Origin of the sequence: Alkalihalobacterium sp. APHAB7 (assembly GCF_048323755.1) — a bacterium.
Classification (GTDB): Bacteria; Bacillota; Bacilli; order Bacillales; family Bacillaceae_F; genus Alkalihalobacterium.
Window position 1 is genome coordinate 1 of record NZ_JBLWFS010000023.1, and the last position, 55,839, is coordinate 55,839.

Sequence of the window (55,839 nt, forward strand, 5' to 3'; positions counted from 1 at the left end):
AGGAAGTGAAGTCCTGAGGAACGGATCGTATCTAAATACGTGAGTACCGGAAGGGCAAAACTGACGAAGAAATTCTAAGCTTATCAAAATCCGTAATGTCTAGTGGCGATAGCGAAGAGGTCACACCCGTTCCCATGCCGAACACGGAAGTTAAGCTCTTCAGCGCCGATGGTAGTTGGGGGCTTCCCCCTGTGAGAGTAGGACGTCGCTAGGCACAAAGCACAACCCAAATGGGTTGTGCTTTTTTAGATTCATTTCATTTTGTTTATCATTGTTTGACAATTTTTTTCAAAGGGATGAGTAGATACTACTTTATGTATTAAGAGGACTCAGAAGCCCTTATTGCAAGAAATTTTAGTGAATATCACATGGTTTTAGTAAAATAAGAGCCTCTCAGACCGCGAAACAAAAGATGAACATCAATAAAATTATACGCGCAACCTCGAAGCAGTAGTAGTTAGTTAAAAACATAAACCTAATCAATCTTACTAAAGTCTAAAAATCTTGTTTTAAGTCGAGAAAATGGATATTTTGTTACACTTAAAAAGATTAAGCAGATGGACTAATGACAACAGATAATCCGTAATGTTTCCGCTAATTTTGTTAATAGGAAAGAGGATTTTTACATATGGATCTCGAAAAGAATCTTTAACATACATAAAATCGAATGAAACTCATATTTTGGGCAATAATTATAGGTGTATGTGTTTGCAACTCTCAGTTATTTTTTTTATAATTAATATAGTCAAATATAGTCAAAGTCAAGGGAGGGGGCATGATGAGAAATATCTCTGATATTATTGAGCAGTATTTAAAAAATATTTTAACTGATAGTGATGGGGAGCTTATAGAAATTAAAAGAAGCGAACTAGCGAAACAATTTCAATGTGTTCCATCACAAATAAATTATGTGATTAGTACACGCTTTACCATTGAAAGAGGCTATATTGTTGAAAGTAAACGCGGTGGAGGCGGGTACATTCGAATAATAAAAGTAAAAGCGCACAATCAGTCAGACCTCTTTGAACAGATGATGCAGCTTATTGGTGATAAGGTAAGTCAAGCTAATGCAGAAGACTTGATTTCGAGGTTATACGAAGAGGGTGCTGTATCTAAGCGTGAAGCGAATTTAATGTTTAGTGTGATTGATCCTACATTATTTAATACAAATAATACTTTACTGCGGGATTATATTCGAGCGAATGTTCTCAAGTCAATGCTCCAAACTTTAAAATATCGAGAGTAGCTATGGTTTTTTTCCATACAATCCGTATCTAATGTTTTGAAGGGAGAGGTGGTTTTCATGATTTGTCAGGAGTGTAATAAACGTCCTGCCACTTTACACTTCACTAAAATAATTAACGGTGAAAAAACCGAGTTCCATATATGTGAACATTGTGCGAAAGAAAAAGGAGAGTACTTTCCAGGGTCGAATAGCTTTTCTATTCATCAATTGTTATCAGGGTTATTAAACTTCGAACAACCCGTTTCTAAAGGGCAAACGTCAGGAGTAAATCCAAGACAGCCATTAACTTGTGAGAAATGTAAAATGTCCTATGAACAATTTGTTCGAACTGGTAGGTTTGGGTGTGCCACTTGTTACGAAACCTTTAGTGATAAACTTGATCCTATTTTAAAGAAAGTCCATAGCGGTAATCACTCACACTCAGGGAAAATACCTAAAAGAATCGGTGGAACTATAGAGGTTCGTAGGAAGATTAATTCGTTAAAAGAGGCGTTACAACAGCATATTGCGAAAGAGGAATTTGAAGAAGCTGCGACTGTAAGAGATCAAATCCGTACATTAGAAAAATCTATATTCAATCAAGGGGAGGGGTAATTTATGTCACTTGAACGTTTTATTAGTGAAGCAATTAGCCCTTGGATGAAAAAAGATGGACCAGATTCGGATATTGTGTTGAGTAGCCGAATAAGATTAGCTAGGAACCTAAAAGATTTTACGTTTCCTATTTTGGCTACTATGGAGGAAGCCAAGTTAATTGTTAACCACATTAGCACAAATTTAATGAAAAACCCTTATAACTCAGTTGGCCAACTAGAGTTACTCCATATGGATGATTTAAAAGCTAATGTAAAGAAAGTATTAGTTGAAAAGCATTTGATTAGTCCTCATTTATCAGAAGAATCAAAGCATGGTGCTGTTCTACTAAGTGAGGATGAATCAGTCAGCATCATGATTAATGAAGAAGATCATCTACGAATCCAATGCTTGTTTTCTGGATTTCAATTAAGCGAAGGGCTTGTACTCGCTAGTGGTTTAGATGATTGGATTGAAGATAAGTTGACTTATGCTTTCGATGAAAAACGAGGGTACTTAACTAGCTGTCCAACGAATGTAGGAACTGGCTTGAGAGCTTCTGTTATGATGCATCTTCCTGCCCTGGTCATGACACAACAATTAAATAAAATATTACCGGCCATTAACCAGCTGGGGTTAGTTGTTCGGGGGATTTACGGTGAAGGTAGCGAAGCCTTAGGGAACTTGTTCCAAATTTCAAATCAAATGACGCTAGGAAAATCAGAACAAGATATTGTTGAAGATTTACGTGGAGTGGTTATCCAATTAATTCAACAAGAACGCTCAGCGAGAGAAAGGTTATTACAATCCTCAAAAATTCAATTAGAGGATCGTGTCTATCGTTCTTTTGGAGTTTTATCAAATAGTAGAATTATGGAGTCGAAGGAAGCGGCACAACGCTTATCAGAAGTACGATTGGGAATTGATCTAGGTTTAATTGAAGGTATTTCAGGTAATATCCTTAATGAACTTATGATATTAACTCAACCAGGATTTTTACAGCAGTTCGCCGGGGAAACGCTCTCTCCAAATCAAAGAGATGAGCGAAGAGCAGCACTTATTAGAGAACGTCTTAAACTAGAAGGCGTCCAGAAATAATCTTGGAGGTGGATGAATATGATGTTTGGAAGATTTACAGAAAGAGCTCAAAAAGTATTGGCGTTAGCACAAGAAGAAGCGATCCGTCTTGGTCATAATAATATTGGGACTGAACATATTCTACTAGGTCTTATCCGTGAAGGAGAAGGGATTGCTGCCAAAGCCCTTCAAGCCTTAGGTCTAGGTTCAGATAAAATTCAAAATGAAGTAGAAACTCTAATCGGTACTGGTCAAGAAGGAACGAAGACCATCCACTATACTCCGCGTGCCAAAAAAGTCATTGAACTTTCAATGGATGAAGCAAGAAAATTAGGTCATTCCTACGTTGGAACTGAACATATACTATTAGGGTTAATTCGTGAAGGAGAAGGTGTAGCTGCTCGTGTCCTAAACAATTTAGGGGTGAGTTTGAATAAAGCTCGCCAACAAGTGCTACAACTACTTGGAAGCAGTGAGGCGTCGGGTAGTAACCAACAATCTGGAGCAACTGCTCATGCCAATACACCAACTTTGGATAGTCTAGCGCGTGATCTTACGGCGATTGCTAAAGAAGAAGCGTTAGACCCTGTGATTGGAAGAAGCAAAGAAATCGAGCGTGTCATCCAAGTTCTTAGCCGCCGTACAAAAAACAATCCAGTTCTAATTGGTGAACCAGGGGTTGGTAAAACGGCGATAGCAGAAGGGTTAGCACAGGAAATTATTAATAATGAAGTTCCTGAAACTCTACGTAATAAGCGTGTGATGACCTTAGATATGGGTACGGTCGTAGCCGGTACAAAATATCGTGGTGAGTTTGAGGACCGTTTGAAAAAAGTAATGGATGAAATTCGTCAAGCTGGTAACGTAATCTTATTTATTGATGAGCTTCATACTCTTATTGGAGCAGGGGGCGCTGAGGGAGCAATTGATGCATCAAATATCTTAAAGCCTTCACTTGCTCGCGGTGAGTTACAATGTATTGGTGCAACCACTATAGATGAGTACCGTAAGTACATTGAAAAAGATGCGGCTTTAGAACGTCGTTTCCAGCCAATCCAAGTCAATGAGCCGACAAATGACGAGTCCGTTCAGATTTTAAAAGGGTTACGTGACCGTTATGAGGCGCATCACCGTGTAACAATTACAGATGCTGCGATTGAAGAGGCAGTTAAACTGTCAGATCGCTATATTTCCGACCGTTTTTTACCAGATAAAGCGATTGATCTAATTGATGAAGCTGCTTCAAAAGTCCGTTTACGTTCATATACAGCACCACCGAACTTAAAAGAACTTGAAGGTAGACTAGAAGAAACTCGAAAAGAAAAAGATGCAGCAGTTCAAAGCCAAGAATTTGAAAAGGCAGCTTCTTTACGTGACTCAGAGCAACGTTTACGAGAAGAACTAGATTCCATGAAAAATGAGTGGAAAAAGAAACAAGGGCAAGAAAATACAGAAGTAACTGTAGAAGATATTGCCCAAGTCGTTACAAGCTGGACAGGAATTCCTGTATCAAGACTAGTAGAAGAAGAAACAGATCGTCTTCTTCGTATGGAAGAAATTCTTCACAAACGTGTGATTGGTCAAGGGGAGGCTGTAAAAGCTATTTCTAAGGCCGTTCGTCGTGCGCGTGCTGGCTTAAAAGATCCAAAACGTCCAATTGGTTCATTTATTTTCTTAGGTCCTACAGGTGTAGGTAAAACCGAACTTGCTCGTGCTGTTGCAGAAACATTATTTGGCGATGAAGATGCGTTTATTCGTATTGATATGTCTGAATACATGGAAAAGCATGCAACGAGTCGTTTAGTTGGCTCACCTCCAGGTTATGTTGGTCATGATGAGGGTGGACAATTAACGGAGAAAGTTCGTCGTAATCCATATTCCGTTATCTTACTTGACGAAATTGAAAAAGCGCACCCAGAAGTTTTTAATATTCTATTACAAGTATTAGAAGATGGAAGACTAACGGACTCTAAAGGGCGTACAGTAGACTTTAGAAATACAGCTGTTATTATGACGTCTAACGTAGGGGCTAGTACTCTTCGCAAAAATAAATCACTTGGTTTCACTGTAGATAGTGAGGATCAAAACTATAAAGATATGAAAGGTAAAGTCATGACTGAGCTAAAAAATAGCTTCCGTCCAGAGTTCCTAAATCGTATCGATGAGATCATTGTCTTCCACTCTCTTGAGAAGAAACATATCCGTGAGATCATTAGTTTAATGGCAGAACAGTTAGAAAAGCGTCTTGCTGAACAAGGCATTCAATTTGAATTGACTGAAGCGGCCAAAGATAAAATTTCGGATGAAGGATTTGACCCAGAGTATGGAGCGCGTCCACTGCGTCGAGCCCTGCAAAAACAAGTCGAGGACCGTCTATCTGAAGAATTGTTAAAAGGAAATATTAAAAAAGGACAAAAAGCAATTATCGATGTAAAAGAGAATGAGCTTGTCGTTGAAACAAAAGAAAGTGCACAAGTCTAAAAGTAATAGCTTTTAAGAAAGGGAACTGGGGGAGATATTTCTCTTTCAGTTCTTTTTCAATCATTAGGATATACAAAGAAAAGCCATCTACTTATACTTCTTTTGGTAATAAGTCGTGTTTTTCTAAAAACCATTCATGATACAATTAACATAAGAGTAGGTTATAAAGAGGGGAATAGAATGGCGAAAAAGAAAACGAAATTTGTATGTCAAGAATGTGGTTATGAATCCACGAAATGGATGGGTAAATGTCCAGGCTGTCAAAGTTGGAATTCGATGGTCGAGGAATTTGCTGAGTCTGCAACGAAAGGACGAAGCTTTGTTACCGGCGAGCGTACGGAAACTTCAAGTCGACCACAATCAATCACCAAAGTAGAAAACGAACTTGAGGAAAGAATTAGTACTGAAATGAAAGAGTTAAATCGCGTATTAGGTGGGGGCATTGTGCCGGGCTCACTTGTATTAGTAGGTGGAGACCCCGGTATTGGGAAGTCTACGATTTTACTTCAGCTTTCCTATCAGTTAGCTAAGAACTCTTATAAAGTGCTTTATATTTCTGGAGAAGAATCGATGAAACAAACGAAGCTAAGAGCAGATCGATTAGGTGTCTTAGCTGATCAATTATATGTGTTATCGGAGACAGATGTCGATTATATTGAGAAGGCCATTAACGACATTCAACCAACACTCGTTGTAATTGATTCTATTCAAACGGTGTTCCATCAAGATGTTACTTCTGCACCGGGGAGTGTTTCACAAGTCAGAGAATGTACTGCGGCGTTTATGAAAATTGCCAAAACGAAAGGAATTGCAATTTTTATCGTCGGTCACGTTACGAAACAAGGATCAATTGCCGGTCCTAAACTATTAGAGCATATGGTAGATTCTGTTCTTTACTTTGAAGGAGAAAGGCATCATACCTATCGAATTTTAAGAGCAGTGAAAAATCGCTTTGGCTCAACGAATGAAATCGGGATATTTGAAATGAAGGAAGGCGGACTAGAAGAAGTCGTCAATCCATCTGAGATCTTTCTAGAGGAAAGAACAGAAGGAGCAGCAGGCTCGACAGTCGTAGCATCGATGGAGGGAACAAGGCCCGTTTTAGTTGAAATTCAAGCACTTGTTTCGCCAACAAGCTTTGGTAACCCTAGAAGAATGGCTACAGGAATTGACCATAATCGAGTGTCGCTCTTAATGGCAGTATTGGAAAAGCGAGTCGGGTTGTTATTGCAAAGCCAAGATGCCTATTTAAATGTGGCAGGTGGGGTTCGTTTAGATGAGCCAGCTATTGATTTAGCCATTGCTTTAAGTATTGCGTCCAGCTTTAGGAATCAATCGACGCAGCCGACAGATGTAATGATTGGAGAAGTTGGATTAACAGGGGAAGTTAGACGAGTAGCTAGAATTGAGCAACGAATTAATGAGGCGGCAAAGCTCGGTTTTAAGCGAGCGATTATTCCTCAGAAAAATATCGGCGGCTGGACGATTCCAAAGAGTATTCAAGTCATTGGGGTGGAAACGCTTGAAGATGCTCTAGACGTTGCGCTAGGAGGCTAAGAATGGAAGAACGAAAAAAAGGAAAGTTTATCACCGATATTTTAAAACTAGTAGCGCCAGGGACAGCATTAAGAGATGGTATTGATAATGTACTTAGAGCTAAAACAGGTGGATTAATCGTTTTAGGGTACAATGCAGAGATGCAAAATATCGTAGATGGCGGCTTTTTTATCGATTGTGAATTTTCACCCGCTTATTTATATGAGCTAGCTAAAATGGATGGTGCAATCATTTTAAGTAAAGATGGGCAAAGTATTTTATATGCAAATACGCAACTTAACCCTAATAACTCGATTTCTTCGAATGAAACGGGGATCCGTCATAGAACAGCAGAGCGTGTTGCGAAACAAACAGGGAATTTAGTCATCTCGATTTCACAACGTCGCAATGTTATTACGCTGTATAAAGGAGAGTACCAATATTCGTTGCGAGATATTGGCGTTATTTTGACGAAGGCTAATCAAGCCATTCAAACGTTAGAGAAATACAAGACAGTATTAGATCAAGGTATTACAAATTTAGGAGCATTAGAGTTTGAGGAACTTGTCACTTTTCAAGAAGTGTTTCAAGTCATTCACCGAGTGCAAATGGTATTACGTATAAAAAACGAAATCTTAAACTATGTAAACGAGCTTGGTAGTGAAGGGCGTTTAATTACTATGCAGTTGAATGAACTTGTCTCTAATATTGAGAAAGAAGCACTTCTATTAATTAAGGACTACGTCAAAGAAAAGTCACAAGATGCTTATGAAACGTTAAAAGATTTACAGAAGTTATCGAATGAAGAGTTACTAGACGAGCAGCTTGTCGTTAAGTTGCTGGGATACTCGAAAAACTTCAATATCCAAGAGCAAACCGTCTGTCCTAGGGGATATCGCATTCTATACAAAATTCCACGTTTACCATCTCTTGTCATAGAGAATTTAATAGATACATACGGGGATTTAAGTCAAATTATGGTTGCGTCTATTAAAGAGCTTGATGAAGTTGAAGGAATTGGAGAAGCACGTGCGAAAATGATTAAACATGGGTTAAATCGAATTCAGGAACAACTATTTATTGATCGCCATATATAATCTATTTCGACAAAAAAGGTCATTTCAGTTGTAATGTGTTGACGAATTTAGGAGAAAGATATATAATGGATAGTTTTAAATTGACATTGAACAAGGACATCTGATACGGTTAATTGTATACTACCTTAGAATTATTGTGTGATTTTGTGGAAAATATAGGTTGGTACGTTTCAAAAGAAAAAGTTTGTCTATAATAGTAAAAGGAGGTGAAATCATGCTAAAACGAATAGTCCAACTATTTTTTGTCCTAATAGGTGGGACGTTAGGGTTTCTATTCATTCCTGAATTAATTGAAATCCTAAATTTTGGTGAGTTGCCAAATTGGGTTATGAGTTCTTATGCAGGAGCAGTTTTTGGAGCAATTATTTTTTATCTTTCTACTTTTTGGTTAGCTGATTATATCGTTGGTTTGATGAGGTTGATGGAAGAAGCCATTGTGAAAGCACCAATAACCGACGTACTTTTTGGAACAATGGGTCTTATCGTAGGTTTAATTGTTGCCTACTTGATTGGGATCCCAATTGACGCGATTCAAGTACCTGTGATCAGCTCAGTTTTACCGATCTTTATTACTTTTTTCCTTGGTTACTTTGGTTTCCAGATTGGATTTAAAAAGCGTGATGAACTTATAAATCTCTTTTCGGTCGCACAACGCAAAGACAAAAAGAAAGATGGAGACGTCGAAAAAGAACAAACCCGCACGATGAAACTACTAGATACTAGTGTTATTATTGACGGTCGTATTGCAGATATTTGTAAAACAGGATTTTTAGAGGGGACATTAATTATTCCTGAATTTGTATTGGAAGAGTTACAACATATTGCCGATTCTTCGGATGTGCTAAAAAGAAACCGGGGTCGTCGTGGATTAGATATCTTGAATAAAATCCAAAAGGAATTACCAATCAAGGTTGAAATATATGAAGGTGATTTTGATGAAATTCAAGAAGTGGACAGCAAGTTAGTAAAGCTAGCCAAATTGCTTTCAGGTATTGTAGTTACAAACGATTTTAACTTGAATAAAGTTTGTGAGTTGCAAGGTGTTCCTGTTTTAAATATTAATGACTTGGCAAATGCGGTTAAGCCAGTTGTTCTTCCTGGCGAAGAATTAAATGTTCAAGTGATTAAAGATGGGAAAGAGCACAATCAAGGTGTTGCTTACTTAGATGACGGAACAATGATCGTCGTTGAAGGCGGTCGAGATTACATTGGTAAACAAATTGATGTAATTGTTACGAGTGTTCTTCAAACAAGTGCAGGGCGGATGATTTTTGCCAAGCCTAAATTACTTGAAAAGGCATTATAAATATTAGAACTAAATAAGGTAGTGGTGAGGAGATTATGAACTATTCAGTAGTTATTCCTGCAGCAGGGCAAGGAAAACGAATGAAGGCAGGACAAAACAAACAATTTTTGCAATTATCTAGCATTCCCCTTATTATTCATACTCTTCTTGTATTTGAAAAAGATCCATGGTGTCGCCAAATCATTCTTGTTACGAATAAAGAAGAGAAAGAAATCATGATGAATTTAGTTCGTGATTATAACCTTCAAAAAGTGAATGACTATGTAATGGGTGGATCAGAAAGACAGTATAGTGTCTCTAATGGATTAGATGTGATAAAAGATGAAACGATTGTCCTCATTCATGATGGTGCTCGCCCTTTTATTGAACAAGCGAAAATCCACGAATTAGTTCTATGTGCAAATGAAACTGGAGCAGCTGTTTTAGCGGTTCCTGTAAAAGATACGATTAAAAAGGTAACTGAAAGCAAAGTCGAAAAAACGATGGAGCGTTCAAGCTTGTGGGCTGTTCAAACCCCACAAGCTTTTCGTCTGTCACTTATAAAAGAAGCATATGAGCTGGCGAAACAACAGTCTTTCTTAGGAACAGATGATGCAAGTTTGGTTGAAAATATGAATGAAGCAGTTGCCATTGTTGAAGGGGACTATTTAAATATGAAATTAACAACACCAGAAGATTTATTATTTGCCGAAGCCATATTAGCAAGTCGAAAGGGGAAAGAATGATGATTAGAGTTGGACAAGGATTTGATGTTCATCAATTAGTAGAAGGACGTCCGCTTATTATTGGTGGGATTGAAATCGAACATGAAAAAGGGTTACTTGGTCATTCAGATGCAGATGTTTTGTTACATACGATTGCGGATGCTGCTCTAGGAGCAATCGGGGAGGGGGATATCGGAAAGCACTTTCCTGATACAGACCCTGCATTTAAAGATTCGGATTCAGCAAAGTTGCTTGAACATGTCTGGGAGATTGTAAAAATGAAGGGGTATTCACTGGGAAATATTGATTGTACGATTATTGCCCAACAGCCAAAAATGGCGCCGCACATTTCCAGAATGAGAGAACGAATTGCCCAACTATTAGAGGGAACTGTAGAACAAGTAAATGTAAAAGCTACGACAACTGAAAAACTCGGTTTTACTGGCAGGGGCGAAGGTATCGCAGCTCAAGCTGTTATTTTATTAACAAAAGAATAAAATTAAAGCAGGATAAGCGCAACTGGACCGCTTGTCTTTATAGAGTAAGAAAGTATAAAATTCTAAGGTGTCTAGCTCCAGGCGCCATCGGCTCGAGGTCGCTTCGGGCCAGCAAACGTGTCTAAAAAGCGAGACGCGTATTGCTGGCCCTCCAGCGCTTGTCGCCGATAAGCAGGCGCCTTGCGCTTTTCTTGAGTTAAGTTTCCTAAAACGCTTGACCGAATAGCTTCAGTTCGTAATAATATGTTACAGAATAACTATGTGAAACGAGAGAATGGGAAGGTGTCACTATGTCAAATGAAGTGAGAGTACGTTTTGCCCCTAGTCCTACAGGGCACTTACATATTGGAGGAGCAAGATCCGCTCTTTTTAATTATTTATACGCTAGAAATCAGGGCGGTAAATTTATTTTACGTATAGAAGATACAGATCAAGCAAGAAATGTAGAGAATGCGAAAGAGAAGCTATTAGAAAGTTTAAAATGGCTTCAAATTGAGTGGGATGAAAGTGTAGATATAGGTGGTGAATACGGCCCATATAGTTGTATGGAGCGTTTAGATATTTATAAAAAATATCTTCAACAGCTAATCGATGAAAAGAAAGCGTATTACTGTTATATGACGGAGGAAGAACTTGAAGCAGAACGTGAAGCTCAAATTGCTAAAGGTGAAAATCCGAAATATAGTGGACGAGATCGAGATTTGACAGAAGAGCAACGAAAAGCATACGAAGAGAAGGGCCTTAAACCAGTTGTGCGCTTCCGTGTACAAGAAGGTAAAACGTATGTTATCGATGATGCGGTTCGTGGCGAAGTGAGTTTTGAGTCCGATGGAATTGGTGACTTTGTTATTGCTAGAAAAGATGGCATTCCAATGTATAATTTTGCAGTAGTGGTTGATGATCATCTAATGAAAATTACCCATGTGATACGTGGGGAAGAGCACTTATCAAATACGCCGCGCCAGGCGATGCTTTATGAGGCATTTGGCTGGGAAGTACCGAGATTTGCTCATGCTTCACTTATTTTAAATCCAGATCGTCAAAAAATGAGTAAGCGTGATGAATCAATTATTCAATTTGTAGAGCAGTACCGTGATTTAGGATACTTACCGGAAGCGATCGTTAACTTTCTTGCACTGTTAGGATGGTCGCCTGTTGGGGAAGAAGAAAAGTTTACAAAAGCTGAGCTAATTGAGCAATTTAGCTTAGATAGAGTAGCGAAGGCTCCCGCTGTATTCGATACCGATAAATTAGCATGGATGAACAACCAATACATGAAAGAAACTGATTTGGATCGTGTGGTTGAATTAGCTTTACCGCATTTAATTCGTGCTGGAAGACTTCCGCAAGATATGTCTGCTCGGCAAAAGGATTGGGCGAAGCGCTTAATTGGATTGTACCAAGAACAGATGTCTTACGGTGCTGAAATCGTTGAGCTTACAGAGTTGTTTTTCAAAACAGAAATCGATTATAATGAAGAAGCAAAAGGAATATTAGCTGAAGAGCAAGTTCCAGAAGTATTGCAACAGTTTATTAATGAGCTTGAAGCAACAGAAACATATACGGCAGAAAACATTAATAAGGCAACGAAAGCGACACAAAAAGCAACAGGGCATAAAGGGAAAAAGTTATTTATGCCAATTCGTGTAGCAACAACAGGACAAACGCACGGACGCGATTTACCAGATACTCTTGAACTACTTGGTAAAGAGTCAGTTATTCAACGTCTGAAGCAAGCGTTACAACATAACTAAACAAGTTAAAACGAAGACAAGGTAGAGTAGGAACGTAGCTGTCTTTTCAGAGAGAACCATCCAGGCTGAAAGTGGTTTAAGATTAGTCGTTCTGAAGTTGCGCCTTAGAGTCTCTTATTGAACGTTTAAGTAGGTAAGAGCGGTTACGCCGTTATCGTAGAAGAGGAGAAGCAATCATACATTGCTTAAACAGAGTGGAACCGCGCTGAAAGCGTCTCTGTGCATATGCACAGAGACGCTTTTTTCTATGCGCTTTTTACCATTTAAGTCAACAAGGCGATGGGGGAGGTACTATGAAGAAAGTTTTTCAAACATTAAAAAATGATATCGATGTCGTATTTGATCAAGATCCAGCAGCTAGAAGTCGTTTAGAAGTTATTTTCACCTATTCTGGTGTACACGCCATTTGGTCTCATCGACTGGCGCACTGGTTTTGGAAACGAAAATTGTATTTCTTTGCACGTTCGATTTCGCAAATTAGTCGCTTTTTCACAGGAATTGAAATTCATCCAGGCGCCCAAATCGGCCAGCGCTTATTTATTGACCATGGAATGGGAGTCGTTATAGGGGAAACATGTGAAATTGGTGATAACGTAACCATTTATCAAGGTGTAACATTAGGTGGAACTGGTAAAGAAAAAGGAAAGCGCCACCCTACGATTGAAGATAATGTACTAATTGCTTCAGGAGCTAAGATTTTAGGGTCATTTACAATCGGAGAAAATGCGAGGATTGGAGCCGGGTCTGTTGTTCTAAAAGAGGTTCCTAGAAATTCTACCGTCGTTGGTATCCCAGGTAAAGTCGTGCTTCAGGATGGAGTAAAAATAAAAGGGGATTTAGACCACCATAATTTACCAGATCCAATTTCCGATAAGTTTCGTGAGTTAGAAGATCAAATTGGCGCACTTCGTACGGAAATTGAATATTATAAGCGAAAACAAGTCATAGAAAAAGACTAGGATTAGGAGTGATTGACTTTGGCAATATTTTTATATAATACACTTACTAGAAAGAAAGAGAAGTTTGTTCCAATTGAAGAAGGTAAAGTGAAGATGTATGTTTGCGGACCGACTGTTTATAATTACATTCACATTGGTAATGCGAGACCAGCTATCGTCTTCGATGTCGTCCGCCGTTATTTCCAATACCGCGGATATGAAGTTTCATTTATTTCAAACTTTACAGATGTTGATGATAAACTGATTCGTGCAGCAAAAGAATTAGGTGAAGATGTACCTACGATTGCTGAGCGATTTATCCATGCCTATCATGAGGATACTTGTGCCTTAGGAGTAGAAAAAGCGGACCATCACCCACGGGTAACAGAAACGATTCCAGAGATTATTGATTTTATCTCGGCATTAATTGATAAAGGATATGCTTATGAAGTCAATGGTGATGTTTATTATCGAACAAGAAAATTTAATGGGTACGGAAAGCTTTCCGATCAGTCCATTGGAGACCTTCAATCAGGAGCTCGTATTGAGGTTGACCTAGGAAAAGAGGATCCACTAGATTTTGCATTATGGAAAGCAGAAAAAGCAGATGAAATCTCTTGGGATAGCCCTTGGGGTAAAGGCAGACCCGGGTGGCATATTGAATGTTCAGCGATGGTAAAAAAATATTTAGGGGATACAATTGATATCCATGCCGGTGGTCAAGATTTAACCTTCCCTCATCACGAGAATGAAATTGCTCAATCTGAAGCTTTAACTGGAAAAACAATGGCAAATTATTGGATTCATAATGGTTATATTAAAATAGACAACGAAAAAATGTCGAAATCACTCGGAAATTTCGTTCTCGTACATGACATTATTCAACAACATTCACCAGATGTCGTAAGGTTTTTCATGCTGCTTGCTCACTATAGAAGTCCAATTAATTTCAGTGGTGAGTTGTTAGAAAGTGCAAAAAATGGGTTAGAACGACTTCGAACTACAGTTGAAAACCTAAAGCATCGTTTAGCTGAAACTGCGGATCTAGGGAAAGAAGCTGAAGCGTGGATTGAAAAAGTGGACAGTTATAAAGAGCGCTTCATTAAAGAAATGGACGATGACTTTAATACTGCGAATGCGATATCGGTTCTGTTTGATCTAGCTAAAGAAGCGAATGTCTATTTACGTGAAGAACAAACTTCAAAAGCTGTGTTAGAAGCATTTCTTAAGCAGTTAACTGAATTAGGTTCTGTCTTAGGGATCAAACTAGAGCTAAAGGAAGAATTACTAGATGAGGAAATTGAACAGTTAATTGAAGATCGTACTAATGCTAGAAAAAACCGTGACTTTGCTTTAGCGGATCAAATTAGAGATGATTTAAAAGCAAAGGGAATTATCCTTGAGGATACACCACAAGGCGTTCGATGGAAGAGGTCATAATTCAATGAAAATTAGTGATCATAGTATCGATGCTAAACAGTTAAATGCATTAGCACTAGCGTACATGGGTGATGCCATCTTAGACACCTATGTGCGCTGCCACTTAATTGCAATTGGAAAAACAAGACCCAATAAGCTTCATCATGAAGCAACTCGTTATGTTTCAGCTAAGGCACAAGCTAAAGTCATTGGTACGTTACTAGAAGAAAACTTTTTTACAGAAGAAGAACAGAGTGTCATTATGAGAGGTCGAAATGCTAAATCAGGAACAATTCCTAAAAATACAGATCATAATACGTATCGTTACAGTACGGCTTTCGAAGCGTTACTTGGATATCATTATCTATTAGGTAATCAAAGTCGATTAGATGAAATTATTCAAAGGATGTTCCTTTTAATAGAAAGAGAGGGCTAGTTCGGTTATGAGTAAAGAAGTAGAGTTCATTATGGGAAAAAATCCAGTTATAGAAGCGCTAAAAGCATCTCATCCGATCAACAAAATCTGGATAGGTGAAGGCACTCAAAAGGGACAAGTTGCTAAAGTTCTACAACTTGCTAAAGAAAATGGTGTAATCGTTCAACATGTACCTAAACGAAAGCTTGAACAACTAGTTGACTCACAGAATCATCAAGGTGTAGTTGCTTCAATTGCAGCTTATCAATATGCTGAAATGTCTGATTTATTTGATCGAGCTCGAGAGCGGAATGAAGAACCATTCTTTCTCGTTTTAGATGAAATAGAAGACCCGCATAATTTAGGCTCAATCTTAAGAACAGCTGATGCGGTTGGTGCTCACGGTGTGATTATTCCAAAACGAAGAGCGGTGGGATTAACTCAAGCTGTTGCAAAAGCTTCAACAGGAGCGATTCAACACGTGCCGGTTGTACGGGTAACTAATATTGCTCGTACAATGGATGAATTGAAAGAAGAAGGTTTATGGTTTGCAGGAACGGATGCCCTAGGAACAGAAGATTATAGGCAAGCGAATTTTAATATGTCCATTGGTCTAGTCATCGGTAGTGAAGGAAAGGGAATAAGTCGTCTCATTAAGGAGAAGTGTGACTTTCTGGTAAAAATACCGATGGTCGGTCAAGTAACTTCTTTAAATGCTTCTGTAGCAGCAAGTCTTTTAATGTACGAGGTTTATCGTCAGCGCAGTCCAATAGGCAGGAGCTAAAATGAAAGATATTTTATTAGTGGATGGCTATAACATTATTGGAGCATGGCCTGAGCTAAGGATATTAAAGAACAAGGACTTAAATCTGGCTAGAGATCAATTAATTGAAAAAATGGCAGAGTACCAAGCTTATACAGGAATTAGAGTCATGTTAGTATTCGATGCCCATATGGTTCCTGGCGTCGGAAAAAAGTATAAAAATCATCGAGTGCAGGTGATTTATACACGTGAGAACGAAACGGCCGATGAACGAATCGAAAAACTCGTAAAGGAACTCAAAAATGTAGTGACCCGGATTTACGTAGCTACATCCGACTTCACTGAACAGTCTGTCATTTTCGGCAGCGGTGCATTAAGGAAGTCTGCTCGAGAGCTTCTAATTGAACTAGAAACGGCAGAAAAAGGTATTAAAAAAACTGTCGAAAGCAGGCGAAAACCAGTAATTTCGACAAAAATCTCGCTTTCTAAAGAAATGGCTGAAATTTTTGAAAAATGGCGTCGAGGGGACTCTTGAGTGGTTGACGCTTCCAAAAAAGGTACTATATAATAATTTTATATCTAAACATCAGTCATGGTCGGAGGGATTTTTGTGAGCACTCAAATCAAGGAGACGATACACCCGAATATAGGACAAGCTGAAGATGAATTATTAGTGGAGAAGGTTAGAGAGGGAGATAGTGCGGCTCTAGAGTACTTGATTAATAAGTATAAGAATTTTGTACGAGCAAAGGCGAGATCATATTTTCTAATTGGTGCTGATCACGAGGATATTGTACAGGAAGGTATGATTGGACTTTACAAGGCAATACGTGACTACAAAGGAGACAAGCTCTCTTCGTTTAAAGCATTTGCTGAACTATGTATTACGAGACAAATTATTACAGCTATTAAAACAGCAACCCGTCAAAAGCATATTCCACTGAACTCATATGTATCCCTTGATAAACCGTTGTATGATGAAGAATCAGACCGAACGCTCCTTGATGTCATTTGTGGAACTAAAGTGACTGATCCTGAAGAATTGCTCATAAATCAAGAAGAATTTGATGACATAGAACTAAAAATGGGTGAGATTTTAAGTGAGTTGGAACGTAAAGTTCTTATGTTGTATCTAGATGGACGATCGTACCAAGAAATTTCTGCAGATTTAAATCGGCATGTGAAATCAATAGATAACGCACTACAAAGAGTTAAGAGGAAGTTAGAACGGTATGTTGAATTAAAAGGAATAAGTTTATAAGATTAGAAACTAAGCATAAGGCTGCTGAAAGTGAAAGTGTACACTGGAGACAAAGGTGTGGATTGGCACAGGAGTTAGCCTTATGTTTATTTTTTTGTTTTTATGCACATAATGGAAATGGACCCCATTTGCTTTATTGACACTAATTAGCCGTTATGATAGAGTTTAAAAGAATGTAAGCATTTCTTAATTGTTTTTCTCGGAGGTGCTCGATGCGGAAAAAAGCTGTACTAGCCTGTTCAGAATGTAAATCAAGAAATTACGCAACAGATAAGAATATGCAGAACCAAGCGGTCCGCATTGAAATGAAAAAGTTTTGCAAAAATTGCAAGACACATACACTTCACCAAGAAACAAAATAAAAAGACAGTAAGTCTTTTTTATTATTTAATAAATAATAAATGTTTGCTTACTCAAGTGATGAGTGCTGGAGGTGTCATGATTGGCTGACCGTGAAAGAAAAAGCATTTGGAAATTTTTACGTCAAGTAATGGCTGAATTGAAACGAGTAACTTGGCCGACGCGCAAAGAGTTGACACGTTATACGTTAGTCGTACTCGGAACAGTTGCTTTTATTTCAGTCTTTTTTGCAGTAGTTGATCTAGGGATTTCAAGTTTGCTTCGTTTAATTTTAGGATAAAAGTTGATCAAGTAAGTCTTGGAGTTTATCCATAGAGGAGGGAAGGACGAGTTTAGTCCTAAAATGTATGGAGAAAAGCTGGTATGTAGTTCACACGTATTCTGGTTATGAAAACAAAGTCAAAACCAACCTTGAGATGCGAGTCGAAACAATGGATATGACAGATAAAATTTTTCGCGTTCTTGTTCCAGTTGAAGAAGAAACTGAAATTAAGAACGGAAAAAGTAAATCAGTTACAAAAAAAGTATTTCCTGGTTATGTCCTTGTTGAAATGGTTATGACTGATGATTCTTGGTATGTTGTACGTAACACGCCTGGAGTTACGGGGTTTGTAGGGTCAGCAGGAGCGGGTTCTAAGCCGACTGCCTTACTACCAGAAGAAATAGAAGGAATTCTAAAACAAATGGGTGTTGACGAACCGAGAGAGGATATTGACTTTGAAATTAAGGAGTCAGTAAGAGTGATTGAAGGTCCTTTTGCGAACTTTATCGGTACGATTGAAGAAATTCAAGCTGATAAAAGAAAAGTTAAAGTTCACGTCAATATGTTTGGGCGTGAAACTCCGGTTGAATTGGAATTTACTCAAGTTGAAAAGGTAATCTGACCATAAGCCCCTTGAGTTTGGGGTTTTAATATTTTCAGGTCCTGTCTAGCTTTGGTGCCCCTTTGAGGGTGCTTGTACTTTCTTCTGATCGCTAAACTGGATATAAATAGTTTTTAAAAGAACTTGATATCTTAGTTTTAAAGTGATAATATTGTTTTGTTTGATAGGGGTATTCAAAAATTGAAATACCTATCTATGAGTGGGAGGGCAAAACCCGGTTACCACATCACGGACTAAGGAGGTGTGTCGCGTGGCTAAAAAGGTTATTAAAATGGTTAAGTTACAAATCCCAGCAGGGAAAGCAAACCCAGCACCACCAGTTGGACCTGCATTAGGACAAGCTGGAGTAAACATTATGGGCTTCTGTAAAGAATTCAATGCTCGTACTTCTGATCAAGCTGGTTTGATCATTCCGGTTGAAATTACGGTATTTGAAGACCGTTCTTTTACATTTATCACTAAAACTCCGCCTGCTGCAGTTCTTCTTAAGAAAGCAGCTGGTATTGAGTCTGGTTCTGGTGAGCCAAACCGTACAAAAGTCGCAACTGTTAAGCGTGACAAAGTACGTGAAATCGCTGAGCAAAAAATGCCTGATCTAAACGCAGCTGATGTTGAAGCAGCAATGCGTATGGTTGAAGGAACAGCTCGAAGCATGGGAATCGTTATCGAAGACTAATGTTTTGTTGCAGGAGGTTGCGATTAGGAGGAATCCTTTTCTAACGATAAGTTAGGTTCGCAACCTTTATTAGTGGGAGGTACTACCGATAAAACCACAAACGAGGAGGAAATGAAAGTGGCTAAACGAGGAAAAAAATATCAAGAAGCTACGAAGTTAGTAGACCGTGATCAAGTTTATTCTGCTGAAGAAGCAATTGAGCTTGTAAAAAAAGCATCTACTGCTAAATTTGATGAAACAGTTGAAATCGCTGTTCGTCTTGGAGTAGATCCTAAAAAAGCAGATCAACAAATCCGTGGAGCTGTTGTACTACCAAATGGTACAGGTAAAACTCAACGCGTATTAGTATTTGCTAAAGGCGAAAAAGCGAAAGAAGCAGAAGCAGCTGGCGCTGATTATGTAGGAGATGAAGATTATATTAACAAAATCAACCAAGGCTGGTTTGACTTTGATGTAATCGTTGCGACTCCTGACATGATGGGTCAGGTTGGTAAGCTTGGTCGTGTATTAGGACCAAAAGGTTTAATGCCAAACCCTAAAACGGGAACAGTAACTTTCGAAGTAGAAAAAGCTGTTAACGAAATTAAGGCTGGTAAAGTTGAGTACCGTGTAGATAAAGCTGGAAACATCCACTGCTCAATTGGTAAAGTTTCTTTTGAAACAAACAAACTAGTTGAGAATTTATCTACAATTATCGATACTCTAATGAAAGTTAAACCTGCTGCAGCAAAAGGTACTTACATGAAGAACGTTGCTGTTGCTTCAACAATGGGTCCTGGTGTTAAAGTTAACGTAGCATCTGTTACAAAATAATATATTGACACCATTCGATCGATAGAGTATACTAATTTAAGTGTTCTATTAATTGAATTATTAATAGCAATCCATACCGTAGACAGTAGGAGCGTTAATCGCTTAATTTCCTACCGAGGTTGTCATTTAAGTTATATTTATGACTAACATGGCCTCCGTATGTCTAAATGCGGAGGCTTTTATATTGGCTTCTGAACGGTATGAAAGAACCATAGGAGGTGTAAAAATGAGCGTACTTGCAAAAAAACAAGAGGTCGTAACAGAAATTGCTACTAAACTTCGTGATAGCAAATCAACAATTATCGTTGACTATCGTGGATTAAACGTAGCTGAAGTTACTGAACTTCGTAAACAACTTCGTGAAGCAGGCGTTGAGTTCAAAGTTTATAAAAACTCGATGGCACGTCGTGCAACAGCTGAAGTTGAATTATCTGAGTTAGACGCACAACTAGTTGGACCAACTGCAATTGCTTTTGGTGATGAGGATGTTGTTGCACCTGCAAAGATTATCAATGAGTTTGCAAAGAAACATGAAGCTCTTGAAATTAAAGCTGGTGTAATCGAAGGTCGTATTGCGACTGTTGAAGAAGTAAAAGCTTTAGCGGAACTTCCGTCTCGCGAAGGTTTACTTTCTATGTTGCTTAGCGTACTTCAAGCTCCTGTTCGTAACTTTGCATTGGCTACAAAAGCTGTTGCAGATCAAAAAGAAGAACAAGGTGCATAATTGTTTCAGTAACATAAGTTTCGGATAAAATATTAGAGATCTGATTAGGAGGATTTATCATGAGTAAAGAGCAAATCTTAGAAGCAATCAAAGAAATGACTGTATTAGAACTAAACGACTTAGTAAAAGCAATCGAGGAAGAGTTTGGCGTAACTGCAGCTGCTCCTGTAGCTGTTATGGGTGGCGCTGCTGGTGGCGACGCTGCTGCAGAGCAAACTGAATTTGACGTAATTCTTACAAGTGCTGGTGGATCTAAAATCAACGTTATCAAAGTTGTACGTGAAATCACTGGTCTTGGTTTAAAAGAAGCTAAAGCTGTTGTAGATGGTGCTCCAGCTCCAATTAAAGAAGGCGTTTCTAAAGAGGAATCTGAAGAAATGAAAGCTAAACTTGAAGATGCTGGTGCTTCTGTAGAAGTTAAGTAATTTAATAAAAGACACAGACTGGGTGAGGCTGAGCCACACCCAGTTTTTTTTTCATTTTAATGACTATAAATATTCCTTTTTAGACGATAATTAAAGTAGGTTCTATTCTTTGGTTGATAGAGCCGTAATATAGTATATATAGTATGATGAAATGTGGGGTTGTTAAGATGGCCAATCATTATTATTCTGAAACTCCGAGCGTTGAAAGTAATAGAAATCGTTTTACTTTTGATCTAAGAGGAAACACATTACGTTTTATTTCAGATGCGGGGGTATTTTCGAAGAAGGAGATAGACTTTGGGAGTCGGCTATTAATAGAGGTCTTTCAATTCCCGGACGTCGCAGGTGACCTTTTAGACATGGGTTGTGGTTACGGTCCGATTGGTTTAGCTTTGGCAAAAGAAAATAATGAACTAACTGTTTACATGGCGGATATTAATGAACGTGCCGTGCAGCTATCAAAAGAAAATGCGGCTGAAAATAAGATTAGCAATGTCGAGATTTTCCAAAGTAATCTTTTTGATGCGATTGAGAAGGATGACTTTGCTGCAATCTTAACAAATCCACCTATTCGAGCAGGGAAGGACACAGTACACCAAATCTATGAACAAGCGCACGCGAAGTTAGTTTCGGGCGGACAGTTATGGATTGTTATTCAGAAAAAACAGGGGGCACCCTCTACTATTGAAAAGTTGAAGATGTTATTTGTTGATGTTGAGGTTGTTGAAAAGAAAAAAGGTTATTTTATAATTCGAGCAGAAAAAAATTGACTATGAAAGTCAGTTGTGTTATTGTTATTTAATGCGTATAACTGCCAATTTTCAGACACATTTTTTAAAGTAAATCAAGTGAAATTTACTGTATAAAATGGATAGGGTTGGTTATACTTATATAATCGTCGTAATGGTAGGAAATAGTTGTGATAACATTATTATCCAACTACTCTTATGGCTTAATGGATACGATCTATTGAGTGAAGAACATTATAATAAGCGAGATTTGAGGGGTGAATCAGTTGACAGGTCAACTAGTTCAGTATGGACGCCACCGCCAACGAAGAAGCTATGCGAGAATCAAAGAAGTATTGGAATTACCAAACTTAATTGAAATTCAAACTGCTTCTTATCAATGGTTTCTTGATGAGGGTTTGAGAGAAATGTTTCAAGACATCTCACCGATTCAGGATTTTACAGGTAATCTAGTCTTAGAGTTTATCGACTACAGTTTAGGAGAACCAAAATATCCAGTAGATGAATCGAAAGAACGAGATGTTACATATGCTGCTCCTTTGCGTGTGAAAGTTCGTTTAATTAACAAGGAAACTGGTGAAGTAAAAGAGCAAGAAGTGTTTATGGGTGACTTCCCACTAATGACGGAAACAGGTACGTTCGTTATTAATGGTGCAGAGCGTGTAATTGTTTCGCAGCTTGTACGTTCACCAAGTGTTTATTATAGCCAAAAAATAGATAAAAACGGTAAGAAGGGGTTTACTGCAACTGTTATTCCTAACCGCGGAGCATGGTTAGAGCTTGAAACAGATGCCAAAGATATTGTGTATGTGAGAATAGATCGTACTAGGAAGATACCTGTTACGGTTCTTTTGCGTGCGCTAGGCTTTGGGTCTGATCAAGAGATCATTGACCTTCTCGGGGAAGATGAATACTTACGCAATACGCTAGAAAAAGATAACACCGATGGTACGGAAAAAGCACTATTGGAAATTTATGAGCGATTACGTCCGGGTGAGCCTCCTACTGTAGATAATGCGAAAAGTCTATTAGAATCAAGGTTCTTTGATCCAAAGCGTTATGATTTAGCGAGTGTAGGTCGTTACAAAATCAACAAGAAGCTTCACATTAAAAACCGTTTGTTCAACCAACGTTTAGCAGAAACGTTAGTTGATCCTGAGACAGGTGAAGTAATTGCTGATGAGGGTACTTTGCTAGATCGTCGTACACTTGATCGAATTATTCCATATTTAGAAAACAACGTTGGCTTTAAGCAAGTTGGAGTTTCTGGTGGAGTAGTAGAAGACGGTGAAGTTCAGCTGCAAGCAATTAAAATTTACTCTCCAGATGATCATGAAAATGAGCAGGTTATTAAAGTAATTGGGAATGGAATGGTTGAGCAAAGTGTAAAACACATTACACCTTCCGACATTATTGCTTCTATTAATTATTTCTTTAACCTATTACATAAGGTTGGGGATACTGATGATATCGACCACTTAGGTAACCGACGTTTAAGATCTGTAGGTGAGTTACTGCAAAATCAGTTCCGTATCGGTCTTTCAAGGATGGAAAGAGTAGTGCGTGAGCGAATGTCAATTCAGGATCCAAATATGATTACGCCACAAGCGTTAATTAATATTCGTCCGGTTATTGCATCAATTAAAGAGTTCTTTGGAAGCTCTCAGTTATCTCAGTTCATGGACCAAACAAATCCATTAGCTGAACTAACACATAAACGTCGTTTATCTGCATTAGGGCCTGGTGGTTTAACTCGTGAGCGTGCAGGGTTTGAAGTTCGTGATGTTCACTATTCTCACTATGGTCGTATGTGTCCGATTGAAACACCTGAGGGACCAAACATCGGACTTATCAACTCACTATCGAGTTATGCAAAAGTCAACAAGTTTGGCTTTATGGAAACACCATACCGTCGTGTCGACCCTGAAACTGGAAAAGTAACGGCGCAAATTGATTACTTAACAGCTGACGAAGAAGATAACTATATCGTTGCCCAAGCCAACATGAAGCTTGGTGATGACGGATCTTTCCTAGATGAAAACATTATCTCTCGTTTTAAAGGGGAAAACATTGTTGTATCTCGAGATCGTGTTGACTACATGGATGTTTCTCCTAAACAGGTTGTTTCAGCAGCGACTTCATGTATACCGTTCTTAGAAAACGATGACTCGAACCGTGCACTTATGGGAGCAAACATGCAACGTCAAGCGGTTCCGTTACTTCGTCCTGAATCACCGATTGTTGGTACAGGAATGGAGCACGTATCTGCAAAAGACTCTGGTGCAGCGATTGTTGCTAAGCATCGTGGGATTGTTGAACGTGTAACAGCTCGTGAAGTTTGGGTTCGTCGTTTAGAAGAGATTGATGGTAAAGAAATTAAAGGTGACTTAGATAAATATCGTCTTCAAAAGTTTGTTCGTTCTAACCAAGGAACGTGCTATAACCAAGTACCAATTGTTAGTGAAGGAAACATCGTAGAAAAACGTGAAATCGTTGCAGATGGTCCTTCAATGGAATTAGGTGAAATGGCTTTAGGCCGTAATGTTATGGTCGCATTCATGACTTGGGAAGGTTATAACTATGAGGATGCAATTATTCTAAGTGAACGTTTAGTTAAAGATGATGTGTATACATCTGTTCATATTGAAGAGTACGAATCTGAAGCTCGTGATACAAAGCTTGGTCCAGAAGAGATTACGCGTGATATCCCTAACGTAGGTGAAGATGCACTGAAGAACCTTGACGAGCGTGGTATTATTCGCGTAGGGGCTGAAGTGAAGGACGGAGACATTCTCGTTGGTAAAGTAACTCCTAAAGGGGTAACTGAACTAACAGCAGAAGAAAGGCTTTTACATGCGATCTTCGGTGAAAAGGCACGAGAAGTTCGTGATACATCATTACGTGCACCACATGGTGGAGACGGAATTGTACTTGATGTGAAAATCTTCAACCGTGAAGACGGAGATGAATTACCTCCAGGTGTAAACCAATTAGTAAGGGTATATATCGTTCAAAAACGTAAAATTCATGAAGGTGACAAGATGGCGGGTCGCCACGGTAACAAAGGGGTTATCTCAAGAATTTTACCAGAAGAAGATATGCCGTATTTACCAGATGGTACACCGGTTGATATCATGTTAAACCCTCTAGGGGTACCTTCGCGTATGAACATCGGACAAGTGCTTGAACTTCACATAGGTATGGCAGCACGCTACTTAGGAATCCACGTGGCCTCTCCAGTATTCGATGGTGCAAGTGAAGAAGATGTTTGGGAAACTCTTGAAGAAGCTGGTATGGCTCGAGACGGTAAAACGGTATTGTTTGATGGGCGTACAGGTGAGCCTTTGGATAACCGTGTATCGGTAGGGATCATGTATATGATCAAACTTGCTCACATGGTTGATGATAAACTACATGCTCGTTCTACTGGACCATACTCTCTCGTAACGCAACAACCACTAGGTGGTAAAGCACAATTCGGTGGACAGCGTTTTGGGGAGATGGAGGTTTGGGCACTTGAAGCTTACGGTGCAGCTTATACATTACAAGAGATCTTGACTGTTAAGTCCGATGATGTAGTAGGACGTGTTAAGACGTATGAAGCGATCGTTAAAGGTGAAAATGTACCAGAACCAGGAGTACCAGAATCATTTAAAGTATTAATTAAAGAGCTTCAAAGTTTAGGAATGGACGTTAAGATGTTATCTAGTAACGAAGAAGAAATCGAAATGCGTGAACTAGATGATGAAGACGAACAAGCGAATGAGAAGCTAAATTTAAATATTGAAACGACAGAATCTAATGGCTAAATAGATTAGAGGCTTTAAGAGGATAACTTACTTGCGGTGTAAGTAGTGCTTTTTCTAGACTGTTACAATCATTTAAGTTGTCCTCACCATTTCAACCTTAAAAACCTTAAGATGGAAAGGGAGGTTGGCCCCTTGATAGATGTAAATAATTTTGAGTTTATGAAGATTGGTCTCGCTTCACCAAACAAGATTCGTTCTTGGTCACGTGGAGAAGTAAAAAAACCTGAGACAATTAACTATCGTACGCTCAAACCTGAAAAAGACGGCCTATTTTGTGAAAGAATTTTCGGTCCTACGAAAGACTGGGAATGTCATTGTGGTAAATATAAGCGTGTGCGCTACAAAGGTGTTGTATGTGACCGTTGTGGTGTTGAAGTTACTCGTGCTAAAGTTCGTCGTGAGAGAATGGGCCATATTGAATTAGCGGCACCAGTTTCTCATATTTGGTATTTTAAAGGAATTCCTAGCCGTATGGGGCTTGTCCTTGACATGTCTCCACGTTCACTTGAAGAGGTTATTTATTTTGCTTCTTATGTTGTTACGGAACCAGGCGATACGCCATTAGAGAAAAAACAATTACTTTCTGAGAAAGAATATCGTACATATCGTGATAAATATGGACGTTCTTTCACTGCGCAAATGGGAGCAGAAGCGATTAAGAAATTACTTGCTGATATCGATCTTGATAAAGAAGTAGACATTCTTAAAGAAGAACTTGCAACTGCACAAGGTCAGCGTAGAACGAGAGCAATTAAGCGTCTTGAAGTTCTTGAAGCTTTTAGACATTCAGGAAATGAGCCTTCTTGGATGATCCTAGATGTACTTCCTGTTATCCCACCTGAATTACGTCCGATGGTTCAATTAGATGGCGGTCGTTTTGCAACGTCAGATTTAAACGACCTGTATCGTCGTGTAATTAACCGTAATAATCGTCTGAAGCGTCTATTAGACCTAGGTGCTCCGAATATTATCGTGCAAAATGAAAAGCGTATGTTACAAGAGGCTGTAGATGCGTTAATTGATAACGGACGTCGTGGTCGTCCAGTAACAGGGCCAGGAAACCGTCCATTAAAATCACTTTCTCACATGCTAAAAGGAAAGCAAGGACGTTTCCGTCAAAACCTTTTAGGGAAACGTGTTGACTACTCTGGTCGTTCGGTTATCGTTGTAGGTCCAAACTTAAAAATGTATCAGTGCGGACTACCTAAGGAAATGGCTTTAGAGTTATTTAAGCCGTTTGTAATGAAAGAGTTAGTGAGTAAAGGTTTAGCACACAACATCAAAAGTGCTAAACGTAAAGTTGAACGGATTCAACCTGAAGTTTGGGATGTGCTAGAAGAGGTTATTAGAGAGCACCCGGTTCTGCTAAACCGTGCCCCTACTCTTCACAGATTAGGTATTCAAGCATTTGAACCTATACTAGTTGAAGGTCGTGCGATTAAACTTCATCCATTAGTTTGTACGGCATATAATGCTGACTTTGATGGAGACCAAATGGCTGTTCACGTACCATTATCAGCCGAAGCTCAAGCTGAAGCTCGCTTATTAATGCTAGCTGCTCAGAACATCCTTAACCCTAAGGATGGTAAACCAGTAGTTACACCTTCACAGGATATGGTATTAGGGAACTATTACCTAACATTAGAAAGAGCTGGAGCGAAAGGTGAAGGTTCAATCTTTAAAGATCCTAACGAAGCGTTGATTGCATATCAAAATGGCTATGTTCATTTACACAGCCGAATTGCAATTCCGGTTGCTTCACTAAATAAAACAACGTTTTCTGAAGAGCAATATAGTATGCTTCTATTGACGACGGTAGGGAAGATTATCTTCAATGAAATTCTTCCAGAATCGTTCCCGTATGTTAATGAACCAACTGGGAAGAACCTAGAGGAAGCATTGCCTGAAAAGTACATGGTTCCAATGACAACCAATGTAAAAGAAATTTTTGCAGAGCGTGACATTGTAGCACCATTTAAAAAAGGTTTCTTAGGAAATATCATTGCTCAAGTATTTAAGCAATTTAAAATTACAGAAACATCAAAAATGCTTGACCGCATGAAAGATCTTGGTTTCAGATATTCAACGAAAGCAGGTATTACAGTAGGTGTAGCTGACATCGTTGTATTAGCTGAGAAGAAAGAAATCTTAGCGAAGGCTGAAGAAAAGGTTGAGCGAGTAGTTAAACAATTCCGTCGTGGTTTAATCACAGAAGAGGAAAGATACGATCGAGTTATCTCAATTTGGAGTGAAGCAAAAGATATCATTCAAGAAAAATTAATGAAGTCTTTAGATAACCTTAACCCAATCTTTATGATGAGTGACTCCGGTGCCCGTGGTAATGCATCTAACTTTACACAGTTAGCAGGTATGCGTGGTCTAATGGCCAATCCATCTGGTCGTATTATTGAGTTACCGATTAAATCAAGTTTCCGTGAAGGTTTAACAGTATTAGAGTACTTTATCTCTACGCATGGTGCTCGTAAAGGTCTAGCCGATACAGCATTAAAAACAGCAGACTCAGGTTACCTAACTCGTCGTCTAGTTGACGTTGCACAAGATGTCATCGTTCGAGAAGATGATTGTGGTACAGACCGTGGCCTTGTTGTTGAAGCGATTAAAGAAGGAACAGAAGTGATTGAGAATTTATATGATCGTCTTGTAGGTCGCTTCTCGTTCCGGTCAGTTCGTCACCCAGAGACTGGTGAAACCCTTATTAATAAAAACGAATTAATTGATGAAGATATCGCGAAAAACATCGTTGATTCAGGAGTTGAAAAGGTTACGATTCGTTCTGTATTTACTTGTGATACTCGACATGGGGTTTGTAAAAAGTGTTATGGACGTAACTTGGCGACTGGTAGTGATGTTGAAGTCGGTGAGGCAGTCGGTATCATTGCTGCACAATCAATTGGTGAGCCAGGAACACAGCTTACGATGCGTACCTTCCATACAGGTGGGGTAGCAGGGGACGATATCACTCAAGGTCTTCCGCGTATTCAAGAGTTGTTTGAAGCTCGTAACCCTAAAGGTCAGGCTGTCATTTCTGAAATTGAAGGAACTGTCGTTGGTGTAAATGATAGCTCGGACAAACGTGAAGTCGTTGTTCAAGGCGAAATGGAAACGAGAAACTATGCGATTCCTTATGGTGCAAGGATCAAGGTAATCGAAGGCGATGCACTAGTTCCAGGGCAAAGTATTACCGAAGGTTCGATTGACCCTAAAGAACTTTTACATGTAAAAGGTGTAAAAGGTGTTCAAGAATACTTGCTTCGTGAAGTACAAAAAGTTTATCGTATGCAAGGGGTAGAAATTGGTGACAAACACGTCGAAGTAATGGTTCGTCAGATGTTAAGAAAAATTAGAGTTGTTGATAACGGTGAAACAGCCGTTCTTCCAGGCGCTTTAATGGATATACACCAATTTAATGATGAAAATGAAAAAGTACTTCTTGAAGGTGAGCGTCCTGCAACGGGTCGTCCGGTGTTACTAGGTATTACCAAAGCCTCACTAGAAACAGAATCGTTCTTATCAGCAGCGTCATTCCAAGAAACAACACGTGTTCTGACGGACGCAGCTATTAAAGGTAAGAGAGATGAGTTACTAGGTCTTAAAGAGAATGTAATTATTGGTAAACTAGTTCCAGCTGGAACAGGAATGACACGATATCGTAACCTGAAAATCATTTCTGAACACGATAAACAGGAAGAATTAGAACAACTAGAGCCGATGGAAGAAGTTGCAACGCAAGAATAAATTCAAATCATAGTTGACATTGTAAATTGAGAGTGATATTATATCGTAGTGTGCCTGAGAAAACCTGTAGCTTTGGAGGATTTAAAAGATGTCTTATGATAAAGTGACACAGGCAGAGAATGTTGTCATAGGTACTAAACAAACGATCAAAGCTCTCGAACAAGGGAACGCAATAGAGGTCATCATAGCCAATGACGCTGATGCTAGAGTTGTTACTAAGGTACAATTATTAGCTCAGAAAAAAGGCGTACCGATAACAGCAGTTGATTCCATGAAAAAGCTTGGAAAAGTTTGTGGGATTGATGTTGGAGCTGCCACTGTAACACTGACAAAGTAATAATGTTTTTGCCAACGCGATGTCGATCGCTTGGCAAAAACTTTACTTTTGTTTAAAAAAGAACCACCAGGATCAGTGGTCTTAACAATTTCTTTACGAAAGGAGGAAAAACAATGCCTACTATTAATCAACTTATCCGTAAGGGACGTCAAGCGAAAGTTAAGAAGTCAGACTCACCTGCATTAAACAAAGGTTACAATAGCTTTATTAAAGCTCAAACTAACCAGTCTTCACCACAAAAGCGTGGTGTATGTACTCGTGTAGGTACAATGACGCCGAAGAAGCCGAACTCAGCTCTTCGTAAATATGCTCGTGTACGTTTAACAAACGGTATTGAGGTTACTGCATATATTCCAGGTATCGGTCACAACTTACAAGAGCACAGTGTTGTTCTAATTCGTGGTGGACGTGTAAAAGATTTACCAGGGGTACGTTACCATATCGTACGTGGTGCTCTTGACACAGCAGGAGTTCAAAACCGTATGCAAGGTCGTTCTAAGTATGGAACAAAGCGTCCGAAAGAAGCTAAGAAATAAAAAAATAGGTTTACAAGACGAAAGGAGGGGAAATAATGCCTCGTAAAGGACCAGTAGCAAAGAGAGATGTTTTACCAGATCCTCTTTATAATTCAAAATTAGTAACTCGCCTTATCAACCGTATCATGGTTGACGGTAAGAAAGGTGTTGCTGAAAGCATCCTTTATAACGCTTTTGAATTAGTAAAAGAGCGTAGCGGAAATGACCCTATGGAAGTTTTCGATCAAGCGTTAAAGAATATTATGCCAGTTCTTGAAGTTAAAGCACGCCGTGTAGGTGGAGCTAACTATCAAGTACCTATCGAAGTGAAACCTGAGCGTCGTACTACGTTAGGACTTCGTTGGTTAGTAAACTATGCTCGTCTTCGTGGAGAAAAAACGATGGAAGAGCGTTTAGCTAACGAAATTCTTGATGCAGCAAACAACACTGGTGCATCAGTTAAGAAACGTGAAGACACTCATAAGATGGCTGAAGCTAACAAAGCGTTCGCTCACTATCGTTGGTAAAATCAAGACAAAAAATATTCTAATAATCATTTAATGATTGAAAGGAGAAATACACTATGGCAAGAGAGTTCTCCTTAAAGAATACACGTAATATCGGCATCATGGCCCACATTGATGCCGGTAAAACTACAACAACAGAACGTATCTTATTCTACACTGGACGTATTCATAAAATCGGTGAAACTCATGAAGGTGCATCTCAAATGGACTGGATGGCACAGGAGCAAGAACGTGGTATTACAATCACTTCAGCTGCTACTACTGCCCAATGGAAGGGTCACCGAGTTAACATTATTGATACACCAGGTCACGTAGACTTTACGGTAGAAGTAGAACGTTCTTTACGTGTGTTAGACGGAGCGGTTGCGGTACTTGATGCACAATCAGGTGTTGAACCACAAACTGAAACAGTATGGCGTCAAGCTACAACTTATGGTGTACCACGTGTTGTTTTTGTAAACAAAATGGACAAGACGGGTGCAGATTTCTTATATTCATTAAAAACATTGCATGACCGATTAGGTGCAAATGCACATCCGATTCAGTTGCCAATTGGTGCTGAAGACGAGTTCCGTGCAATTATTGACTTAGTAGAAATGAAAACAAGATTTTATGCGAATGACTTAGGAACAGAAATTACTGAAGGTGAAATTCCGGAAGAGTATAAAGCTCAAGCAGAAGAGTACCGTACTAGGTTAGTAGAAGCTGTTGCTGAACAAGACGAAGAGTTAATGATGAAATACTTAGAAGGTGAAGAAATTACGATCGAAGAACTAAAAGCAGGAATTCGTACTGCTACTTGTTCTGTTAACTTCTTCCCAGTTATCTGTGGTACAGCATTCAAGAACAAAGGTGTTCAATTAATGTTAGATGCTGTTCTAGATTACTTACCATCACCGTTAGATGTACCTGCAATTAAAGGTACCTTACCGGATTCTGAGGAAGAAACAACTCGCGAATCAAGCGATGAAGGTCCTTTCTCTGCTTTAGCATTTAAAGTTATGACTGATCCTTATGTTGGTAAGCTTACATTCTTCCGAGTGTATTCAGGAACATTAGACTCAGGGTCATACGTTGTTAACTCAACAAAAGGTAAACGTGAACGTGTTGGACGTATTCTTCAGATGCATGCTAACAGTCGTGAAGAGATTTCAACAGTATATGCTGGTGATATCGCTGCTGCAGTTGGTCTTAAAGATACAACAACTGGTGATACTTTATGTGATGAAAAGAACCAAGTTATACTTGAATCAATGGAGTTCCCAGAACCAGTAATTTCACTTTCTGTTGAACCAAAGTCAAAAGCTGACCAAGATAAAATGGGTATGGCACTTGCTAAACTTGCAGAAGAAGATCCAACATTCCGTACACATACAGATGAAGAAACTGGCCAAACAATCATCGCTGGTATGGGTGAGTTACACCTAGATATCATCGTTGATCGTATGCGCCGTGAATTCAAAGTGGAAGCAAATGTTGGTGCCCCTCAAGTATCTTACCGTGAAACAATCCGTAAAGCGGCTAAAGTTGAAGGTAAGTTTGTTCGTCAGTCAGGCGGACGTGGACAATACGGACACGTTTGGATTGAATTTCAACCACTTGAAGAAGGTGCTGGATTCCAATTTGAAAACAAAGTTGTTGGTGGTGTGGTTCCTCGTGAATATATCCCAGCTGTTCAATCTGGAATTGAAGAAGCATTACAAAATGGTATGCTTGCAGGCTACCCATTATTAGACTTAAAAGCTACAATCTTTGATGGTTCATACCATGATGTTGACTCAAATGAGATGGCATTTAAGATTGCGGGTTCTATGGCTCTTAAAAACGCAAAAGCACATTGTGCGCCAGCACTTTTAGAGCCAATGATGAAAGTAGAAGTAGTTGTTCCTGAAGAGTATATGGGTGATATCATGGGTGATGTTACTGCTCGTCGTGGACGCGTTGAAGGTATGGAAGCTCGCGGTAACGCACAAGTAGTTCGTGCGATGGTTCCACTTGCTGAAATGTTCGGATATGCTACTTCACTACGCTCACGTACACAAGGACGTGGGAACTACACAATGCACTTTGATCACTATGAAGAAGTACCAAAGAGTGTTGCTGAAGAAATCATTAAGAAACAAACTGGACAATAATATTCAGTAATTATTGTTTCTTGAATGAGTTTATTGTAAGCTAAGAAAGGTGATAATATATGGGTATTTCACCTTTCTTATCCATAATAATTGATACGTATTTAAGGGAGGAAAAGTAAAATGGGAAAAGCTAAATTTGACCGTTCGAAAACACATGCTAACATTGGTACAATCGGACACGTTGACCATGGTAAAACTACTTTAACAGCAGCTATTACAACTGCTTTAGCTAAAAAAGGTGGAGCAGAAGCTCGTGCTTATGATCAAATCGATGGAGCTCCAGAAGAGCGTGAGCGTGGAATCACAATTTCAACTGCACACGTTGAGTATGAAACTGAAACACGTCACTATGCACACGTTGACTGCCCAGGACATGCTGACTACGTTAAAAACATGATCACTGGTGCTGCACAAATGGATGGTGGGATCTTAGTAGTTTCTGCTGCTGATGGTCCAATGCCACAAACTCGTGAGCACATCTTACTTTCTCGTCAAGTAGGTGTTCCTTACATCGTTGTATTCTTAAACAAATGCGACATGGTTGACGACGAAGAGCTTCTTGAGTTAGTAGAAATGGAAGTTCGTGATCTTCTTAATGAGTATGACTTCCCTGGTGACGATGTTCCTGTTATCCAAGGATCTGCTCTTAAAGCATTAGAAGGAGACGAAGCTTGGGAAGCTAAAATCTATGAGCTAATGGATGCTGTAGATTCTTACATCCCAACTCCAGAGCGTGACAACGAGAAACCATTCATGATGCCAGTTGAGGACGTATTCTCAATCACTGGTCGTGGTACAGTTGCTACTGGACGTGTTGAGCGTGGACAAGTTAAGGTTGGTGAAGAGATTGAAATCATCGGTCTTGCTGAAGAGCCTAGCAAAACTACAGTAACAGGAGTAGAAATGTTCCGTAAGCTTCTTGACTATGCTGAAGCTGGTGACAACATTGGTGCACTTCTTCGTGGTGTATCTCGTGATGACATCCAACGTGGTCAAGTACTTGCTAAGCCAGGTACAATCACTCCACACACAAAGTTCAAAGCTGAGGTATACGTACTTTCTAAAGAAGAGGGTGGACGTCACACTCCATTCTTCACAAACTACCGTCCACAGTTCTACTTCCGTACAACTGATGTAACTGGTATTTGTAACCTTCCTGAAGGTGTAGAAATGGTTATGCCTGGTGATAACATCGAAATGACTGTAGAATTAATTTCACCAATCGCGATTGAAGAAGGAACAAAATTCTCAATCCGTGAAGGTGGACGTACTGTTGGAGCAGGCGTTGTAGCTTCAATCCAAGAGTAATTTTAAATATAAGAAGTTCCTCGATTTAATCGGGGAACTTCTTTATATTCTACATATCTACAAAGAACAGAATGCTAATACGTATTTAAGGTATCAATCCATAGATTAATACATCTAATTGAGTTTAGTGATCTAAGTGTAGGAGAACTAAAGTTTATTTTAGAAAATAGAAAAATTTAATCCTTAAATTATAATGTATTTAAATTGAATGTTGAATTCGAAATCAGTATTGTTCTAATAAAAGAAACGGTACTTTCTTTATATGTGTATACATATTAGTTGTTTGATAATAATGGAAGATAAATACTTGATAACATGACTTGAATTTATGGGAATAAGTCTATATAATAGTACAAGTGTGATCAACAGAAAAATACTCTTGCATTTTGTTTTTAATTTGTATATAATATTGAATGTTGGTCTGTGACAGCGATGATGCGAAAGGTTGCTGACACACCCGGGCCCTTTGCCATGGCAGGGTGTGAGGAAATTTTCGCGGAGTATGTCTGTTTATTAAAATGGACGATAAAGGAGGGGCTTAAATGGCAAAACAAAAAATTCGCATCCGTCTTAAAGCTTACGATCATAGAATCCTTGATCAATCAGCAGAGAAAATTGTAGATACAGCGAAGCGTTCTGGAGCTAATGTTTCTGGACCAATCCCGCTTCCAACTGAAAAGAGTGTTTATACAATTCTTCGTGCGGTACACAAGTATAAAGATTCTCGTGAGCAATTCGAAATGCGCACGCATAAGCGTTTAATCGATATTATTAACCCAACACCACAAACTGTTGATGCGTTAATGAGATTAGACCTGCCATCTGGCGTTGATATCGAAATCAAACTTTAATATTAACTTATGTAAAGTTTGAGATGTTCATTAATACATTTTATAATTTCTACTTTAAAATAATGGCAAAAAAATATATTGAGTGAAACACAGGAGGTGTGACTAATGACCAAAGGAATCTTAGGGAAGAAAATCGGTATGACTCAAGTGTTTGCAGATAACGGTGATGTAATTCCTGTAACTGTAATTGAAGTTACTCCGAACATTGTTCTTCAAAAGAAAACTGTTGAAAATGATGGTTATGAAGCTATTCAATTAGGTTTTGATGATCAAAAAGCTAATCGTGTGATTAAGCCTGCAAAAGGACACGCTGAAAAAGCAAACACAGCACCTAAGCGCTTCGTGAAAGAAATTCGTAACGTAGAACTTACTGCGTTTGAAGTTGGTCAAGAAGTCAAGGCAGACGCATTTAACGTAGGTGACGTAGTAGACGTAACAGGTATTTCAAAAGGGAAAGGTTTCCAAGGTGCAATTAAGCGCCATAACCAATCTCGTGGACCTATGTCTCACGGTTCTCGTTACCACCGTCGCCCTGGTTCAATGGGTCCTGTAGCTCCAAACCGAGTATTTAAAGGTAAAGCTTTACCTGGACGTATGGGTGGAGAGCAAATTACAGTACAAAATTTAGAAATCGTTAAAGTTGATACAGATCGTAACCTTCTATTAGTAAAAGGTAATGTACCAGGTGCTAAAAAGAGCTACGTAACTGTTAAAAGTGCGGTTAAAAACGACTAACGTTTAATGGAAAGGAGGACACATCATGCCTAAAGTAGCATTATTTAATCAATCCGGCTCTCAAGTTGGGGATATTGAATTATCTGATGCAGTATTTGGTATTGAACCAAATGAGCATGTTCTACATGACGCAGTAGTCATGCAACAAGCATCTTTACGTCAAGGTACTCATAAGACAAAAGGACGTTCTGAAGTACGAGGCGGCGGAAGAAAGCCATGGCGCCAAAAGGGAACTGGACGCGCTCGTCAAGGGTCAATCCGTTCACCACAATGGGTAGGTGGAGGAGTAGTATTCGGTCCTACACCACGTGATTACGGTTATAAATTGCCTAAAAAAGTACGCCGTTTAGCAATCAAGTCAGCTCTTTCTAGTAAGGTAAAAGCTGCTGAGATTGTTGTTCTAGAAGAATTAGCATTAAACGCACCAAAAACAAAAGAAATGATTGCGATCCTATCGAGCTTATCTGTAGATCGTAAAGCATTAATTGTAACAGCCGACTACAATGATGCTGTAGCTTTATCTGCTCGTAACATTCCAGGTGTATCATTTGTTTCTGCTGAAGGAGTAAATGTACTTGATGTTCTTAAGCACGATAAGCTAATCATTACTAAAGGTGCAGTTGAAAAGGTAGAGGAGGTGCTAGCGTAATGTCAAACGCTCGTGATATCATTAAGCGCCCCGTAATTACAGAACGTTCAACTGATTTAATGTCTGAAAAGAAGTACACGTTTGAAGTGGACACTCGCGCGAATAAAACTGAAATTAAGAGTGCTATTGAAGAGATCTTTGGAGTGAAAGTGAAAAAGGTTGCTACAATGAACTACAAAGGTAAATTCAAACGTTTCGGTCGTCACGCAGGGTATACTGCAAAACGCAAAAAAGCAATTGTTACATTAACACCAGAAAGCAAAGAATTAGAATTCTTTGAAGGTGTATAAGTTTAACAGAGAAGGAGGGAAATCAAGATGGCGATTAAAAAGTATAAACCGACCAGTGCCGGTCGTCGTGGGATGTCAGTTCTAGATTTTGCAGAAATCACAACTGACAAACCAGAAAAGTCACTATTAGCGCCTTTACACAATAAAGGTGGTCGTAACAATCAAGGTAAATTAACTGTACGTCATCAAGGTGGCGGACACAAACGTAAGTATCGTATTATCGACTTCAAACGCAACAAAGATGGTATTCCAGGCCGCGTTGCTACGATCGAGTACGATCCAAACCGTACAGCTAACATTGCACTAATCAACTATGCTGATGGGGAAAAGCGTTATATCATCGCTCCAAAAGGATTGAAAGTTGGAATGACTATCGAGTCAGGTGCAAGTGCAGATATTAAAGTAGGGAATGCTCTTCCTTTAATTAATATTCCTGTTGGTACAGTTATCCACAATATCGAATTAAAGCCTGGTAAAGGTGGACAATTAGTACGTTCTGCTGGTGCAGAAGCTCAACTTCTTGGTAAAGAAGGAGATTACGTATTAGTTCGTTTAAAATCAGGTGAAACTCGTTATATCTTATCTACTTGCCGTGCAACAATCGGTTCTGTAGGAAACGATGAGCATGAGCTAGTTAACATTGGTAAAGCAGGTCGTTCTCGTTGGTTAGGTAAGCGCCCGACTGTTCGTGGATCTGTTATGAACCCTAACGATCACCCACACGGTGGTGGTGAAGGACGTGCTCCAATCGGACGTAAATCACCAATGTCTCCTTGGGGTAAACCAACACTTGGTTTCAAAACACGTAAGAAAAACAAGAGTTCTGATAAGTACATTGTACGTCGTCGCAAAAAATAACGGGGTTGTTTCACGGTTCACTAGAACCGTGGGTCAATCACGAAGGGAGGTTTATTCATGGGCCGTAGTTTAAAAAAGGGACCTTTTGTTGATGATCATTTAATGAAGAAGGTCGAAGTTATGAACGAAAAGAATGAGAAAAAGGTTATCAAAACTTGGTCTCGTCGTTCAACTATTTTCCCTGAGTTTATCGGGCATACAATTGCAGTTTACGATGGTCGTAAACATGTACCAGTATATGTTTCAGAAGACATGGTCGGACACAAACTAGGTGAATTCGCACCTACACGTTCGTATAAAGGTCATGCTGCTGATGACAAGAAAACAAGACGTTAATTAAGAGGGGAGGTCCTTGACAATGCAACAAGCTAAAGCTGTAGCTAAACAAGTGCGTGTGGCTCCTCGAAAAGTTCGTCTAGTTGTGGACTTAATCCGAGGTAAGCAAGTCGGTGAAGCAATCGCTATCCTGCGCCATACACCAAAAGCTGCTTCTCCAATTGTAGAAAAGCTTTTAAATTCTGCAATCGCAAACGCAGAGCACAATTATGAAATGGAACCAAATAACTTATATATCAGTGAAGTATTCGTTGATGAAGGCGTTACTTTGAAACGCTTCCGTCCACGTGCTATGGGTCGCGCTAGCCGTATTAACAAGCGCACAAGCCATATTACAATCGTTGTTTCAGAAAAGAAGGAGGGATAAGCGTGGGTCAAAAAGTCAATCCGATAGGACTTCGTGTCGGTGTCATTCGCGACTGGGAGTCAAGATGGTACGCTGAAAAGGACTATGCAGACTTACTACACGAAGATATTAAAATTCGTGAGTATATCGAAAAACGTTTAAAAGATGCTTCTGTATCTAAGATCGAAATCGAACGTGCTGCAAACCGTGTAAATGTAACTGTTCATACGGCTAAGCCTGGAATGGTTATCGGTAAAGGTGGTTCTGAAGTAGAAGCACTTCGTAAAGCTTTAAATGAACTAACTGGTAAAAGAGTTCATATAAATATCTTTGAAATTAAAAACGCTGATTTAGATGCTAAATTAGTAGCAGAAAACATTGCTCGTCAATTAGAGAACCGTGTTTCTTTCCGTCGTGCAATGAAGCAAGCACTACAACGTACTATGCGTGCAGGTGCTAAGGGTATTAAAACACAAGTATCAGGTCGTCTAGGTGGCGCTGATATCGCTCGTGGAGAACACTATAGCGAAGGTACTGTTCCACTTCACACGCTTCGTGCAGACATTGATTATGGCACTGCAGAAGCAGATACAACTTACGGTAAATTAGGCGTTAAGATCTGGATTTATCGTGGTGAAGTCCTTCCAACGAAAGGAACCAAAAAAGAGGAAGGGGGCAAATAATTATGTTATTGCCAAAACGTGTAAAATACCGTCGTGAACACCGTGGTAAAATGCGTGGTCGTGCTAAAGGCGGAACGGAAGTTCACTTTGGTGAATATGGTTTACAAGCAGTAGAAGCTTCATGGATTACTAACCGTCAAATTGAAGCAGCTCGTATTGCAATGACACGTTACATGAAACGTGGCGGTAAAGTTTGGATTAAAATTTTCCCTTCTAAACCTTACACTGCAAAGCCTTTAGAGGTTCGAATGGGTTCTGGTAAAGGTGCTCCTGAAGGATGGGTAGCGGTAGTTAAACCAGGGAAAGTTATGTTTGAGATTTCTGGAGTATCTGAAGAGGTAGCACGTGAAGCATTACGTTTAGCTTCTCACAAGTTACCTGTTAAATGTAAATTTGTAAAACGCGAAGAAGTGGGTGGTGACGCAAATGAAAGCTAATGACCTTCGTAACCTAACGACATCTGAAATTGAACAAAAAACGAAGTCACTTAAAGAAGAATTATTCAACCTTCGCTTTCAATTAGCGACTGGCCAGTTGGATAATCCAACCCGCATTCGTGAAGTTCGTAAGGCAATTGCTCGTGCAAAAACAGTATTGCATGAGAGAGAACTTGGGATTAACAACGGCTAATTTGAGAGGAGGTTTGCATAAATGGAACGCAACCAACGCAAAGTGTACATCGGACGCGTAGTTTCAGATAAAATGGACAAAACAATTAGTGTATTAGTTGAGACATATAAGAAAGATCGTTTATATGGGAAACGCGTAAAGTACTCTAAAAAGTTAAAAGCCCATGATGAAGAAAACACAGCTAAAGTTGGCGATATTGTTAAGGTTATGGAGACTCGTCCATTATCTAAAGACAAACGCTTCCGTTTAGTAGAAGTAGTAGAAGAAGCAGTTATTATCTAACTTATTCTTTTTAACCTGAAGGGAGGTAAGATCGCATGATTCAACAGGAGAGTCGTTTAAAAGTTGCTGACAACTCTGGAGCTCGTGAAGTTCTATGTATTAAAGTTTTAGGTGGTTCAGGTCGTAAAACTGCTAATGTTGGTGACATTATCGTTTGTTCTGTAAAACAAGCAACACCAGGTGGCGTTGTCAAGAAAGGTGACGTTGTTAAGGCGGTTATCGTTCGTTCTAAGAGCGGCGTACGTCGTACAGACGGATCTTACATTAAATTTGATGAAAACGCAGCGGTAATTGTACGTGATGATAAAGGTCCTCGTGGAACTCGTATCTTCGGACCAGTTGCACGTGAGCTTCGTGAAAAGCAATTTATGAAAATCGTTTCTTTAGCTCCGGAAGTACTATAATATATATCATCCCTTTTATAAGGAGGTGCGATGATTACATGCACGTTAAAAAAGGTGACACAGTAAAAGTGATATCTGGTAAAGATAAAGGTAAACAAGGCGTTATTTTAGAAGCATTCCCTAAGAAGGACCGTGTACTTGTTGAAGGTGTTAACATTGTAAAAAAACATGCTAAACCTTCTCAAGATAACCCTCAGGGTGGAATTGTAAGCAAAGAAGCTGCAATTCACGTTTCTAATGTAATGATTATTGACCCTAAAACGGGCGAACCAACTCGTATTGGTTATAAAGTAGAAGAAGGTAAAAAAGTACGTATTGCGAAAAAATCTGGCGAAGCACTAGATAAGTAGTCAGTGTTGAAAGGAGGTCAATCGTATGACTCGTTTAAAAGAGAAGTATAACAGTGAGATCGTATCTTCTTTAGTTGAGAAGTTTAACTACCCATCAGTAATGGGAGTTCCTAAAGTAGAAAAAATCGTCATTAACATGGGTGTCGGTGATGCTGTTGCTAACCCTAAAGCTTTAGACAAAGCTGTTGAAGAATTAACTCAAATCGCTGGTCAAAAGCCGTTAATTACAAAAGCAAAAAAATCAATCGCAGGATTTAAGTTACGTGAAGGTATGCCAATTGGTGCGAAAGTTACACTACGCGGTGAGCGCATGTACGATTTCTTAGACAAGTTAATTAGAGTTTCATTACCACGTGTACGTGACTTCCGTGGAATTTCGAAAAAAGCTTTCGATGGTCGTGGGAACTATACACTTGGTGTGAAAGAACAATTAATCTTCCCTGAAATTGATTATGATAAAGTTGATAAAGTACGTGGTATGGATATCGTTATTGTAACGACTGCAAACACGGATGAAGAAGCTCGTGAGTTATTAACACAAATGGGAATGCCATTCCAAAAATAATCGGCTAAGCCGAAGAGGAGGGAAAACTTTGGCGAAGAAATCAATGATCGCAAAACAGAAGCGCCAGCAGAAGTACAAAGTACAAGAGTACACTCGCTGCGAACGTTGCGGACGCCCGCATTCTGTAATGAGAAAGTTTAAATTATGCCGTATTTGCTTTAGAGAACTTGCTTATAAAGGTCAAATTCCTGGCGTTAAAAAAGCTAGCTGGTAAACCCTTAAATGGGAAGGAGGTAATATAGATGGTCATGACAGATCCTGTTGCAGATTTGCTAACTCGCATCCGTAATGCGAACGTAGTTCGTCACGAGAAATTAGAAGTACCTGCTTCTAACATCAAAAAACAAATCGCTGAAATTTTAAAGCGTGAAGGTTTCATCCGTGACTTTGAATATATCGAAGATAACAAGCAAGGTGTTATTCGTATCTTCTTGAAATACGGTGCAAACAACGAGCGAGTAATTACTGGATTAAAACGTATCAGTAAGCCTGGACTTCGTGTTTACGCAAAAGCTACGGAAGTACCACGCGTATTAGGCGGATTAGGTATTGCTATCGTTTCAACATCTAAAGGTATTATGACAGATAAAGATGCACGTCAACAACAAGTAGGCGGAGAAGTCTTAGCTTACGTTTGGTAATCAATAAAGGTAAGATTGGAGGTGTAAGATATGTCACGTATTGGTAAGAAACCAATTGAAGTTCCAACTGGAGTAACAGTTACTCTTAACAACAACGTAATTACGGTTAAAGGACCTAAAGGTGAACTTAGCCGTAATGTACACCCAGAAATGGATGTAAAAGTAGAGGAGAACCAAATTGTTATCGAACGTCCAAGTGATAACAAGGAACACCGCTCTTTACACGGAACGACTCGTAGTATCATCAGCAACATGGTTCAAGGTGTAACAAAAGGATACGAAAAGGGACTAGAGTTAATCGGGGTAGGTTACCGTGCAACTAAATCTGGTTCAAAATTAGTATTAAACGTAGGTTACTCTCACCCAGTAGAAATCGAGCCTGAACAAGGTATCGAAATCGAAGTTCCTTCTAATACAAAAGTACTTGTTAAAGGTATCGATAAAGAGCGTGTAGGTGCTATCGCAGCTAACATTCGTTCTGTACGTTTACCTGAGCCTTATAAAGGAAAAGGAATCCGTTATGAAGGTGAATATGTACGTCGTAAAGAAGGTAAAACTGGTAAATAATAAATAGTTAACGGAAAGGAATGACGTTCAATGATTACGAAGCCTGACAAAAATTTGGCGCGTAAGAAAAGACATGCTCACGTTCGTCGCACGATCACAGGTACTCCTGAACGTCCACGTTTAAATGTTTTCCGTTCTTCTAAACACATTTACGCACAGCTAATTGATGATGTGAACGGTGTAACATTAGCTTCTGCGTCAAGTTTAGATAAAGAACTTAACTTAGAGAACGGTGGAAATAAAGAAGCAGCAAAAGCTGTTGGAGAACTTGTAGCTAAGCGTGCAGTTGAAAATGGGCACAAGACTATTGTATTCGACCGTGGCGGTTACTTATATCACGGACGTGTTCAAGTATTAGCTGATGCAGCTCGTGAAGCTGGATTACAATTTTAATGTAAAAAGGAGGGAAACTAAATGCGTATCGATGCAAATACGTTGGAGCTTGAAGAAAAAGTTGTTGCCGTTAACCGCGTAGCTAAAGTAGTAAAAGGTGGACGTCGTTTCCGTTTTGCTGCATTAGTCGTTGTTGGTGATAAGAACGGTCATGTCGGCTTTGGAATGGGTAAAGCTCAAGAAGTTCCTGAAGCAATTCGTAAAGCTATTGAAGATGCAAAGAAGAACTTAATTGAAGTACCTGTAGTTGGTACAACAATTCCACACGAGATCTTAGGTCACTTCGGTGCAGGACGAGTATTACTTAAGCCAGCATCAGAGGGTACTGGGGTTATCGCTGGTGGACCTGTACGTGCAGTACTAGAGCTAGCTGGTGTAGGTGATATTTTATCTAAATCATTAGGATCTAACAATCCTATTAATATGGTTCGTGCAACTATTGAAGGTCTTAAAGATCTTAAGCGCGCTGAAGAGGTAGCTAAATTACGTGGTAAATCAGTAGAAGAACTGCTAGGATAAGGAGGGAAAAGACGTGGCTAAAAAGTTAGAGATTACCCTCACTAGAAGTGTTATCGGACGTCCTGAGGACCAACGTATTACTGTAAAAACTTTAGGCTTACGCAAGATGCATCAAACTGTAGTGCAACAAGATAACGCTGCTATTCGTGGTATGGTTAATAAAGTAGCACATTTAGTAACAGTTAAAGAAATCGATGCGTAATTGAAACTTACTTAAGAGGAGGTGGCAACATGAAACTTCATGAGTTGAAACCTGCAGAAGGGTCTCGCAAGGTACGTAACCGCGTTGGACGTGGTATCGGTTCTGGTAACGGTAAAACAGCTGGTCGTGGACACAAAGGACAAAACTCCCGTTCAGGTGGTGGCGTTCGTCCAGGCTTTGAAGGTGGGCAAAACCCAATCTTCCGTCGTTTACCAAAACGAGGATTTACAAACCCTACTCGCAAAGAGTTTACGATTGTAAACCTTGAGACGTTAAACCGTTTTGATGCAGGCACTGAAGTTACACCTGAGCTATTAATCGAAACTGGTGTAGTTAAGAACGTTAAGCATGGTATTAAGATCCTTGGTAACGGCAAGCTTGAGAAGCAACTTACAGTTAAAGCTAATAAGTTCTCTGCTACTGCTGTAGAAGCTATCGAAGCTGCTGGCGGAAAAACTGAGGTGATTTAATGTTCCGGACGATCTCCAACATTATGCGCGTTGGTGACTTAAGACGAAAGGTTATTTTTACACTATTAATGCTTATTGTCTTTCGGATTGGTACATTTATTCCTGTACCGGGTTCGAATAAAGATGTATTAAATTTCTATGATCAAGCCAATGCTTTTGGATTTTTAAATACATTTGGTGGTGGAGCATTAGGTAACTTTTCGATTTTTGCAATGGGAATTATGCCGTATATCACCGCGTCCATTGTTGTACAGTTACTTCAAATGGATGTAGTGCCTAAGTTTGCAGAATGGGCAAAACAGGGTGAAGCAGGTCGTCGGAAATTGGCTCAAGTCACTCGTTATGGAACAATTGTGTTAGGTTTTATTCAAGCACTAGGGATGTCTATTGGTTTCAATACGATTTTCCCGGGGTTAATTCCTAACCCAACTGTTCCTACCTATTTATTTATTGCACTCGTACTTACGGCTGGAACAGCATTTCTAATGTGGCTAGGTGAACAAATTACTGCAAAAGGAGTCGGTAACGGTATATCGATCATTATCTTTGCAGGTATAGCTGCAGGTATTCCAAATGCAGTAAACCAAATCTATGCTATCCAAATTGAAAATGCTGGTGAACAACTGTTTTTAAGTATTGTTACAGTATTACTGTTACTTCTGGCAGTCCTTGCTATTATCGTAGGAGTAATCTATGTTCAACAGGCTTTACGTAAAGTACCAGTTCAATATGCGAAGCGTCTTGTTGGGAGAAGTCCTGTTGGCGGACAGTCAACGCATCTACCACTTAAGGTAAATGCAGCTGGGGTTATTCCTGTCATCTTTGCTTTATCATTATTTATGTTTCCACCAACGATCGCTGGTTTCTTTGGTGGTGAAAATACAGTAGCTCATTGGGTTACAACTATTTTTGATATTAATAACCCGTACGGTATGATACTTTATGCATTGCTCATCATTGGATTTACTTATTTCTATACGTTTATTCAGGTTAATCCTGAGCAATTGGCGGACAATCTGAAGAAGCAAGGCGGTTATATCCCGGGTATACGACCAGGAAAGACGACGCAGGAATATATTACACGTATCCTGTATCGACTGACACTAGTTGGAGCATTATTCTTAGCTGTTGTCTCAATTATTCCAGTCTTCTTTACTACATTCATGGGATTACCTGCCGCGATCCAAATTGGCGGAACTGGATTATTAATTGTCGTTGGTGTAGCATTAGATACGATGAAACAAATTGAGAGTCAGTTAATCAAACGTCATTACAAAGGATTCATAAAGTAACTAGAAACTAAGGGAAAGACTGTTTCCCTTAGTGTTATAGTTATCAATTCGGTAATGGAGGGGAAGAAAATGAATTTAATATTAATGGGGCTTCCGGGTGCTGGGAAAGGTACTCAAGCAGAAAAAATTGTTGAGAACTATGGAATTCCACACATCTCTACAGGAGATATGTTCCGTGCAGCAATTAAGAATGAAACTGAACTAGGTATGAAAGCAAAGTCATTTATGGATGCAGGCGAATTAGTACCTGATGAAGTTACTATCGGTATTGTTCGTGAGCGTTTAAGCCAAGCAGACTGCGAAAAAGGGTTTCTATTAGATGGATTTCCACGGACAGTTGCTCAAGCAGAAGCTTTAGATGGGATGCTATCATCTCTCGAAAGAAAAATTGATTTTGTTATTAATATCGATGTTCCAGAAGGCATTCTTATGGATCGACTTACGGGAAGAAGAGTTTCACCTACATCGGGGAGAACATATCATGTTATATTCAATCCTCCAAAGGTTGAAGGGATCTGTGACGTTGACGGTAGCCAATTGATTCAAAGAGATGATGATAAACCAGAAACGGTAAAGAAACGCCTTGAAGTTAATATTAAACAAAGTAAACCACTTCTTGATTTCTACTCAGAAAAAGGTGTACTTCGTGATATCGATGGGTTACAAGAGATTGGGCAAGTGTTTGAAAACATTGACCAACTTCTGAAAGGAATAAATGCATGATTATTTGTAAGACTGAACGTGAGATCGCCATTATGCGCGAGGCGGGCAAGATCGTTGCCCTCACACATCAGGAGCTAAAAAAGCATATCCAACCTGGTATTACTACCAAGGAATTAGATAACATTGCCGAGAAATTGATTCGTTCCTATGATGCGGTACCATCCTTTAAAGGTTACAATGGATTTACAGGTAGTATCTGTGCTTCAGTAAATGAAGAGTTGGTGCATGGTATACCAGGGAAACGTATTCTCAAGGCTGGAGATATTATTAGTATTGATATAGGTGCTCAATACAATGGATATCATGGTGACTCTGCATGGACATATGCTGTCGGTGAAATTGCTGAAAGTGACCAGAAACTAATGGATGTAACCGAAACATCTTTATACAAAGGGTTAGAGGAAGCTAAACCAGGAGAAAGACTTTCGAATATCTCACACGCGATACAAACTTATGTTGAAGCGCATGGATATTCAGTAGTAAGAGAATATGTAGGTCATGGTGTCGGTCAAAACTTACACGAAGATCCACAAATTCCACACTACGGTCCTCCGGGTAAAGGTCCTCGCTTAAAACCTGGAATGGTCCTTGCAATTGAACCAATGGTCAACGCGGGAACTCGTTTTGTACGAACTCTAGCGGATAATTGGACTGTAGTAACTACCGATAGAAAAAACTGTGCACACTTTGAGCATACGATTGCTATCACAGAAACTGGGTATGAAATACTGACAAAAGTGTAATTATGAAGGTGATGGAAGATGAATGATCCTGAATCGCTACCAGTTATTGGTCAGATCGTTGAAGTAATAAGAGGTCGTGATCGGGAACGGTTTTGTGTAGTAGTTGGTATAATAGATCATCGCTATGTACTGATTGCTGATGGTGATTATCGCAAATACGATAAAGCAAAAAAAAAGAATGTCCAACACCTAAAAGTCATAGATTACATCTCAGAAGAAGTGAAAACTAGCATTAATGAAACTGGTCGTGTTACCAATGCCAAGCTGCGGTTTGCGATACAAAAGTTCTTAGAACAATATCATTTACTGAAGGAAGGAGAGTAAATTCATGGCGAAAGAGGATGTAATTGAAGTTGAAGGTACCGTAATTGAGCCACTACCAAATGCAATGTTCCGTGTCGAGTTAGAAAATGGTCATAAAGTATTGGCTCATGTATCAGGTAAAATTCGTATGCACTTTATCCGCATCTTACCAGGTGATAAAGTGACTGTTGAATTATCTCCATATGATTTAACGCGTGGCCGAATCACATATCGTTATAAATAATCCTTAGGTATTTGTCGGTTTAGATATAGTTTACTATGCTCAAATGAGAGCTTGATACGAGCACTCCGTAATATAAGGAGGTAAATATAATGAAGGTCAGACCATCAGTCAAACCGATCTGCGAAAAATGTAAAGTTATTCGTAGAAAAGGTACAGTTATGGTAATTTGTGAAAACCCTAAGCATAAACAAAAACAAGGCTAATAACAAGGAGGTGCTGTAATTCATGGCACGTATATCAGGTGTTGACATTCCTCGTGACAAACGAGTAGTAGTGTCCTTAACATACATCTATGGAATCGGAAGAAAACTTTCATCTGAAATCCTAGAAAAAGCTGGCGTATCAGAAGATACACGAGTTCGTGATTTAACTGAAGATGAGTTAGGTAAAATTCGTGAAGTAATGGATGCTTATCGAGTAGAAGGGGATCTTCGTCGTGAAATCTCTTTAAACATTAAGCGTCTGATCGAGATCGGTTGCTACCGTGGTATCCGTCATCGTCGTGGTCTACCAGTTCGCGGACAAAACACGAAAAACAATGCTCGTACGCGTAAAGGTCCACGTCGTACAGTAGCTAATAAGAAGAAATAGTAAAGGAGGTTAGGTTAAAACATGGCTAAAAAGACTAATACACGTACAAAACGTCGTCAACGTAAAAACGTTGAAAGTGGTGTAGCACACATTAAGTCAACTTTCAACAATACGATTGTTACGATTACTGATGTACATGGAAACGCAATTTCATGGGCTAGTGCTGGAAACCTAGGATTTAAAGGTTCACGTAAATCTACTCCATTTGCTGCACAAATGGCTGCTGAAGCCGCTGGTAAAACAGCAATGGAAAACGGCATGAAAACGCTCGAAGTAACTGTTAAAGGTCCTGGTGCAGGTCGTGAAGCAGCTATTCGTTCTCTTCAAGCAGTAGGATTAGAAGTTAGCATGATCCGTGACGTTACGCCTGTTCCTCATAATGGTTGCCGTCCACCAAAACGTCGTAGAGTTTAATAAAAGAAATCCAATTTCTTGTATAGATTTCCTAAAAGTGTTAATAATGGTTAAGACGAGATTTTCCCTAGGAAACGGTTCTTGCTTTTATTAACTATGGTAATGCGTATGGGAACTGCCTAATGGGGAAGCCGGTTAGGCAATCCTTACGGGTCAACCGGAGTTCGACGTTTTGAAGGAGGGTTTGTTGAATGATTGAAATAGAAAAGCCAAATATTGAAACGATTGAAGTTAGCGAAGATGCTAAATACGGGAAGTTCGTAGTTGAGCCACTTGAACGTGGGTATGGAACAACTTTAGGGAACTCCTTACGTCGTATCCTCTTATCCTCTTTACCAGGAGCTGCTGTAACGAGTGTACAGATTGATGGGGTATTACATGAATTCTCTACTATCGAAGGTGTAGTAGAAGATGTGACTACTATCATTCTTAGCTTGAAACAACTTGCTCTTAAAATCTACTCGGATGAAGAGAAGGTTTTAGAAATTGATACACAAGGTGAAGGTGTTATTACAGCAGGTGACCTAACACATGATAGTGATGTAGACGTATTAAACCCTGATCTTCATATTGCGACTTTATCTAAAGGTGCTAGACTACATATGCGTTTAACTGCTAAACGTGGACGTGGTTATGTTCTTGCTGAAGATAATAAGTCTGAAGATCAACCAATTGGAGTTATCCCAATTGATTCAATCTACACACCTGTATCTCGAGTGAATTATCAAGTCGAAAATACACGTGTCGGTCAAATTACCAACTATGACAAACTCACCTTAGATGTATGGACTGATGGAAGCATTCGTCCAGAAGAGGCAGTATCGTTAGGTGCAAAGATCTTAACTGAGCACTTAAACATTTTTGTCGGTCTTACAGATCAAGCACAAAATGCTGAAATTATGGTTGAAAAAGAAGAGGATCAAAAAGAAAAAGTGCTTGAAATGACGATTGAAGAGCTTGATCTTTCTGTTCGTTCTTACAACTGCTTAAAGCGTGCTGGTATTAATACCGTTCAAGAATTAACACACAAAACAGAAGAAGACATGATGAAAGTACGTAATCTTGGACGCAAATCTCTTGAAGAGGTCCAAGAAAAGCTTGCTGAATTAGGCTTAGGTCTTCGTAAAGAAGAGTAGGTTCTAGGGAAAGCTTAGCACTGTGCTGTTCTCTGTTTTTCTTGTGTTTTACCATAAATCGTCGTGCCTGTTTAGGCAATCATATAAGCGTTACAAAGGAGGGAAACAGACATGGCATATGCAAAATTAGGTCGTGATAGTGCTGGTCGTAAAGCATTATTCCGTGATTTAGTTACAGATTTAATTATCAACGAGAGAATTGAAACTACTGAAGCAAAAGCTAAGGAACTTCGCCCTATCATTGAAAAGATGATCACTCTTGGTAAACGTGGTGACCTTCACGCACGTCGTCAAGTAGCATCTTTCGTACGTCGTGAAGTAGCTAATGAAGAGTCAGGTGAAGATGCAATTCAAAAGCTTTTCGCTGATATCGCTCCTCGTTATGAAGAGCGTCAAGGTGGATACACTCGTATCCTTAAAGTAGGTCCTCGCCGTGGTGATGGTGCACCAATGGCAATTATTGAGCTAGTTTAATTTCTGATACATCATATATATTTGACGACAAAGGGCGTGACAGGTTGTGAGCTAATTGCTCTCACTCACAGCCCTTTTTTTATATAGAGAGAACGTTAGGGTGATGATCATGGTCGATCCAATCAAGATTAAGGACCTTACCTATAAGTATGATGCTGATGGTGAAAAAGTATTAAAAAAAATATCATTAACTGTAAAAAAGGGAGATTGGGTTGCCATCATTGGCCATAATGGATCAGGCAAGTCAACACTGTCTCGTTTTTTCAATGGCTTACTTATTCCTCAAGAGGGAGAAGTATTCATAAATGGGATGGATACGAGAAACGAAGATAAGATGTGGGATATTCGTAAGTATGTCGGACTCGTTTTTCAAAACCCTGAAAATCAGTTAGTAGGAACGACAGTCAAAGATGATATTGCTTTTGGCCTTGAAAATAATGGCGTACCTACGGTAGAAATGGAAGATAGGATCTACGATAGTGCTGAAAAGGTCGGGATTGCTTATCTATTATCGGAGGAGCCGCATCGACTTTCCGGGGGGCAGAAACAAAGATTAGCCATTGCCGGTATTATAGCGATTCAGCCTTCTGTAATCGTTTTAGATGAGTCGACATCCATGTTAGATCCTCAAGGTAGAAAAGAAGTCATACAAACTGTTTTACATTTAAGAGAAACAGAGAATATGACGGTTATTTCGATTACACATGATATTGAAGAAGCTTCTCTAGCAGATCGTATCCTTGTCATGAATCAAGGAGAGATTGTTCGTGACGGTACTCCTGACGAAATATTAACGGATGAAGAATTTCTGATTGATCAAAGCCTCGATGTCCCATTCTCAGTCAAACTGCAGCGGCAGTTATTGAAGGAGGGCATCAACTTAAATCAAGTGACATTGTCCATCGATGATCTAGTGGAGGAACTATGGAAATTAAAGTTGAACAGTTAGGACATACGTATATGCAAGGAACCCCCTTTGTAAAGGAAGTTCTTAAACAAGTGTCATTTCAAGTTCCAACAGGCTCTTATACTGCGATTATCGGTCACACGGGGTCAGGGAAGTCGACGATAATTCAACATTTAAATGGTCTACTTCGACCAACGCAAGGGCGAATTAAGATCGGAAATACTGAGATCAATGCAAATCAAAAGCCAAAGGACTTAAAGACGCTTCGAAAAAATGTTGGGCTTGTTTTTCAATATCCTGAACATCAATTGTTTGAAGAAACGGTCGAAAAAGATATTATCTTTGGGCCTTTGAATTTTGGTGTACCTGAAAGAGTAGCCAAACAGCGAGCGAAAATGCTTATGCCACTTGTTGGTTTGTCTGAAGAGCTTCTACAGCGCTCTCCTTTTGAATTAAGCGGTGGGCAAAAGCGCCGGGTAGCGATTGCGGGTGTCCTTGCTTTAGAGCCTAAAGTGCTTGTATTAGATGAGCCTACAGCTGGTTTAGACCCAAGAGGTCGACGTGAAATTATGGATATGTTTTATCGTTTACACCAAGAAAATCAGCTCACAACGGTACTCGTAACGCATCATATGGAAGATGCAGCGTTGTTTGCCGATCAGATCATTGTGATGAATCAAGGAGAAGTTGTCACCAAAGGTCGCCCTGATCAAGTGTTTTCAAATCATAATCAACTTCAAGAAATTGGTTTAGATGTCCCAGAAACATTAGCTTTTATGAGTAAATTGGAAGAAGTTTTTCAACAACCGATGCCTCGTGACTTGTTTACCGTTGATCAAGTCGCGCAATTTATTAAGCAGTATATGCTTGAAAAAAGGTGACACTATGTTTCAACACATTTTAATAGGTCAGTATGTAGAAGCCAATTCAATTTTGCATCGTCTGGATCCACGAGCAAAGTTATTAGCTGTTTTTTTACTTGTCATCATCGTTTTCTTTGCGAACAGCTGGGAGTCTTATGTGGTAATCGTAAGCTTTTGTTTGGCTACCATTCTTATATCAAAAGTCCCTATTCGTTTTATATACAAAGGTTTAAAACCTATTCTATTACTCGTTCTTATTACGCTCATTATCCATTTATTATTAAATAAAGAAGGTTCACTTGTTTTTGACTGGGGACCGATCAAAATTTATGAGTCTGGGATTACACAAGGTGTTTTTATTTCCATACGACTTCTTGTTTTAGTCATCTTTACCTCACTTCTAACGTTAACGACAAAACCGATGGATTTAACAGATGGTCTAGAAAGTATATTATCGCCATTTAAGCGCTTTGGCTTGCCCGCACATGAATTAGCATTAATGATGTCGATTTCTCTTCGATTTATTCCAACGCTTTTACAAGAGACGGAGAAAATTGCAAAAGCACAGATGGCTCGTGGTGTTGACTTTACAAGCGGTCCGCTTAAAGATCGGATGAAAGCTTTTATCCCCCTTCTTATTCCACTGTTTATTAGTTCGTTTAAACGTGCTGAAGATTTAGCTTTAGCGATGGAAGCAAGAGGCTATCGCGGCGGTGAAGGACGCACAAAGATCCGGCAGCTCTGCTGGTCCTTGCGTGACACAAGTATGGTTATCGTAGTCATTTGTTTTGGTGTGGGATTATTCTTCTTAAGAGCATAAGGTGAGGTGAGTCCATGCGACGGTATAAATGTATTATTTCGTATGATGGTACGATGTTTTCTGGGTTTCAAATTCAACCCCAAGCGAGGACAGTACAAGGGGAGTTAAAGAAAGCTCTCAAAAAAATTCATAAGAATGAAATCATTCAAGTGTACGGTTCTGGAAGGACAGATGCAACTGTTCACGCCGTTGGACAAGTCATTCACTTTGATACACCGCTCAATATTCCAGCAGAGAAGTGGGGACGAGCTCTTTCTGCCAATCTACCAAATGATATTGTGGTCCATGAAGTAGCTGAAGTAGATGCTGATTTTCATGCGCGGTTTCATGTCATACGAAAAGAATATCGTTACCGTGTGTTAAGTCGTGAGGTACCGGATGTTTTTCGTCGAAATTATACGTATCATTTTCCACAGGAGCTTAATGTTCAAAAGATGAAAGAAGCTGCTCAAGTTCTATTAGGAACACATGATTTCACGTCTTTTTGTTCGGCTGGCTCTCCTGTTGTTGATAAAGTTCGGACCATTTATGAACTTGATATTATAAAACAAGACGACGAATTGATTATTAGCATTATCGGGAATGGCTTTCTTTATAACATGGTGCGGATTATTGTCGGGACTTTATTGGAGGTAGGGACGGGAAAGCGCGAAGTTCATGAAATGAACGATCTCATTCTAGCAAAAGATCGGACGGCAGCTGGTAAAACAGCACCAGGACACGGATTATACTTATGGAAAGTAGATTATCAATGAGTAGGTATGAGTTATTGAATATCTGTAAATAAAAGAAATAGGAAAATAAATTTACAAAACAACTCATCCCCGTGTAACAAGTAGTTGACATTAGCTATTATATATTATAAGATGTTAGATGGTATTTCTAAATGAAACCCACTAGCCCCGGGTTGTTTAGGCTTGTTATTATAGACAATGCAATTACCATAAAAATGAAACTAAAATTATGAAAGCTTTAAATAGGAGGGAAAATCATGCGTACAACATTTATGGCAAAGCCAAATGAAGTTGAACGTAAATGGTATGTTGTTGATGCAGAAGGCCAAACATTAGGTCGTCTTTCAAGTGAAGTTGCCTCTATCCTTCGTGGTAAACATAAACCAATTTTTACACCGAATGTAGATACAGGTGATCACGTAATCATCATCAATGCATCTAAAATCGTTCTTACAGGGAATAAACTACAAGACAAAATTTACTACCGTCACACAAATCATCCAGGTGGACTTAAGCAGACGACTGCTGGCGAAATGCTTCAAAACAAGCCAGAGCGTATGTTAGAGCTTGCTATCAAAGGCATGCTTCCAAAGAACACACTTGGACGTAAACAAGGAATGAAATTACACGTTTACGCTGGTAGCGAACATAAGCACCAAGCACAAAAACCAGAAGCTTATGAGCTTCGTGGTTAATTAATAGGGAGGGTATTACTTTGGCACAAGTACAATATTATGGTACAGGTCGCCGTAAGCACTCTGTTGCACGTGTTCGTTTAGTGCCAGGCGACGGTCGTATCGTTATTAATAATCGTGAATTCAATGAATACTTCGGTAACAAAGAAGTATTAAAACTAATTATTGAGCAACCATTACAAGAAACAGGAGCAGTTGGACAATACGATGTTGTTGTTAACGTTACTGGTGGTGGATATACTGGACAAGCGGGAGCAATCCGTCACGGAGTTTCTCGTGCGCTTCTAGAAGTAGATCCAGAATACCGTGCGCCATTAAAAGCTGCTGGATTCTTAACTCGTGATGCACGTATGAAAGAACGTAAAAAATACGGTCTTAAAGCAGCACGTCGTGCACCTCAGTTCTCAAAACGTTAATATATCTACGTTTCAAGGCTCTCAAGCATTTATGCTTGGGGGTCTTTTTTAGTATTTATTTTTACTTTGATATTTTTAGCTTCCTAGTACAGCTACCGCTTCGTACATTTCCTTGTTTGAATAAATTAATATTAGTTTTTCAAAAGAGGAGATGATATGCATGGGTACAATGAAGCAGCTCATAGTATGCTTTAAGCCTGGAATAAGAAGGTCTAGTTGTTTGAAGATGCACAAAGAGATGAACGTGAAACTAATTAATGAGATTAAAGAATTGGGTATACATGTTGTCACGATACCAAACAACGAGCTGACATCCTGTGTTTCGAAATATGCTTCATCCACAGCTGTCCGGTTTGTGGAGGAGGACCACCGGATACAAGTTGAACCGATTACAAGTCAGACAGAGCATTCTTCGTTAGAACAAGTTGAGAGTTCAGCTATAACAACGAATGACCCGTTATTGGAAAAGCAATGGGGTCTAACAAATGTTAACGCACAAGGAGCGTGGGAGCTGGCACGTGTTTCTCCTATCTCAGCAAGGATTGCCATCATTGATACCGGTGTAAACCGGAACCATCCAGACTTGAGGAGGAAGGTGATTCATAATGCGAATTTCTCTAACTCCTCAACAGCAGATGATGTTCATGGGCATGGAACTCATATAGCAGGGATTGCTGCAGCCTCAACGAACAACGGAAGTGGAATTGCAGGGATGAGCTATAATTCATCCAGTATTATGAATATAAAAGTTTTAGGAGATACAGGTAGCGGGACGCACAGCAATGTTGCCCAGGGGATTATTTACGCTGCCAATCAAGGAGCCGATATCATTAACATGAGTTTTGGCGCAGCGGAGAGCAACGATACGCTGAGAAGTGCGATCAATTATGCACATCAAAAAGGCATATTACTAGTTGGAGCAGCAGGCAATAACGCCTCAAAAATGGCTCAATATCCAGCAGCATTTAATCAAGTTCTTGCCGTAGCCGCTACAAATCAGAGGAACGAGCTTGCGCCATTCTCCAACTATGGCTCATGGGTTGAAGTAGCTGCACCGGGTCAAGATATTCTCTCAACCTTTCCTGTGGTGTCAGGAGATTTGATGGGGTATAAGGTGGCATCAGGGACATCACAAGCTGCTTCTTTTATCAGTGGTCTAGCAGGACTAATTAAGGCAACGAATCCAGGGTTAAGTAATGGAGACATTAGATCGATCATTCAGCGAGCTTCCATCCTACCGGTTTCAGGAGGAACAATTCGTTATGGCAGAATTGATGCTAGGAGAGCAATCCAACTGGCACGAATAGCTACAAGAATCGGTAGTCAACGACAGCAAACGAACAATCTTTCGCCTGTATGGTTGAATACTTCTTTAGTTGAACCATCTTACGGGACTTGGAGTGATTTTAAATAGGTCTTACAGGGCTAGAAATATAAGATATAACTTTTAAAAGCACCTGGACGAATTCAGGTGCTTTTAGATTGTGATTATGGTTCCGCTTTTAGGCTAGTTATAGCTAGATAATTTAATAAATGATTAATTAAAAAGTAAGATTATCCTAATTAAAAATGCAATTGAAGCAATGTCAGGTGGAGTCATGGATCTTTTTTGACACTATTGGATGAAA

69 protein-coding genes, 1 rRNA gene and 2 other annotated features are annotated in these 55,839 nt (G+C 39.4%); all 70 genes read left to right on the forward strand.

Annotated elements, in window-relative coordinates:
- Positions 1-98: 98 nt before the first annotated feature.
- The 70 genes from rrf (at position 99) to ACNSTQ_RS18105 (ending at position 55,625) form a co-directional block, all read left to right on the forward strand.
- Positions 99-214, forward strand: a 5S ribosomal RNA gene (gene rrf, locus ACNSTQ_RS17760).
- 564 nt (positions 215-778) lie between these two features.
- The gene (locus ACNSTQ_RS17765) at positions 779-1,246 is read left to right on the forward strand and encodes a CtsR family transcriptional regulator (RefSeq protein ID WP_418201151.1); all 468 of its coding nucleotides are present in this window, start codon (positions 779-781) and stop codon (positions 1,244-1,246) included.
- A gap of 57 nt (positions 1,247-1,303) precedes the next feature.
- A complete protein-coding gene (locus ACNSTQ_RS17770) occupies positions 1,304-1,840 on the forward strand; it encodes a UvrB/UvrC motif-containing protein (protein ID WP_418201152.1) in 537 nt (178 codons plus the stop codon).
- Positions 1,841-1,843: 3 nt separating this feature from the next.
- Entirely contained in the window at positions 1,844-2,917 is a 1,074-nt protein-coding gene (locus ACNSTQ_RS17775; RefSeq protein ID WP_418201153.1) for a protein arginine kinase, read from the forward strand.
- Positions 2,918-2,935: 18 nt separating this feature from the next.
- The gene (gene clpC / locus ACNSTQ_RS17780) at positions 2,936-5,377 is read left to right on the forward strand and encodes an ATP-dependent protease ATP-binding subunit ClpC (protein ID WP_418201154.1); all 2,442 of its coding nucleotides are present in this window, start codon (positions 2,936-2,938) and stop codon (positions 5,375-5,377) included.
- Between the two features lie 180 nt (positions 5,378-5,557).
- A complete protein-coding gene (radA, locus tag ACNSTQ_RS17785; RefSeq protein WP_418201155.1) occupies positions 5,558-6,934 on the forward strand; it encodes a DNA repair protein RadA in 1,377 nt (458 codons plus the stop codon).
- A gap of 2 nt (positions 6,935-6,936) precedes the next feature.
- Positions 6,937-8,010, forward strand: a complete 1,074-nt coding sequence (gene disA / locus ACNSTQ_RS17790; protein WP_418201156.1) for a DNA integrity scanning diadenylate cyclase DisA — start codon at positions 6,937-6,939, stop codon at positions 8,008-8,010.
- A 214-nt stretch (positions 8,011-8,224) separates the two neighbouring features.
- A complete protein-coding gene (locus ACNSTQ_RS17795; RefSeq protein ID WP_418201157.1) occupies positions 8,225-9,316 on the forward strand; it encodes a PIN/TRAM domain-containing protein in 1,092 nt (363 codons plus the stop codon).
- Positions 9,317-9,351: 35 nt separating this feature from the next.
- Positions 9,352-10,041 (forward strand): 2-C-methyl-D-erythritol 4-phosphate cytidylyltransferase, encoded by a 690-nt coding sequence (gene ispD / locus ACNSTQ_RS17800; protein WP_418201158.1) that lies wholly within the window; start codon positions 9,352-9,354, stop codon positions 10,039-10,041.
- Positions 10,041-10,517, forward strand: a complete 477-nt coding sequence (ispF, locus tag ACNSTQ_RS17805) for a 2-C-methyl-D-erythritol 2,4-cyclodiphosphate synthase (RefSeq protein WP_418201159.1) — start codon at positions 10,041-10,043, stop codon at positions 10,515-10,517. Before ispD ends, ispF begins: the two co-directional genes overlap by 1 nt.
- Before the next feature lie 290 nt (positions 10,518-10,807).
- Positions 10,808-12,271, forward strand: a complete 1,464-nt coding sequence (gene gltX / locus ACNSTQ_RS17810; RefSeq protein WP_418201160.1) for a glutamate--tRNA ligase — start codon at positions 10,808-10,810, stop codon at positions 12,269-12,271.
- Between the two features lie 4 nt (positions 12,272-12,275).
- Positions 12,276-12,493: a binding site (T-box leader), on the forward strand.
- A gap of 71 nt (positions 12,494-12,564) precedes the next feature.
- The gene (cysE, locus tag ACNSTQ_RS17815) at positions 12,565-13,230 is read left to right on the forward strand and encodes a serine O-acetyltransferase (protein WP_418201161.1); all 666 of its coding nucleotides are present in this window, start codon (positions 12,565-12,567) and stop codon (positions 13,228-13,230) included.
- Between the two features lie 18 nt (positions 13,231-13,248).
- Positions 13,249-14,649, forward strand: a complete 1,401-nt coding sequence (cysS, locus tag ACNSTQ_RS17820) for a cysteine--tRNA ligase (protein ID WP_418201162.1) — start codon at positions 13,249-13,251, stop codon at positions 14,647-14,649.
- Between the two features lie 4 nt (positions 14,650-14,653).
- Entirely contained in the window at positions 14,654-15,064 is a 411-nt protein-coding gene (locus ACNSTQ_RS17825) for a Mini-ribonuclease 3 (protein ID WP_418201163.1), read from the forward strand.
- Between the two features lie 7 nt (positions 15,065-15,071).
- The gene (rlmB, locus tag ACNSTQ_RS17830; RefSeq protein WP_418201164.1) at positions 15,072-15,827 is read left to right on the forward strand and encodes a 23S rRNA (guanosine(2251)-2'-O)-methyltransferase RlmB; all 756 of its coding nucleotides are present in this window, start codon (positions 15,072-15,074) and stop codon (positions 15,825-15,827) included.
- Between the two features lies 1 nt (position 15,828).
- Positions 15,829-16,341, forward strand: coding sequence for an NYN domain-containing protein (locus tag ACNSTQ_RS17835; protein ID WP_418201165.1), 513 nt, complete (start codon positions 15,829-15,831; stop codon positions 16,339-16,341).
- A gap of 57 nt (positions 16,342-16,398) precedes the next feature.
- Positions 16,399-17,067 carry an RNA polymerase sporulation sigma factor SigH gene (gene sigH, locus ACNSTQ_RS17840; protein WP_418201166.1) on the forward strand — a complete coding sequence of 223 codons (669 nt, stop codon included), beginning with the start codon at positions 16,399-16,401 and terminating at the stop codon, positions 17,065-17,067.
- A gap of 212 nt (positions 17,068-17,279) precedes the next feature.
- Complete coding sequence (gene rpmG / locus ACNSTQ_RS17845) at positions 17,280-17,429, forward strand: 50S ribosomal protein L33 (RefSeq protein ID WP_418201167.1); 150 nt, start codon at positions 17,280-17,282, stop codon at positions 17,427-17,429.
- An 80-nt stretch (positions 17,430-17,509) separates the two neighbouring features.
- The gene (gene secE, locus ACNSTQ_RS17850) at positions 17,510-17,707 is read left to right on the forward strand and encodes a preprotein translocase subunit SecE (protein WP_418201168.1); all 198 of its coding nucleotides are present in this window, start codon (positions 17,510-17,512) and stop codon (positions 17,705-17,707) included.
- 67 nt (positions 17,708-17,774) lie between these two features.
- Positions 17,775-18,311: a transcription termination/antitermination protein NusG gene (nusG, locus tag ACNSTQ_RS17855; RefSeq protein WP_418201169.1), complete on the forward strand. Its 537-nt coding sequence runs from the start codon at positions 17,775-17,777 to the stop codon at positions 18,309-18,311.
- A gap of 250 nt (positions 18,312-18,561) precedes the next feature.
- On the forward strand, positions 18,562-18,987 hold the full coding sequence (gene rplK / locus ACNSTQ_RS17860) for a 50S ribosomal protein L11 (protein ID WP_139313924.1): 426 nt from the start codon (positions 18,562-18,564) through the stop codon (positions 18,985-18,987).
- Positions 18,988-19,059: 72 nt separating this feature from the next.
- A complete protein-coding gene (gene rplA, locus ACNSTQ_RS17865) occupies positions 19,060-19,800 on the forward strand; it encodes a 50S ribosomal protein L1 (RefSeq protein WP_418201170.1) in 741 nt (246 codons plus the stop codon).
- A gap of 58 nt (positions 19,801-19,858) precedes the next feature.
- Positions 19,859-19,992: a sequence feature (ribosomal protein L10 leader region), on the forward strand.
- A 34-nt stretch (positions 19,993-20,026) separates the two neighbouring features.
- A complete protein-coding gene (gene rplJ / locus ACNSTQ_RS17870) occupies positions 20,027-20,524 on the forward strand; it encodes a 50S ribosomal protein L10 (RefSeq protein ID WP_418201171.1) in 498 nt (165 codons plus the stop codon).
- A gap of 59 nt (positions 20,525-20,583) precedes the next feature.
- Positions 20,584-20,949: a 50S ribosomal protein L7/L12 gene (rplL, locus tag ACNSTQ_RS17875; protein WP_418201172.1), complete on the forward strand. Its 366-nt coding sequence runs from the start codon at positions 20,584-20,586 to the stop codon at positions 20,947-20,949.
- Positions 20,950-21,116: 167 nt separating this feature from the next.
- On the forward strand, positions 21,117-21,719 hold the full coding sequence (locus ACNSTQ_RS17880) for a class I SAM-dependent methyltransferase (RefSeq protein WP_418201173.1): 603 nt from the start codon (positions 21,117-21,119) through the stop codon (positions 21,717-21,719).
- A gap of 245 nt (positions 21,720-21,964) precedes the next feature.
- Positions 21,965-25,507, forward strand: a complete 3,543-nt coding sequence (rpoB, locus tag ACNSTQ_RS17885; protein WP_418201174.1) for a DNA-directed RNA polymerase subunit beta — start codon at positions 21,965-21,967, stop codon at positions 25,505-25,507.
- A 132-nt stretch (positions 25,508-25,639) separates the two neighbouring features.
- Positions 25,640-29,263, forward strand: a complete 3,624-nt coding sequence (gene rpoC, locus ACNSTQ_RS17890; protein WP_418201175.1) for a DNA-directed RNA polymerase subunit beta' — start codon at positions 25,640-25,642, stop codon at positions 29,261-29,263.
- 88 nt (positions 29,264-29,351) lie between these two features.
- Complete coding sequence (locus tag ACNSTQ_RS17895; protein WP_275120353.1) at positions 29,352-29,600, forward strand: 50S ribosomal protein L7ae-like protein; 249 nt, start codon at positions 29,352-29,354, stop codon at positions 29,598-29,600.
- 113 nt (positions 29,601-29,713) lie between these two features.
- Complete coding sequence (gene rpsL, locus ACNSTQ_RS17900) at positions 29,714-30,136, forward strand: 30S ribosomal protein S12 (protein ID WP_216831088.1); 423 nt, start codon at positions 29,714-29,716, stop codon at positions 30,134-30,136.
- A gap of 35 nt (positions 30,137-30,171) precedes the next feature.
- Positions 30,172-30,642: a 30S ribosomal protein S7 gene (gene rpsG / locus ACNSTQ_RS17905; protein WP_216831087.1), complete on the forward strand. Its 471-nt coding sequence runs from the start codon at positions 30,172-30,174 to the stop codon at positions 30,640-30,642.
- A gap of 56 nt (positions 30,643-30,698) precedes the next feature.
- Positions 30,699-32,777 (forward strand): elongation factor G, encoded by a 2,079-nt coding sequence (gene fusA / locus ACNSTQ_RS17910; protein ID WP_418201176.1) that lies wholly within the window; start codon positions 30,699-30,701, stop codon positions 32,775-32,777.
- Between the two features lie 120 nt (positions 32,778-32,897).
- Positions 32,898-34,085 (forward strand): elongation factor Tu, encoded by a 1,188-nt coding sequence (tuf, locus tag ACNSTQ_RS17915; protein ID WP_418201177.1) that lies wholly within the window; start codon positions 32,898-32,900, stop codon positions 34,083-34,085.
- 542 nt (positions 34,086-34,627) lie between these two features.
- Entirely contained in the window at positions 34,628-34,936 is a 309-nt protein-coding gene (rpsJ, locus tag ACNSTQ_RS17920) for a 30S ribosomal protein S10 (RefSeq protein WP_418201178.1), read from the forward strand.
- Positions 34,937-35,041: 105 nt separating this feature from the next.
- A complete protein-coding gene (rplC, locus tag ACNSTQ_RS17925) occupies positions 35,042-35,671 on the forward strand; it encodes a 50S ribosomal protein L3 (protein ID WP_418201179.1) in 630 nt (209 codons plus the stop codon).
- A 25-nt stretch (positions 35,672-35,696) separates the two neighbouring features.
- Entirely contained in the window at positions 35,697-36,320 is a 624-nt protein-coding gene (rplD, locus tag ACNSTQ_RS17930; protein ID WP_418201180.1) for a 50S ribosomal protein L4, read from the forward strand.
- Positions 36,320-36,610 carry a 50S ribosomal protein L23 gene (gene rplW / locus ACNSTQ_RS17935; RefSeq protein ID WP_418201181.1) on the forward strand — a complete coding sequence of 97 codons (291 nt, stop codon included), beginning with the start codon at positions 36,320-36,322 and terminating at the stop codon, positions 36,608-36,610. The genes rplD and rplW overlap by 1 nt, the downstream gene beginning before the upstream one ends.
- A 27-nt stretch (positions 36,611-36,637) precedes the next feature.
- Positions 36,638-37,468 carry a 50S ribosomal protein L2 gene (rplB, locus tag ACNSTQ_RS17940; RefSeq protein WP_418201182.1) on the forward strand — a complete coding sequence of 277 codons (831 nt, stop codon included), beginning with the start codon at positions 36,638-36,640 and terminating at the stop codon, positions 37,466-37,468.
- A 57-nt stretch (positions 37,469-37,525) separates the two neighbouring features.
- On the forward strand, positions 37,526-37,804 hold the full coding sequence (gene rpsS, locus ACNSTQ_RS17945) for a 30S ribosomal protein S19 (RefSeq protein ID WP_418201183.1): 279 nt from the start codon (positions 37,526-37,528) through the stop codon (positions 37,802-37,804).
- Between the two features lie 22 nt (positions 37,805-37,826).
- Entirely contained in the window at positions 37,827-38,171 is a 345-nt protein-coding gene (gene rplV, locus ACNSTQ_RS17950) for a 50S ribosomal protein L22 (protein ID WP_418201184.1), read from the forward strand.
- 2 nt (positions 38,172-38,173) lie between these two features.
- The gene (gene rpsC / locus ACNSTQ_RS17955; RefSeq protein ID WP_418201185.1) at positions 38,174-38,833 is read left to right on the forward strand and encodes a 30S ribosomal protein S3; all 660 of its coding nucleotides are present in this window, start codon (positions 38,174-38,176) and stop codon (positions 38,831-38,833) included.
- A gap of 2 nt (positions 38,834-38,835) precedes the next feature.
- A complete protein-coding gene (gene rplP / locus ACNSTQ_RS17960; RefSeq protein ID WP_418201186.1) occupies positions 38,836-39,270 on the forward strand; it encodes a 50S ribosomal protein L16 in 435 nt (144 codons plus the stop codon).
- Entirely contained in the window at positions 39,260-39,463 is a 204-nt protein-coding gene (rpmC, locus tag ACNSTQ_RS17965) for a 50S ribosomal protein L29 (protein WP_418201187.1), read from the forward strand. The genes rplP and rpmC overlap by 11 nt, the downstream gene beginning before the upstream one ends.
- Positions 39,464-39,484: 21 nt before the next feature.
- A complete protein-coding gene (rpsQ, locus tag ACNSTQ_RS17970) occupies positions 39,485-39,745 on the forward strand; it encodes a 30S ribosomal protein S17 (protein ID WP_418201188.1) in 261 nt (86 codons plus the stop codon).
- 35 nt (positions 39,746-39,780) lie between these two features.
- A complete protein-coding gene (gene rplN / locus ACNSTQ_RS17975) occupies positions 39,781-40,149 on the forward strand; it encodes a 50S ribosomal protein L14 (RefSeq protein WP_209125324.1) in 369 nt (122 codons plus the stop codon).
- A 38-nt stretch (positions 40,150-40,187) separates the two neighbouring features.
- Entirely contained in the window at positions 40,188-40,499 is a 312-nt protein-coding gene (gene rplX / locus ACNSTQ_RS17980; RefSeq protein WP_418201189.1) for a 50S ribosomal protein L24, read from the forward strand.
- Between the two features lie 25 nt (positions 40,500-40,524).
- Entirely contained in the window at positions 40,525-41,064 is a 540-nt protein-coding gene (gene rplE / locus ACNSTQ_RS17985; protein WP_418201190.1) for a 50S ribosomal protein L5, read from the forward strand.
- A gap of 28 nt (positions 41,065-41,092) precedes the next feature.
- The gene (locus ACNSTQ_RS17990; protein WP_075388582.1) at positions 41,093-41,278 is read left to right on the forward strand and encodes a type Z 30S ribosomal protein S14; all 186 of its coding nucleotides are present in this window, start codon (positions 41,093-41,095) and stop codon (positions 41,276-41,278) included.
- A 28-nt stretch (positions 41,279-41,306) separates the two neighbouring features.
- Positions 41,307-41,705, forward strand: a complete 399-nt coding sequence (gene rpsH, locus ACNSTQ_RS17995; protein WP_209125326.1) for a 30S ribosomal protein S8 — start codon at positions 41,307-41,309, stop codon at positions 41,703-41,705.
- A gap of 30 nt (positions 41,706-41,735) precedes the next feature.
- Positions 41,736-42,272: a 50S ribosomal protein L6 gene (gene rplF / locus ACNSTQ_RS18000; RefSeq protein WP_418201191.1), complete on the forward strand. Its 537-nt coding sequence runs from the start codon at positions 41,736-41,738 to the stop codon at positions 42,270-42,272.
- Positions 42,273-42,302: 30 nt separating this feature from the next.
- Positions 42,303-42,665 (forward strand): 50S ribosomal protein L18, encoded by a 363-nt coding sequence (gene rplR / locus ACNSTQ_RS18005; protein ID WP_275120366.1) that lies wholly within the window; start codon positions 42,303-42,305, stop codon positions 42,663-42,665.
- Between the two features lie 21 nt (positions 42,666-42,686).
- The gene (rpsE, locus tag ACNSTQ_RS18010; RefSeq protein ID WP_418201192.1) at positions 42,687-43,184 is read left to right on the forward strand and encodes a 30S ribosomal protein S5; all 498 of its coding nucleotides are present in this window, start codon (positions 42,687-42,689) and stop codon (positions 43,182-43,184) included.
- Positions 43,185-43,197: 13 nt separating this feature from the next.
- Positions 43,198-43,386 carry a 50S ribosomal protein L30 gene (gene rpmD, locus ACNSTQ_RS18015; RefSeq protein WP_275120368.1) on the forward strand — a complete coding sequence of 63 codons (189 nt, stop codon included), beginning with the start codon at positions 43,198-43,200 and terminating at the stop codon, positions 43,384-43,386.
- Positions 43,387-43,415: 29 nt separating this feature from the next.
- Complete coding sequence (gene rplO / locus ACNSTQ_RS18020) at positions 43,416-43,856, forward strand: 50S ribosomal protein L15 (RefSeq protein ID WP_418201193.1); 441 nt, start codon at positions 43,416-43,418, stop codon at positions 43,854-43,856.
- Positions 43,856-45,148 (forward strand): preprotein translocase subunit SecY, encoded by a 1,293-nt coding sequence (gene secY / locus ACNSTQ_RS18025; RefSeq protein WP_418201194.1) that lies wholly within the window; start codon positions 43,856-43,858, stop codon positions 45,146-45,148. Before rplO ends, secY begins: the two co-directional genes overlap by 1 nt.
- A gap of 69 nt (positions 45,149-45,217) precedes the next feature.
- On the forward strand, positions 45,218-45,871 hold the full coding sequence (locus ACNSTQ_RS18030; protein WP_418201195.1) for an adenylate kinase: 654 nt from the start codon (positions 45,218-45,220) through the stop codon (positions 45,869-45,871).
- Positions 45,868-46,614: a type I methionyl aminopeptidase gene (map, locus tag ACNSTQ_RS18035; protein WP_418201196.1), complete on the forward strand. Its 747-nt coding sequence runs from the start codon at positions 45,868-45,870 to the stop codon at positions 46,612-46,614. The genes ACNSTQ_RS18030 and map overlap by 4 nt, the downstream gene beginning before the upstream one ends.
- 18 nt (positions 46,615-46,632) lie before the next feature.
- Positions 46,633-46,938: an RNA-binding protein gene (locus tag ACNSTQ_RS18040; RefSeq protein WP_418201197.1), complete on the forward strand. Its 306-nt coding sequence runs from the start codon at positions 46,633-46,635 to the stop codon at positions 46,936-46,938.
- Positions 46,939-46,942: 4 nt separating this feature from the next.
- Positions 46,943-47,161 (forward strand): translation initiation factor IF-1, encoded by a 219-nt coding sequence (gene infA / locus ACNSTQ_RS18045; protein ID WP_003322635.1) that lies wholly within the window; start codon positions 46,943-46,945, stop codon positions 47,159-47,161.
- Between the two features lie 89 nt (positions 47,162-47,250).
- Positions 47,251-47,364 (forward strand): 50S ribosomal protein L36, encoded by a 114-nt coding sequence (rpmJ, locus tag ACNSTQ_RS18050; protein ID WP_003322638.1) that lies wholly within the window; start codon positions 47,251-47,253, stop codon positions 47,362-47,364.
- A 22-nt stretch (positions 47,365-47,386) separates the two neighbouring features.
- Positions 47,387-47,752: a 30S ribosomal protein S13 gene (gene rpsM / locus ACNSTQ_RS18055; protein WP_418201198.1), complete on the forward strand. Its 366-nt coding sequence runs from the start codon at positions 47,387-47,389 to the stop codon at positions 47,750-47,752.
- Positions 47,753-47,773: 21 nt separating this feature from the next.
- Positions 47,774-48,166, forward strand: coding sequence for a 30S ribosomal protein S11 (rpsK, locus tag ACNSTQ_RS18060; protein ID WP_275120375.1), 393 nt, complete (start codon positions 47,774-47,776; stop codon positions 48,164-48,166).
- A 191-nt stretch (positions 48,167-48,357) separates the two neighbouring features.
- Positions 48,358-49,302: a DNA-directed RNA polymerase subunit alpha gene (locus ACNSTQ_RS18065; RefSeq protein ID WP_275120376.1), complete on the forward strand. Its 945-nt coding sequence runs from the start codon at positions 48,358-48,360 to the stop codon at positions 49,300-49,302.
- A 111-nt stretch (positions 49,303-49,413) separates the two neighbouring features.
- A complete protein-coding gene (gene rplQ, locus ACNSTQ_RS18070) occupies positions 49,414-49,776 on the forward strand; it encodes a 50S ribosomal protein L17 (RefSeq protein WP_418201199.1) in 363 nt (120 codons plus the stop codon).
- A gap of 109 nt (positions 49,777-49,885) precedes the next feature.
- Positions 49,886-50,725, forward strand: a complete 840-nt coding sequence (locus ACNSTQ_RS18075) for an energy-coupling factor transporter ATPase (RefSeq protein WP_418201200.1) — start codon at positions 49,886-49,888, stop codon at positions 50,723-50,725.
- Positions 50,701-51,564 carry an energy-coupling factor ABC transporter ATP-binding protein gene (locus tag ACNSTQ_RS18080; RefSeq protein WP_418201201.1) on the forward strand — a complete coding sequence of 288 codons (864 nt, stop codon included), beginning with the start codon at positions 50,701-50,703 and terminating at the stop codon, positions 51,562-51,564. The genes ACNSTQ_RS18075 and ACNSTQ_RS18080 overlap by 25 nt, the downstream gene beginning before the upstream one ends.
- A gap of 4 nt (positions 51,565-51,568) precedes the next feature.
- Positions 51,569-52,366 carry an energy-coupling factor transporter transmembrane component T family protein gene (locus ACNSTQ_RS18085; RefSeq protein ID WP_418201202.1) on the forward strand — a complete coding sequence of 266 codons (798 nt, stop codon included), beginning with the start codon at positions 51,569-51,571 and terminating at the stop codon, positions 52,364-52,366.
- A gap of 14 nt (positions 52,367-52,380) precedes the next feature.
- Positions 52,381-53,121, forward strand: a complete 741-nt coding sequence (gene truA, locus ACNSTQ_RS18090; RefSeq protein WP_418201203.1) for a tRNA pseudouridine(38-40) synthase TruA — start codon at positions 52,381-52,383, stop codon at positions 53,119-53,121.
- Between the two features lie 236 nt (positions 53,122-53,357).
- The gene (rplM, locus tag ACNSTQ_RS18095) at positions 53,358-53,795 is read left to right on the forward strand and encodes a 50S ribosomal protein L13 (RefSeq protein WP_275120382.1); all 438 of its coding nucleotides are present in this window, start codon (positions 53,358-53,360) and stop codon (positions 53,793-53,795) included.
- Positions 53,796-53,815: 20 nt separating this feature from the next.
- Positions 53,816-54,211: a 30S ribosomal protein S9 gene (gene rpsI, locus ACNSTQ_RS18100; RefSeq protein ID WP_418201204.1), complete on the forward strand. Its 396-nt coding sequence runs from the start codon at positions 53,816-53,818 to the stop codon at positions 54,209-54,211.
- A 169-nt stretch (positions 54,212-54,380) separates the two neighbouring features.
- Complete coding sequence (locus ACNSTQ_RS18105) at positions 54,381-55,625, forward strand: S8 family peptidase (protein ID WP_418201213.1); 1,245 nt, start codon at positions 54,381-54,383, stop codon at positions 55,623-55,625.
- Positions 55,626-55,839 lie beyond the last annotated feature (214 nt).

Excerpts from the sequence above, each read along its gene's own strand:
- ACNSTQ_RS17825 (WP_418201163.1), top strand. The coding sequence starts at position 14,654 with ATGAAAATTAGTGATCATAGTATCGATGCTAAACAGTTAAATGCATTA.
- ispD (WP_418201158.1), top strand. The coding sequence starts at position 9,352 with ATGAACTATTCAGTAGTTATTCCTGCAGCAGGGCAAGGAAAACGAATG.
- cysE (WP_418201161.1), top strand. The coding sequence starts at position 12,565 with ATGAAGAAAGTTTTTCAAACATTAAAAAATGATATCGATGTCGTATTT.
- fusA (WP_418201176.1), top strand. The coding sequence starts at position 30,699 with ATGGCAAGAGAGTTCTCCTTAAAGAATACACGTAATATCGGCATCATG.
- rplP (WP_418201186.1), top strand. The coding sequence starts at position 38,836 with ATGTTATTGCCAAAACGTGTAAAATACCGTCGTGAACACCGTGGTAAA.
- rpmG (WP_418201167.1), top strand. The coding sequence starts at position 17,280 with ATGCGGAAAAAAGCTGTACTAGCCTGTTCAGAATGTAAATCAAGAAAT.
- rpsS (WP_418201183.1), top strand. The coding sequence starts at position 37,526 with ATGGGCCGTAGTTTAAAAAAGGGACCTTTTGTTGATGATCATTTAATG.
- ACNSTQ_RS18105 (WP_418201213.1), top strand. The coding sequence starts at position 54,381 with ATGAAGCAGCTCATAGTATGCTTTAAGCCTGGAATAAGAAGGTCTAGT.
- nusG (WP_418201169.1), top strand. The coding sequence starts at position 17,775 with ATGGAGAAAAGCTGGTATGTAGTTCACACGTATTCTGGTTATGAAAAC.
- rpsK (WP_275120375.1), top strand. The coding sequence starts at position 47,774 with ATGGCTAAAAAGACTAATACACGTACAAAACGTCGTCAACGTAAAAAC.
- disA (WP_418201156.1), top strand. The coding sequence starts at position 6,937 with ATGGAAGAACGAAAAAAAGGAAAGTTTATCACCGATATTTTAAAACTA.
- rpsE (WP_418201192.1), top strand. The coding sequence starts at position 42,687 with ATGCGTATCGATGCAAATACGTTGGAGCTTGAAGAAAAAGTTGTTGCC.
- rplX (WP_418201189.1), top strand. The coding sequence starts at position 40,188 with ATGCACGTTAAAAAAGGTGACACAGTAAAAGTGATATCTGGTAAAGAT.
- ACNSTQ_RS17765 (WP_418201151.1), top strand. The coding sequence starts at position 779 with ATGAGAAATATCTCTGATATTATTGAGCAGTATTTAAAAAATATTTTA.
- rplC (WP_418201179.1), top strand. The coding sequence starts at position 35,042 with ATGACCAAAGGAATCTTAGGGAAGAAAATCGGTATGACTCAAGTGTTT.
- rpmJ (WP_003322638.1), top strand. The coding sequence starts at position 47,251 with ATGAAGGTCAGACCATCAGTCAAACCGATCTGCGAAAAATGTAAAGTT.
- ACNSTQ_RS17770 (WP_418201152.1), top strand. The coding sequence starts at position 1,304 with ATGATTTGTCAGGAGTGTAATAAACGTCCTGCCACTTTACACTTCACT.
- rplR (WP_275120366.1), top strand. The coding sequence starts at position 42,303 with ATGATTACGAAGCCTGACAAAAATTTGGCGCGTAAGAAAAGACATGCT.
- rplD (WP_418201180.1), top strand. The coding sequence starts at position 35,697 with ATGCCTAAAGTAGCATTATTTAATCAATCCGGCTCTCAAGTTGGGGAT.
- rplQ (WP_418201199.1), top strand. The coding sequence starts at position 49,414 with ATGGCATATGCAAAATTAGGTCGTGATAGTGCTGGTCGTAAAGCATTA.
- rlmB (WP_418201164.1), top strand. The coding sequence starts at position 15,072 with ATGAGTAAAGAAGTAGAGTTCATTATGGGAAAAAATCCAGTTATAGAA.
- ACNSTQ_RS18065 (WP_275120376.1), top strand. The coding sequence starts at position 48,358 with ATGATTGAAATAGAAAAGCCAAATATTGAAACGATTGAAGTTAGCGAA.
- secY (WP_418201194.1), top strand. The coding sequence starts at position 43,856 with ATGTTCCGGACGATCTCCAACATTATGCGCGTTGGTGACTTAAGACGA.
- ACNSTQ_RS18040 (WP_418201197.1), top strand. The coding sequence starts at position 46,633 with ATGAATGATCCTGAATCGCTACCAGTTATTGGTCAGATCGTTGAAGTA.
- ACNSTQ_RS18075 (WP_418201200.1), top strand. The coding sequence starts at position 49,886 with ATGGTCGATCCAATCAAGATTAAGGACCTTACCTATAAGTATGATGCT.
- rplV (WP_418201184.1), top strand. The coding sequence starts at position 37,827 with ATGCAACAAGCTAAAGCTGTAGCTAAACAAGTGCGTGTGGCTCCTCGA.
- tuf (WP_418201177.1), top strand. The coding sequence starts at position 32,898 with ATGGGAAAAGCTAAATTTGACCGTTCGAAAACACATGCTAACATTGGT.
- gltX (WP_418201160.1), top strand. The coding sequence starts at position 10,808 with ATGTCAAATGAAGTGAGAGTACGTTTTGCCCCTAGTCCTACAGGGCAC.
- infA (WP_003322635.1), top strand. The coding sequence starts at position 46,943 with ATGGCGAAAGAGGATGTAATTGAAGTTGAAGGTACCGTAATTGAGCCA.
- rplO (WP_418201193.1), top strand. The coding sequence starts at position 43,416 with ATGAAACTTCATGAGTTGAAACCTGCAGAAGGGTCTCGCAAGGTACGT.
- rplN (WP_209125324.1), top strand. The coding sequence starts at position 39,781 with ATGATTCAACAGGAGAGTCGTTTAAAAGTTGCTGACAACTCTGGAGCT.
- rpsM (WP_418201198.1), top strand. The coding sequence starts at position 47,387 with ATGGCACGTATATCAGGTGTTGACATTCCTCGTGACAAACGAGTAGTA.
- rpsG (WP_216831087.1), top strand. The coding sequence starts at position 30,172 with ATGCCTCGTAAAGGACCAGTAGCAAAGAGAGATGTTTTACCAGATCCT.
- rplW (WP_418201181.1), top strand. The coding sequence starts at position 36,320 with ATGTCAAACGCTCGTGATATCATTAAGCGCCCCGTAATTACAGAACGT.
- rplE (WP_418201190.1), top strand. The coding sequence starts at position 40,525 with ATGACTCGTTTAAAAGAGAAGTATAACAGTGAGATCGTATCTTCTTTA.
- sigH (WP_418201166.1), top strand. The coding sequence starts at position 16,399 with ATGGTCGGAGGGATTTTTGTGAGCACTCAAATCAAGGAGACGATACAC.
- rpsJ (WP_418201178.1), top strand. The coding sequence starts at position 34,628 with ATGGCAAAACAAAAAATTCGCATCCGTCTTAAAGCTTACGATCATAGA.
- clpC (WP_418201154.1), top strand. The coding sequence starts at position 2,936 with ATGATGTTTGGAAGATTTACAGAAAGAGCTCAAAAAGTATTGGCGTTA.
- ACNSTQ_RS17795 (WP_418201157.1), top strand. The coding sequence starts at position 8,225 with ATGCTAAAACGAATAGTCCAACTATTTTTTGTCCTAATAGGTGGGACG.
- ACNSTQ_RS17835 (WP_418201165.1), top strand. The coding sequence starts at position 15,829 with ATGAAAGATATTTTATTAGTGGATGGCTATAACATTATTGGAGCATGG.
- rpsH (WP_209125326.1), top strand. The coding sequence starts at position 41,307 with ATGGTCATGACAGATCCTGTTGCAGATTTGCTAACTCGCATCCGTAAT.
- rplB (WP_418201182.1), top strand. The coding sequence starts at position 36,638 with ATGGCGATTAAAAAGTATAAACCGACCAGTGCCGGTCGTCGTGGGATG.
- rplJ (WP_418201171.1), top strand. The coding sequence starts at position 20,027 with ATGAGCGTACTTGCAAAAAAACAAGAGGTCGTAACAGAAATTGCTACT.
- ACNSTQ_RS17895 (WP_275120353.1), top strand. The coding sequence starts at position 29,352 with ATGTCTTATGATAAAGTGACACAGGCAGAGAATGTTGTCATAGGTACT.
- ACNSTQ_RS18085 (WP_418201202.1), top strand. The coding sequence starts at position 51,569 with ATGTTTCAACACATTTTAATAGGTCAGTATGTAGAAGCCAATTCAATT.
- ACNSTQ_RS17775 (WP_418201153.1), top strand. The coding sequence starts at position 1,844 with ATGTCACTTGAACGTTTTATTAGTGAAGCAATTAGCCCTTGGATGAAA.
- rplM (WP_275120382.1), top strand. The coding sequence starts at position 53,358 with ATGCGTACAACATTTATGGCAAAGCCAAATGAAGTTGAACGTAAATGG.
- rpsQ (WP_418201188.1), top strand. The coding sequence starts at position 39,485 with ATGGAACGCAACCAACGCAAAGTGTACATCGGACGCGTAGTTTCAGAT.
- radA (WP_418201155.1), top strand. The coding sequence starts at position 5,558 with ATGGCGAAAAAGAAAACGAAATTTGTATGTCAAGAATGTGGTTATGAA.
- rpsL (WP_216831088.1), top strand. The coding sequence starts at position 29,714 with ATGCCTACTATTAATCAACTTATCCGTAAGGGACGTCAAGCGAAAGTT.
- ACNSTQ_RS18080 (WP_418201201.1), top strand. The coding sequence starts at position 50,701 with ATGGAAATTAAAGTTGAACAGTTAGGACATACGTATATGCAAGGAACC.
- ACNSTQ_RS18030 (WP_418201195.1), top strand. The coding sequence starts at position 45,218 with ATGAATTTAATATTAATGGGGCTTCCGGGTGCTGGGAAAGGTACTCAA.
- ACNSTQ_RS17880 (WP_418201173.1), top strand. The coding sequence starts at position 21,117 with ATGGCCAATCATTATTATTCTGAAACTCCGAGCGTTGAAAGTAATAGA.
- rplL (WP_418201172.1), top strand. The coding sequence starts at position 20,584 with ATGAGTAAAGAGCAAATCTTAGAAGCAATCAAAGAAATGACTGTATTA.
- map (WP_418201196.1), top strand. The coding sequence starts at position 45,868 with ATGATTATTTGTAAGACTGAACGTGAGATCGCCATTATGCGCGAGGCG.
- rpmC (WP_418201187.1), top strand. The coding sequence starts at position 39,260 with ATGAAAGCTAATGACCTTCGTAACCTAACGACATCTGAAATTGAACAA.
- truA (WP_418201203.1), top strand. The coding sequence starts at position 52,381 with ATGCGACGGTATAAATGTATTATTTCGTATGATGGTACGATGTTTTCT.
- ispF (WP_418201159.1), top strand. The coding sequence starts at position 10,041 with ATGATTAGAGTTGGACAAGGATTTGATGTTCATCAATTAGTAGAAGGA.
- rplF (WP_418201191.1), top strand. The coding sequence starts at position 41,736 with ATGTCACGTATTGGTAAGAAACCAATTGAAGTTCCAACTGGAGTAACA.